The sequence below is a fragment of the Mastigocoleus sp. MO_188.B34 genome (assembly GCF_030065675.1).
GTDB lineage: Bacteria > Cyanobacteriota > Cyanobacteriia > Cyanobacteriales > Nostocaceae > Mastigocoleus.
Window position 1 is genome coordinate 1 of the sequence record NZ_JASJDK010000046.1, and the last position, 57,671, is coordinate 57,671.

A 57,671-nucleotide genomic window follows, 5' to 3' on the forward strand; every position below is an offset into this window, starting at 1 on the left:
GTGCGTCCCTACAAGTATTCTTTTATTCCTTACAAAAACCCATGCAAACCGCGAATGTAACGTTTGCACTGTATCAAACGAAACCTTAGCTAGCCAGTAAAGTCTTTTCTAAAGGCTGGCAACGGAAACAACGATCGCCACCTCTTTCCACCACAACTTTTACCCGTGGTTCAATTTTAGGTAAATTTGTCAGGTATTCGATTTCTTGATTATCAAGAACAAATCCTTCAATAATCCACAAAACTAACCCCTTAGACTTAGGTGGTAAGTTTTCTAAGTGATAGTTAACAAGTGGGGGTAGATAGTAGCGTTCGCCAACAGCAGCGCCACCACCAGTGCTCTTTTTACCCAAATGAGGCGGTCTAACACCATGAATACCAGTCAAGTAAGCAGCAACGTCACCCAAACCTCTAGCGGTAAGATTCAGAGTGGTGTAGCCAGCAGCCCTTAATCTGCGGCGGTAGCGACCTTCAAATCCTCCTTCGAGAGGAGCATAAACTCCCGCAGCGCCATGTTTTTGCAAACAGCGAATCAATCCTCTACCGGTGGTTAGTAGTGCCATAAATTAGTTTCTTGTCCTATACCACTCAAACATATCTATTATTTAACTTTAATTTCTACATAAAGCTATATGTTTTGAGAAATGAAGAGAATAGGAAACGGCGAACAGTCGGACAACTCCGTGCTAATTCATCAGTGCGATCAAGCACATCCACTCTGCAGAATGAAAAACAGTCGCAAGACACGAAAAAGTAAACAGGAAAAAATGAGACAGAGATCGGTTATAGGAATCATTATGGTGCGTTGCCACCCCACAGCCATTACTTTCTTACTTCTTACTCTTTACTTTTTACTTCTTACTTCTCCCCCAATCCCTCGACAAAAGTAAACAAATGTTTTATAGTCTGAGGTTGTGACCACAAAAAAATTGGTTCGCATTCATATAGCTATACAACGTGACTTCAAACATCACGGTGCTCTGGCAAAAATGATAAAAGATAAAATAATTTCGCTCGATTTTAAGAAGAGCTGATATAATTAGGAGTCCTTGGGCTTCGACGAGTAGATTTGGCTCAAATACAAAACTCAGGGCGACCCAAGAGATGAATAACCAAACTGTGCCGTATACTCTTAAAACCTGAATTTACCTCTCAATTATATATATTTTATGTGTGATTTGAGGTTCTTCGGTAAAGTAGAGACTGCTAAGTAGAGTCACCGTGTAGCATTGAATTAGTCTCTGCGAACGGATACTGAGCGGAAATAACTGCTTAAGTCCCAATTGACTTATGAGTGCCATAGTAATATCTTGATTTCTGACCTTTAAAGGTTTAAAGCTAAAAGTTCAAAGATTAAGAGTTACTGCACGAAAAGCCAAAAGGTAATTCCTTACACCGATTGATTAAATCATCCCTCCAGGGAACAGGATTTAAACTCCTCTGGTGCAGGATTTAGGTGTAAATTGCGGATTAACGTTCATACGTTACGAATACTCGATAGTCATCGCGTCTAGCTAGTTGCAAAACCGCTTTGATATAATACGCGCCAGTTTATTTGAAGATCGAAGTCGGTCAGTCAAAAAAGTAGAAAGGAGAGCCAGTTACTGTGTCTGTAGGCATTCTCGGCACCAAACTGGGCATGACCCAAATTTTTGATGAGGCGGGAACAGCTATCCCTGTTACCGTTATTCAGGCGGGACCATGTACAGTTACACAGATAAAAACTAAAGATACTGATGGTTATTCAGCCATTCAGGTCGGCTATGACGAAGTAAAGGAAAAAGCATTAAATAAACCCTTACTTGGTCATTTAGCAAAATCATCAGCATCCCCATTACGTCATCTCAATGAATATCGTCACGAAGGTGTCAGTGATTATTCATTAGGACAACAGATTAGTGCTGATATTTTTAGTGCAGGTCAATTAGTAGACGTAAGCGGCAAAAGTATCGGTCGCGGTTTTGCTGGTAACCAAAAACGGCATAACTTTGGTCGAGGACCAATGTCCCACGGTTCTAAAAACCACAGAGCGCCAGGTTCGATTGGTGCAGGTACTACTCCCGGTCGTGTATATCCCGGTAAAAAGATGGCAGGACGCTTGGGAGGCAAGCGTGTTACTATTCGCAAACTTACTGTGGTGCGGGTAGATACAGAACGTAACCTGCTATTAATCAAAGGAGCTGTTCCTGGTAAAGCTGGTTCCTTGCTAGATATTACGCCTGCTAAGTGGGTTAAGTCATAGGACAGATACAAGGGACAAAGGACAAGGGACAAAAACATGTTTGAGTGTGAAGTAAAAAATTGGCAAGGAGAACAGGTCGGACAAAAAAGTTTTGACCTACGTGTTGCCAAAGAAGAATCGGCGGCTCACGTCGTGCACCGCGCCTTAGTCAGACAAATGAACAACGCCCGTCAGGGTAATGCTCATACAAAAACCCGCTCAGAAGTGAGAGGTGGTGGTCGCAAACCGTGGAGACAAAAGGGTACAGGTCGCGCCCGTGCGGGTTCTACTCGTTCGCCCCTATTGCGTGGTGGTGGTGTTATCTTCGGACCCAGAAACGCCAGAGTTTTTAACTTGAAAATGAACCGCAAAGAACGTCGTTTGGCATTGCGAACAGCTTTTGCCTCTCGAATTGACGATCTAATTGTGGTAGAAGAATTTGCGTCTCAGTTATCGCGTCCAAAAACTAAAGAGTTAATGGGCGCGATGTCACGTTGGGGTGCAACAGCAGAAGAGAAAGTTTTATTAATTTTGTCTGAGCCCAGCGAAAACGTATATTTGTCGGCTCGTAATGTTGAAAAGTTGAAATTAATTGCAGCTAATCAACTAAACGTTTACGACTTGTTGCACGCCGACAAAATAGTTGTAAGTGCCCCAGCATTAGAAAAGATTCAGGAGGTCTACAATGGTTAGAACTCAGACTCGTGACCTTCCAGATCTGGTGCGTCGCCCACTCATTACCGAAAAGGCGACCATGTTGATGGAACAAAATAAATACACATTTGAAGTAACTCCCAAAGCAACCAAGCCGGAAATTAAGGCAGCAATTGAGAGTTTATTTGATGTGAAAATTGTCAAAATCAACACCCATAAGCCAGCACGCAAGAAAAAGCGGGTGGGTAGATTTATTGGTTACAAACCCCAGTATAAAAAAGCCATTGTTACATTGGCTCCAGGGGATGAGGAAAAGATTAGACAAGTTCTCTTCCCAGATGTGTAATTAGTTGCGGGTTTTGAATGACGTTAGGGTAATTCATCGCCCAAAACTTAAAACTCATTCGTGGCGCAGCCGCGCGTCTTCCAAACTCAAAACTCAAAAACTAAAATTCCAACTTAGCAAATTATGGGTACTCGTTCTTATCGTCCTTATACCCCCAGTACTCGTCAGGTGACAGTTTCCGACTTTTCGGAAATTACCAAAACAGAACCAGAAAAGTCTCTGACGACCTATGTTCATCGCCGTAAAGGTCGGAATAATCGCGGTGTAATTACCAGCCGTCGTCGGGGTGGCGGTCACAAGCGTTTATATCGAATCATTGACTTTAAGCGGGATAAAAGGAATATTCCTGCTACCGTCATTGCTATTGAATACGATCCCAACCGTAATGCCAGACTTGCATTATTAGAATATCAAGATGGCGAAAAGCGTTATATTCTTCAACCCAGTGGGATGAAAGTTGGAACAACCGTAATGGCTGGTCCTGATTCACCAATTGAAGATGGAAATGCTTTACCTCTATATAAAATTCCTTTGGGTACCAGCATTCACAACGTTGAATTGATTGCCGGTAAAGGCGGACAAATCGTACGTGCAGCCGGTGCTAACGCCCAATTGATGGCAAAAGAGGGTAATTACGTCAGTATCAAGTTACCTTCCGGGGAAGTCCGCATGATTCGGCGCGAATGCTACGCCACCATCGGACAGGTAGGTAATTCAGAATTTAGAAACCTCAGTGCGGGTAAAGCTGGACGGAACCGTTGGAAAGGTCGTCGTCCTAAGGTCAGAGGTAGCGTAATGAACCCAGTCGATCACCCACATGGTGGTGGTGAAGGTCGCGCACCTGTTGGTAGATCAGGTCCAATGACACCTTGGGGTAAACCAGCTTTAGGTAAGAAGACCCGGAAGCCCAAGAAAGCTAGCAGCAAATTAATTGTTCGTCGCCGTCGTAGGTCTTCCAAGCGCGGTCGTGGCGGTCGTGATTCTTAAGTAAGAAGTAATGAGTAAGAAGTAATGAGTAAAAAGTTATTTATCATAAGAACTTTACTCAAAATCTAATACTCAATACTTACCCGCAACTGACAAATTAAAAATTCCTATCTATTTAAATTATGGGTCGTTCTCTAAAAAAAGGTCCGTTTGTCGCCGACCACTTACTAAAAAAAATTGAAAAGCTCAACGACAATAACGAAAAACAGGTAATTAAAACCTGGTCTAGAGCTTCAACAATATTGCCGGACATGGTGGGACATACTATCGCTGTTCACAACGGACGCCAGCATGTACCAATTTTTATCAGCGACCAAATGGTCGGACATAAATTGGGTGAATTTGCTCCTACCCGTACCTTTAGAGGTCATACCAAAGATAGAAGATCGGGCAGATAGTTAATGAGTGTATAACTGTCCTTTGTGATTTGTACGTAGCAAATGACGAATGACAGCAAAGGAGAAAATCATGGCAGTTGATACTCAAGAAATCAAAGCAAAAGCGCGATTTATCAGAATGTCCCCTTTGAAAGTACGTCGCGTACTAGATCAAATCAGAGGACGTTCCTATCGTGAAGCGCTAATTATTTTAGAATTTATGCCCTATCGCGCTTGCGAACCGATCTTAAAGGTCCTTAGAAGTGCAGCAGCAAATGCCGAGCATAATGCTGGCTTAGATAGAGCAAAATTAATAATTACTCAAGCTTTCGCCGATCAAGGTCCTGTGCTCAAGCGCTTTCAGCCACGCGCACAAGGTCGGGCTTATCAAATTCGTAAGCCTACATGCCATATCACAATAGCAGTGGCTGCAGACGAAAGCATCGAATAGTACCCCAATCAGGAATGTTTTAGAGGAAGATTTTGTGGGACATAAAATTCATCCAGTAGGATTTCGCTTGGGAGTAACCCAAGAACACCAATCTAGATGGTTTGCTGAACCGGAGCGTTATCCAGAGCTTTTACAAGAAGACCACAAACTCCGTCAGTACATTGACAGCAAACTCGGCAGATACACTCAAAATAATGCCGGAATTTCGGAAGTCAAGATTGAGCGTAAAGCAGATCAAATCGATCTGGAAATACGTACTGCTCGTCCTGGGGTAGTTGTCGGTCGTGGCGGACAAGGTATTGATGCCTTGCGTAATGGACTACGAGAATTGTTGGGGGGAGCTCGACAAATTCGCATCAACGTTGTTGAAGTTCAGCGAGTGGATGCTGAGGCTTCATTAATTGGCGAATATATTGCCCAACAGTTAGAGCGACGGGTATCTTTCCGTAGAGTAGTACGCCAAGCAATCCAGAGAGCTCAAAGAGCTGGGGTTCAGGGTATCAAAATCCAGGTTAGCGGTCGTTTGAACGGTGCAGAAATTGCCCGAACAGAATGGACTCGTGAAGGTAGAGTACCTTTACATACTTTAAGGGCTAACATTGATTACTCTTACTGTACAGCTAAAACCATCTACGGAATTTTGGGTATTAAAGTTTGGATCTTCAAAGGAGAAGTAATTCCCGGACAAGAAGAAGCTCCATCCTCACAACCCACTCGCGATCGGGAACCCGGTCGTCGTCGCGGACAACGTCGCCGCCAACAGTTTGAAGACCGCTCTAATGAAGAATAATCGTTAGTTATTGGTCATTCGTTATTGGTCATTGATCACCTCTCCTTGGTTTTAAGTCACAGGTTATTGAAGAAAACGTAAGACTAAAACAAATGAGATAAAAGTCCAAAAATCAGGACAAAAAATAAGTGACAAAAGACAAATAACAAAACAAAAGTGACAGAAGACAAATTATGCTAAGTCCAAGAAGAACTAAATTCCGCAAACAACATCGCGGACGTATGAAGGGTTTGGCGAAAGGTGGGACCACAATTAACTTTGGTGATTTTGCCCTTCAAGCTCAAGAACCATCCTGGATTACTTCTCGTCAAATCGAAGCTTCCCGACGTGCAATGACCCGTTATGTTCGCCGGGGTGGGAAAATCTGGATTAGAGTATTCCCCGACAAGCCAGTTACTATGCGTCCAGCAGAAACTCGTATGGGTTCCGGTAAAGGTTCTCCAGAATTTTGGGTTGCTGTAGTAAAGCCAGGACGAATTTTATTTGAAATTGCTGGGGTACCAGAAGATACTGCTCGCGAAGCAATGCGTCTGGCATCTCACAAATTACCCATTAAAACTAAGTTTATTACTCGTCCTCAAGAAACTTAAGGAGTAGCTTGATATGCCCCTACCAAAAATCTCCGAAGCAAGGGAACTGAGCGACGAACAACTGAACTCGGAAATTAGTGCGGTTAAAAGGCAGCTTTTCCAATTACGCTTGCAAAAAAGTACCCGCCAGTTAGAAAAACCTCACGAATTCAGACACGCCCGCCATCGCCTTGCTCAGTTACTCACAGTAGAGTCAGAGCGCAAACGTGCAGCCGAGCAAAATACTAGCGAATCAGAGTAAGTACGAACATGGCAGTAAAAGAAAGAGTAGGCATGGTGGTCAGCGATAAGATGCAAAAAACGGTAGTTGTTGCCGTTGAAAACCGCGCTCCCCACCCTAAATACGGAAAAATCGTTGTTCAAACCCGACGCTACAAAGCTCACGATGAGGACAACCAATGTAAAGTCGGCGATCGCGTCCGAATTCAAGAAACCAGACCTTTGAGTAAAACCAAGCGCTGGCAAGTCAAAGAAGTTTTGAGCAAATAGTAAACCAAGGCTAATAAATAAAATTTTTTATATAAATTTTTTTGTTAGTACTTGTTGTTGTTAGTTCTTGATTTTTGTTCGCAACCTAACAACATTTTTAGGGAGAAGAAATTGTGATTCAAGCCCAATCTTACCTTAATGTCGCAGATAACAGCGGTGCCCGTAAACTAATGTGTATTCGGGTTTTGGGAGCTGGTAATAGTCGTTATGGTTTCATCGGCGACCGAATTATCGCCGTTGTTAAAGATGCTCAACCCAACATGGCAATTAAAAAATCAGATGTGGTTGAAGCAGTAATTGTCCGCACCCGTCACAACATTCGTCGCGACAGCGGTATGAGCATCCGTTTTGACGATAATGCGGCAGTAATTATCAATAAAGAAGGAAACCCCAGAGGAACCCGCGTATTTGGTCCTGTAGCACGGGAATTACGCGAAAAAAACTTTACTAAAATCGTTTCTCTGGCTCCGGAGGTACTCTAATGTCAGTAAAGAAACAAAAGCCCAAGTTTTACAAAATGCATGTTAAGACTGGGGATACCGTACAAGTAATTTCCGGTAAGGATAAAGGTAAAGTAGGGGAAGTAACACAAGCATTTCCCAAGGATAGCAAAATCATTGTTCAAGGGGTAAATATTAAAACTAAACATATTAAACCCCAACAAGAAGGTGAATCAGGAAGCATTGCGACCCAAGAGTATCCGATTCACAGTTCCAACGTTATGCTTTATTCCACCAAGCAAAACGTTACTTCTCGCGTTTGCTATACCTTTACACCGGAAGGTAAAAAAGTCAGAATGCTTAAAAAGACTGGTGAAATTATCGATAAATAAATAGTGGATAGTGGGTAGTCAATTATGAATCCAATTACTAAATATTAAATTCATAATTTAAATTCATAATTCATTGTTTAGCTGTGTTAAGTCCAGTTTAAGTAATCTAAAACTTCTCTGACCAAGCCCAGGGATAAGATAAAGAACAGTTATGCCAATAGCACTCAAGAAAAAGTACGAAGAAAACATAGTCCCCAAACTGATTAAGCAGTTCGAATACACGAACATTCATCAGGCACCGAAAGTAATTAAAGTTACTGTCAACCGGGGTTTAGGAGAAGCTTCTCAAAACGCCAAAGCGTTAGAGGCATCCTTAAGTGAAATTGCAGTTATTACCGGTCAAAAACCCGTAGTTACCAGAGCGAAAAAAGCGATCGCGGGTTTTAAAATTCGTGAAGGAATGCCTGTTGGTGTAATGGTTACCCTTCGAGGTGACCGAATGTACTCTTTTTTGGAGCGTTTAATAAACTTAGCTCTGCCCAGAATCCGTGACTTTCGGGGTATTAGTCCCAAAAGCTTTGATGGTCGTGGAAACTACACCCTTGGTGTAAGGGAACAGCTAATTTTTCCAGAAGTAGAGTACGACAGTATCGACCAAATCCGTGGGATGGATATTTCTATCATTACCACAGCTAAAAATGACGAAGAAGGTCGTGCCTTACTAAAAGAAATGGGAATGCCCTTTAGGGATAATTAAGTTCACAAGAAAGAGGAAACGATGGCGGCAAACGATACAATCGCAGATATGCTTACGCGCATCCGCAACGCCAATTTGGCTCGGCATCAGACTACAAATGTGCCTGCCACAAAAATGACTCGTAGCATCGCTCACGTGTTGCAACAAGAGGGTTATATTGGCGAATTTGAGGAAGCGGGAGAAGGTGTAAAGCGCAACTTAGTGATTTCTCTTAAATATAAGGGTAAAAATCGTCAGCCTATAATTACAACCTTAAAGCGAGTTAGCAAACCAGGTTTGCGAGTTTACTCCAATAAAAAAGATTTACCAAGGGTACTTGGTGGTATTGGCATAGCCATTATTTCAACATCTTCCGGCATTATGACTGACCGAGAAGCGAGACGTCAAAATGTTGGTGGTGAAGTACTTTGCTACGTTTGGTAATCACTGGTAATTTGTCATTAGCCATTGTTCATTAGTCATACATTTGTGTCTTTTCTCATAACTAATTGAGAAACTTCATGAGCAACATAGACAAAATGCGAAAGGCGACAGACAAAAGACAGTCATACAAAGAACAAAGGACAAAATAATATGTCTCGAATTGGTAAACAACCAATTACCGTTCCTGCCAAAGTTCAGATAACTCTCGACGGTACAAAAATTGCCGTTAAAGGACCAAAAGGGGAATTGTCCCGCGAACTTTCCAGCAACGTAAGTGTAGAGCAAGATGGCGATACACTATGGGTGAAACGTCAAGATGACTCCCGTTTATCTCGCCAAATGCATGGTTTAAGTAGAACCTTAGTTGCCAACATGGTTCAGGGAGTATCTAAAGGTTTTGAGCGACGCTTAGAAATCCAAGGGGTTGGTTACCGGGCACAGGTACAGGGACGTAATTTAGTTTTGAACATCGGTTACTCTCACCAAGTCCAAATAGAGCCCCCCCAAGGCATTCAATTTGCTGTTGAAGCAAACACAAAAGTAGTCGTTAGTGGTTACGACAAAGAAATTGTAGGTAATACAGCTGCGAAAATTCGTGCAGTTCGCCCTCCTGAACCTTACAAAGGAAAAGGAATTCGCTACGCGAATGAAGTAGTCAGACGTAAAGCTGGTAAAGCCGGTAAAGGTGGTAAGAAGTAAACTATGAAACTTACTCGTCAAGAATCAAAACAACGTCGTCACAGACGTATCCGGGGCAAAGTCAATGGTTCTCCAGAGCGCCCTCGTTTAGCAGTCTTTCGCTCCAATCAGCATATATACGCTCAAGTGATTGATGATACTAAACAACACACACTGGCCGCAGCCTCTACTGTAGAAGCAGAAGTCAAGTCAAAATCATCCTCTGGAGACACCTGTGCGGCTTCCTCCGAAGTAGGTAAATTAGTTGCTAAGCGCGCTCAGGAGCAAGGCATTAGTAAAGTGGTTTTTGACCGTGGTGGTAATATTTATCACGGTAGAATTAAAGCACTTGCGGATGCTGCAAGAGAAGCAGGTTTAGATTTTTAGGTTTAGATTTTCAATCAAGTTTGTTATTGGTCGTTAGTCACTATTAATTTCTCGTGTAGTGGTTGTAGATTTTATCTTTGCCAACGAGAGCTTGATAGTAACACACCCTAAATAAAACTAAATATTAAGAGTCAACCTTAGTCATAAACTGTAGCCCATAAGGGCGTGGCGTCAGTCATAAACTGTTAGTGTAGCGTGCGCGTAAGCGCATTAACTGATAACCAAAAACACAATACTTATATGGCAAATAATCGTCGTAAAACAAGTCGCGCCAAAAAAGAAGAAACTAATTGGCAAGAGCGTGTCATTCAAATCCGACGTGTTAGCAAGGTAGTAAAAGGCGGTAAAAAACTCAGCTTCCGTGCCATTGTTGTCGTTGGTAACGAACGCGGTCAAGTTGGAGTTGGAGTTGGTAAAGCCGCAGACGTAATTGGCGCGGTGAAAAAGGGTGTAGCTGACGGTAAAAAGCATTTAGTTGATATACCCCTAACTAAGTCTAACTCGATTCCCCATCCGACCAATGGTGTTGGTGGTGGAGCAAAGGTCATCATGCGTCCCGCAGCACCTGGTACAGGTGTAATCGCCGGGGGAGCAGTTCGTACTGTTCTGGAACTAGCTGGAGTTAAAAATATCCTAGCTAAACAATTGGGTTCAAATAATCCTTTAAATAATGCCAGAGCTGCAGTAAACGCTCTTTCTGGTCTACGTACATTTATGGAAGTAGCAGAAGATCGCGGTGTCCCAATCGAGAATCTCTACGCGCAGTAATAATACTGATAAAAGTAATATTATCTGTATTTAAGCCGACACAAAAATATCATAGAAAATTATGAGACTAAACGATGCCAGACCCCAAAAAGGGTCCAAAAAACGCCCCCGTCGTCTTGGTCGTGGCATAGCTGCTGGTCAAGGTGCCAGTTGTGGTTTGGGAATGCGGGGTCAAAATGCCCGTTCTGGTAGTGGAACTAGACCTGGATTTGAAGGTGGACAACAGCCCCTGTACCGCCGAATACCAAAATTAAAGGGTTTTCCCTTAGTGAATCGCAAAATTTACACTACGATTAATGTAGAGAAGCTAAGTTCCCTTCCTGCTAATACAGAGGTATCTCTTGCTTCTTTGCAAGAAGCAGGAATCGTTACTGCTGTTAAAGGACCCCTGAAAATTCTGGGGAATGGGGAATTAAGTACTCCGCTCAATGTTAAGGCGGTGGCTTTTACTACAAGCGCTCGTAACAAAATTGAGGCTGCAGGTGGGAGTTGCGAAGTCATAGACGCAAAGAAAAACCAGGCAAACTAGTCTTCGTTTACTCTCACCAGCGCCTGGTTCACACTTCAAGGTAGCCATTTATGATCGGTCGAGATAAAGCCCCAACGGCTCAAGAAACCTTTATGCAGATGGCACAAGCAGCTGGGCTTAGAGGTCGGCTGCTTGTCACTCTTGGTATTTTAATGTTGATTCGTTTGGGTATTTATTTACCCATTCCAGGCATTGACCGAGGTGCCATTGCTGCTGCTGTATCTAGCGGTAATAATCAAATATTCGGCTTGCTAGATATCTTTACCGGTGGTGGACTTTCCGCTGTGGGAGTCTTCTCCTTAGGTATTTTGCCTTATATCAATGCCTCAATTATCATTCAATTACTAACAGCTGCAATCCCTGCTTTAGAAAATTTACAAAAAAATGAAGGCGAAGCTGGACGGCGAAAAATTTCCCAAATTACCCGCTACGTGGCTTTGGGTGGAGCAATTTTTCAAAGTACCAGTATTTCCGCATTTTTCCTGAGTAGGTTTGCTTTAACTCCAGAACAAGGCGGACATGGGGCGGGAATATTCTTTATTGCTCAAACCGCACTAGCACTAACAGCAGGTTCGATGTTTGTAATGTGGGCTTCGGAACTCATTACAGAAAGGGGAATTGGTAATGGTGCTTCCTTATTGATTTTCACCAACATTGTTGCCTCGCTGCCAAGATCCTTAGGGGATACAATTGATTTCGTGCAGAACAGTAACCGAGAAACGGTGGGTCGCGTGATCGTACTGTTGCTTCTGTTTTTGTTCACCACCGTTGGAATTGTATTTGTCCAAGAGGGAATGCGTCGGATTCCAATTATTTCTGCTCGTCGTCAAGTCGGTAGACGTGTGTTCGCTGAGCAACGAAGCTTTCTTCCCTTGAGACTGAACCAAGGTGGCGTAATGCCAATTATTTTTGCTACTGCTATTTTGAGTTTACCCATAGTAGTAGGACAATTCATTAGAAATGCAGATTATTCTCGAATTGTCAATACTTACTTAAACCCTTCAGGTAGTGGTTCTTGGGTCTACGCGCTAGTTTATTTTGTTTCCATTGTTTTCTTTAGTTACTTCTATTCTTCGTTGATTGTCAACCCAGTAGATGTGGCTCAAAACTTGAAAAAAATGGGTTCTAGTATTCCTGGCATTCGCCCTGGTAAAGCAACTAGTGAATATATTGAGCGTGTTTTAAATAGACTAACTCTTTTAGGTGCTGTTTTCTTAGGATTTATTGCAATTATTCCTACAGCAGTAGAAAGGGCTCTCAATGTACCTACCTTTAGAGGTTTAGGTGCAACTTCTTTACTGATATTAGTTGGCGTAGCTATCGATACATCTAAGCAAATTCAGACTTATGTTATATCCCAGCGCTACGAAGGAATGGTGAAACAATAGTGACGAGAATAATCTTCTTGGGACCACCTGGGGCTGGAAAAGGTACGCAAGCTAAGGCACTAGCAAAACATTGGAGTATTCCTCATATCTCTACAGGTGACATTCTGCGTCAGGCATTAAGCGAACAAACTCCTTTGGGTATTGAAGCTCAAACCTACATGGATAAAGGAGAATTGGTTCCAGATCGCCTAGTAGAAGCAATGGTAGAAGAGCGGCTAAACCAAAGTGACACCAAGTCTGGCTGGATACTTGACGGCTTTCCGCGTACCGTTGTGCAAGCAGCTTTTTTAGAAAAATTACTGCAAAACCTCAGTCAGGGGGGAGAGAGAGTAGTCAATTTGGACGTACCTGATGAAGTTGTTATCGAACGCTTACTTCAAAGAGGACGTAAAGATGACACAGAAGATGTGATCCGTCGTCGCCTGCAAATTTATCGTTCGGAAACTTCACCGTTGATTGACTATTATTGCACTAGAAACCAGCTTGTGGTGGTAAATGGTAACCAGTCTCTTGAAGATGTCACAACTGAACTGGAAGAAGCGATAGCTTCTGCTGACTAATAGTTTGGGAGGCTGGGGTAGTTTCAGTGTCTTTAACCTACACCGACACCTTCTACTCTTAACCTCCATTTTTTCTGGGGTGCATTTAACTTTTGAATAAGATATATTAATAAACTGTTGATATATTATCCAAAATATGTTTAGCTGCCGCTGGTAGCTGTAGTCGAAAAATCTAAATATAAATCTCTTTCACTGAGTTGAGGAATAAGTAAGTTGTCCAAACAAGACTTAATTGAAATGGAAGGCACAGTAACCGAATCGCTACCCAATGCCATGTTTCGTGTGGATTTGGATAACGGATTTAATGTGCTAGCCCACATTTCCGGAAAAATTCGCCGGAACTATATCAAAATCTTACCTGGCGATCGCGTCAAAGTAGAGTTAACGCCCTATGACTTAAGCAAAGGTAGAATCACTTACCGCTTGCGCAAAAAGTAGCTTAATGTTCTATATTTTACCATAAAGCCATTTTTTAGTGGTAATGTTCAGAAAATTAACTGAATAAAATTTCAATAAATGTTATAATTTAATATTTGGATTTGGAGTCTAAAAAATCGGCAAATGAAAGTAAGAGCCTCAGTTAAGAAGATCTGTGAAAAGTGCACAGTAATTCGTCGTCGCGGTCGAGTCATGGTAATTTGTCCCAACCCCAAACACAAACAACGTCAGGGATAAAAGTTTGGAGGTAAGTGGGAATAAGTTATTTATTTCCCCTGAAAATACTGACCAGCACAATACAAAAATCACCCAAGTTACATACACACTAACTGTCTTTAAGGAAAACTATTAGGGAGACTGCCCAATGGCACGTATTGCCGGAGTAGACCTACCACGCGACAAGCGTATAGAAATTGGTCTGACTTATATTTTTGGAATCGGTTTACAAAGCTCGAAGAAAATTTTAGCAGCTACAGGGGTAAATCCAGATACCCGTGTTAAAGAGTTAAACGATCGCGATGTTGCAGCCTTGCGCGCCGAAGTGGAAAGCAACTATCAAGTTGAAGGTGACCTAAGGCGTTGGGAAGCGATGAATATCAAACGCTTAGCCGATATTGGAACCTACAGAGGACGTCGCCACAGAATGGGTTTACCAGTAAGGGGACAAAGGACTCGTACTAATGCCAGAACCCGTCGCGGTCGGAGACAAACAGTAGCAGGCAAGAAAAAAGCACCAGGTAAATAAAAATTACCAAAACTTGTCTACCTGGCAAGTTACTTTACCTTTATTCATATAAACTGATATGGCTAAACCAACACACAAAAAAGGCGGCAGTAAAAAGCAAAAGCGCAACGTACCAAATGGGATGGCCTACATCCAGTCTACTTTCAACAATAGCATTGTCACCATTACCGATCAAAACGGAGATGTGATTTCTTGGGCTAGTGCAGGTTCAAGTGGGTTTAAAGGAGCGAAAAAAGGTACTCCTTTTGCCGCTCAAACTGCAGCAGAAAGTGCAGCGCGTCGTGCTATGGACCAAGGGATGCGTCAAATCGAAGTAATGGTTAGCGGTCCAGGAGCAGGTAGAGAAACTGCAATCCGAGCTCTACAAGGTGCAGGATTAGAAATTACGTTGATCAGAGATATTACACCTATCCCTCATAATGGTTGCCGTCCACCGAAGCGTCGTCGAGTTTAGATATTGTGTATGGGGTGAATTATGGGAGTTTAATTTTGAATCAAATTATTTGAATCAGATTATTTGAATCAAATCCAATCTAATCCAAAATTAATTTCATCCAAGATTAAATTTATCTAATATTAGATTCTGTAAAGAATTTATCGCGCTCAATGTGCAGCATCAAGTGTGGGAGTAAGGACGAAGCGAACCTCCCTAGGAAAAAGAATATTATTTATTTCTCTTTGTCATAGTGGGGTTTTTATCCTAAATAAAGTTTGGTATTGCCATATATCTGTATGTTGCAGGTATTTGAACGATTTACCAACAAATAAACTATCCGGCTATTGTCAAGCAATGTCGGCGACAAAGCTTTAGAAAGTGGAATATTTGCCGTTTGCATTTGCCTTTTCGGTTCTCCTCACTCACATCATGACTGTTCATGTAACTTTGACGTAACAGTCATAAAAGTAGTTTAGCGAAGCTTCATAACTTCTCATAGATTAAGCTTAAAAGCTTTTTGCCAAGAAGTTTTCTGTCTTCAAAGAACGAAAAATGAATTAAGTGCCTGCTATTTGTATACGAGCATCTTAACTTACTCAATCTCAAAACGATCACAGTAAGTTGAATCAACGATAAACAAGTAGAGTGCAAACATTTGACAGCAGGTATTTAAAACCCTGCTAGCAGAACCTTTAAACGAGGGAGGCTACTCCGTGGCGCAGTTTCAAATTGAATGTGTAGAATCTATTTCTGAAGAAATTCGGAATAATTATAGTAAATTTGTCTTAGAACCTCTGGAGCGAGGTCAGGGAATAACTGTTGGTAATGCTCTCAGACGAGTTTTACTTTCTAACCTTGAAGGAACAGCTGTTACAGCAGTCCGTATTGCAGGCGTAACCCACGAATTTGCCACCGTACCTGGAGTCAGGGAAGATGTGCTCGAAATCCTCATGAATATGAAGGAAATAATTCTCAAGAGCTACTCTCCCCAACCTCAGATTGGTAGATTAGTTGTCAATGGTCCGACAACAGTTACATCAGCACACTTCGATCTCCCTGGTGAAGTAGATACAATCGACCCCACCCAATATGTTGCAACCTTAGCAGAGGGAGCAAAATTGGAGATGGAATTTAGGATTGAAAATGGTAAAGGTTATCGCAGTGTAGAACGGGGTCGAGAAGAAGCGACATCTCTAGACTTCATGCAAATTGATTCGGTATTTATGCCGGTCAAAAAAGTTAACTATAGTGTGGAAGAAGCCCGTGGAGAAAGCGGGATACCAAAAGACAGATTACTGTTAGAAATCTGGACAAATGGTAGTTTGACTCCCCAAGAAGCACTATCCTCCGCCGCCGGTCTACTGGTAGATTTGTTCAATCCATTGAAAGATATTTCCTTGGAACCAACGGACACTACCTCCGATATTCCAGACGATCCTACCGCTCAAATTCCAATCGAAGAATTGCAGCTTTCTGTTAGGGCTTATAACTGTCTGAAGCGGGCACAGGTTAACTCAGTAGCAGACTTGCTTGATTATACTCAAGAAGACCTATTGGAAATTAAGAACTTTGGTCAGAAGTCAGCTGAGGAAGTTGTGGAAGCCCTGCAAAGACGTTTGGGAATTACTCTACCTCCAGAAAGAAGTTCTAAGCATACCTGAAATTGGCTTGTAGCTAATTGCGAGTAGATAACGAAAAATATTAACTATTGGCAATTAGCATCGAGCAAGTCAAATATTCATTTTTATTCCATATCACAATCCATCAGTTTATTGTTATGCGTCACCGTTGTCGGGTTAAAAAACTCAGCAAACCAGCTGACCAGCGTCGCGCCCTATTGCGAGCCCTTGCGACACAAGTAATTCGTCATGGACGGATTACTACTACCTTACCCCGAGCCAAGGTAGTTAGATCGGAAGTAGATAAAATGATCACCTTAGCAAAAGATGGTTCTCTTGCAGCACGTCGTAAAGCTTTAGGTTATTTGTACGATAAAGAATTAGTTCAAGCACTGTTTGAACAAGCTCCCGACCGATATTCAGGACGTAATGGTGGTTACACTCGTATCTTGCATACCATACCCCGTCGTGGAGATAATGCCGAAATGGCAATTCTTGAGCTAGTTTAAGTTGCTGCATTGGACGTTGTTGAAGTCAGGAGTCGCAGATGTAGAATGTTACGTCTGTACGGGAGTCATAATTGTATAGATGTAGCACGCTAGGTCTGTACCGGAGTAAAGGGTCGGAATTCAGGATATGAAAATAAAAAAGATCCTTGAATCGTAAACTATGACTCGCAATCAATAACAAACGACGTAATGACTGAGAAAAATATACGGTTTATTAGATGTCAGAATGCCGAAACTCACAACTGAGTCAAAGAGTTGCCTTGGTAATTCAATACCTGGGCACTCATTTTCACGGTTGGCAAAGGCAGCCTCATCACATCAGCGTCCAGGAAGAAATAGAAAAAGCCATATCAACAATTGTTGGGGAAGCCGTTACCCTTCATGGTGCGGGTAGAACTGACTCTGGGGTACATGCAGCAGCAATGGTGGCTCATTTTAACGTTAACAGTAGAATACCCGGTCACCGATGGGCAAACGTTCTAAATAGTTATTTACCTCAAGATATATTAGTTCGAGCCTCAGCGAATGTAGACCAAGAATGGCATGCTCGCTTTAGCGCAACCTACAGGAGATATCGTTATACTCTGTATACCCAAGCTCGCCCAAACTTATTTGCACGACCCTTGAGTTGGCACTATTATCACTATCCCCTTGATGAGAATTTAATCCAAGCAGCTTTAGATACTTTGGTGGGATATCACGACTTGGGTGCTTTCCAAAGAGCTGGTTCGAAAAGAGCTCACTCTTGGGTTAATGTTCAAGACGTACAATGTTATCGAAATGATCCATTCGTTCATATAGAGATCCAAGCCAATGGGTTTTTATATGGTATGGTGCGACTATTGGTCGGTATGCTTGTAGAGGTAGGTTCTGGTGAAAGAAGCCTAGCTAGTTTCACTGATATATGGAAAAATCAGCGTCGTCAAGAAGTTAGGTACGCAGCTCCAGCCCAAGGTTTATGTTTGCTTAGAGTAGGCTACGAAAATTTTCCCTTTCCTCCAGAAATTTGGTTTGATACCCAACCTAAATTTCTTTTACCAACTTATATATCTGAAGAAATAACTGTTTAGTAGAAGTATTCTTGATTGAAGAAGCTGAAATTTTCGATCTTCTTAAATCTGTCTTCTTAAATTTTGGATCATCCTAAAAGTTTCACAGCTTAGTAAAGTTTAGATTTATAAGTAATTCAAGCAATAAGTAAAGTTTCCCAAGAAATCCTTGGATATAAAATTCAAATTATTAAATTGTAGGCCTAATGGTCATAATGTTATTCATGAACTATTAAAGTTCGAGTAGTAACTATCAACCGCAAAACAGCAAAATCCATGACTCAGACTAAAACATATCTTCCTCCTCAAGACACAGAACGTGAATGGTACGTAATAGATGCTGCAGAGCAACGCTTAGGTCGGCTAGCAACTGAAATTGCGACAATCCTTCGGGGTAAAAACAAACCTCAGTTTACTCCACACATGGATACTGGGGATTTTGTGATCGTAATCAATGCCGAAAAAGTTTTAGTTACCGGTAAAAAGCCAGCTCAAAAGCTGTATCGTCGTCACTCCGGTCGTCCTGGTGGGATGAAAACTGAAACTTTTGCTCACCTCCAAGGGCGTTTACCTGAGAGAATTATCGAGCGCGCGGTAAAAGGAATGTTACCTAAAAACAAAATGGGACGGCATTTATTTACCAAACTCAATGTTTATGCTGGACCTACTCACCCCCATGCAGCGCAAAAACCAAAAGAGTTAAAAATTAATACTATTCCAGGAGCAAATAAATAATGCAAGCAGTAGATAAAAAAGATGATGGTCGTGCTGTTTACTGGGGAACAGGGCGTCGTAAATCCGCAGTAGCTAGAGTACGTCTAGTTCCCGGAGAAGGAAAATTAATTGTTAATGGTAAGCCTGGAGACTTATATTTCCAATTTAATGCTAGTTATTTGGGAATCATTAAAGCTCCCCTAGAAACTCTTGGTCTAGAAAACGAGTATGACATTTTAGTCAAAGCTGAAGGCGGTGGTTTAACCGGACAGTCTGATGCAGTACGCTTAGGAGTTGCACGGGCTTTATGTCAGTTAGACCCAGAAAATCGTTCACCTTTAAAAACAGAAGGTTATCTTACCCGCGATCCACGTTCTAAAGAGCGGAAAAAGTACGGTTTGCACAAAGCACGGAAAGCTCCTCAGTACTCCAAACGTTAATATGGATGGATTTTTGGATTTTGGGTTTTTGATTTTGGACGCTTGTTTCGCGAACAATAAACCGAAATCGTAAAATCTTAAATCTAAAATTTACATCACTAAAAAGTCTGAAAGTTATAATTTATATAGATTAATTGCAAGCAGAGCAATGGCAAGACCTGATATTCATCCCGAGTGGTACCCCGAAGCCAAAGTATATTGTAACGGCGAAGTTGTAATGACTGTTGGTTCCACTAAGCCAGAATTACATGTAGATGTTTGGTCTGGAAACCACCCTTTCTACACCGGAACACAAAAGATTATCGATACTGAAGGTCGAGTAGAACGCTTCCGTCGTAAGTACGGTATGTTACAAGGAAGACGCTCCGGCAAAAAAGAACAAGAACAAAAATAGCTGGTTGGCACAAATAAGCTTTCTGGACGGCTCAGTCTTCTGAGTCCGTTTTATAGTATTTTGCCAACTTGTTATTTTTTAGGAGCGAAAGTACTCGTCATGGCTGAAAAATATTTACTGGAGAAACTGAAATCAGTAGAAGAAACGTTTAATGAATTAACTCGTCGCCTTGCAGATCCGGATACTGCAAGGAATCCCGATGAATTTCAAAAAGTAGCAAAATCTCGTTCTGGGTTAGAAGAAGTCGTTAACACCTACGAAATCTGGAAAAATTCCCAAGAAGAGTTGATAGGTGCTCGAGAGGTTTTAAAAGAGACCCAAGGGGATCTAGAAATGCAAGAGATGGCGGCTCTAGAAGTAAAAGAACTCGAACAAAAACTAGAAGAATTAGAAGAGCGTCTGAAAATATTGCTACTTCCCCGAGATCCCAACGATGATAAAAATATCATGTTGGAAATTCGTGCCGGAACTGGTGGTGAAGAAGCTAGCATCTGGGCAGCCGATTTAGTACGGATGTACGAACGTTATTCTGGCAGCCAAGGTTGGAAAGTAAAATTAGTTAGTGAATCTGTCGCTGAAATGGGCGGTTTTAAAGAAGCTGTTCTGGAGATTCAAGGCGATAGCGTTTACAGCAAATTAAAATTTGAAGCGGGAGTACATCGAGTACAACGGGTACCAGTTACTGAAGCTGGCGGAAGGGTTCATACTTCCACTGCAACAGTCGCAGTAATGCCAGAAGTTGACGATGTAGAAATTCATATCGATCCCAAAGATTATGAAATGTCTACGGCTCGTTCTGGTGGTGCTGGCGGACAAAACGTTAACAAGGTGGAAACGGCGGTTGACTTATTCCACAAACCAACTGGTATTCGAATTTTTTGTACGGAAGAACGTAGCCAATTACAAAACAAAGAAAGAGCGCTACAAATCCTTCGTGCAAAATTATATGAGATGAAATTAAGGGAACAACAAGAAGCGGTTACTTCTATGCGTCGTTCTCAGGTTGGTACCGGTTCTCGTTCGGAAAAAATTCGCACTTATAACTATAAAGATAATCGTGTTACTGACCACCGTTTAAGTCAAAATTATTCCTTAAATTCAGCCTTAGAAGGTGATTTAGAACCTGTTATTCAAGATTGTATATCCCAAGATCAACAAGAACGTTTAGCAGAATTAGCTGCTTCCACAGCTGCAGGAAATTAACTTTAAATTGGGGATAGGGAGCGGTTAGGACAAATTTATAGTAAATAATTTGTAATTTCCTATTGATATCCCCCTTTTAATTAAATATTTTCTTTCATAACCTAAAATTTTATTTAGAGGTAATTGGTAATTGGCAATTGGTAATTGGTAATTGTTAGTTATTTATTAACCTCTATTTAATTTCAAAATATACCCCTTCCTGCTAGTTTCTCATTTGTTCAAACATAAAGTCTTAAAAAGTACAATCACTCTAAAAAAATAGTTGTATTTTTTGGCTTGTATTTTAATTTGAAAAATTTTTGAGTACTTCAAGGAATTTTTTGTAGGGAAAAGGTAGTTAAATTTTGTTAAGATTGGACACGATAAACCATCTTTTCACCTTTGTAACCATCCCTTACCTTGGAGATACTTAATGCTGAGACTAGAACATATCAGTAAAATTTATCCAACTGGCGAAGTTCTCAAGGATGTTAATTGGGAAGTTAAAGTTGGCAATCGCATTGGTTTGGTTGGCGTAAATGGTGCGGGTAAATCAACACAGTTAAAGATTATTACTGGAGAGATTGAACCCACCCAGGGAGAAATAATTCGTCCTTCCAGCTTACATATTGCTTATCTCAATCAAGAATTTGAGGTCGATCCCAGTCGTACAGTCAAAGAAGAATTATGGCGGGCTTTTGGTGAAGCGAACACAGTTAATGAATCTTTGGCGACTGTACACCGAGATATGGAAACAGCAGATCCTTCTGAACTGGATAAACTACTCAAGCAGATGGATCGCTTGCAAAGACAGTTTGAAGCACTGGACGGCTATGCTCTAGAAGCGCGTATAGATAAGATACTACCAGAAATTGGCTTTGAAAGTGGAGATGGTGAGCGTCTCGTAAGTGCATTTAGTGGCGGTTGGCAGATGCGCATGAGTTTGGGCAAAATTATGTTGCAAAAGCCAGATGTATTACTATTAGACGAACCGACAAACCATTTAGACTTAGAAACTATTGAGTGGTTAGAAAACTATCTCAAAGGTTTAAATACGCCAATGGTGATAGTATCCCACGACCGGGAATTTTTGGATCGCCTTTGCACTCAAATTGTGGAAACAGAACGAGGTATATCCACCACATATTTGGGTAATTACTCCCGTTACCTAGAACAAAAATTTGAAAATCAAGCAGCACAACAAAATGCGTTTGAACGTCAACAGAAAGAATTAGAGAAGCAACAGGCTTTTGTGGAAAAATTTCGGGCTAGTGCGACCCGCAGTACCCAAGCAAAAAGCCGAGAAAAACAACTAGATAAAATTGAACGTATCGAAGCCCCAACAAGTAATCTCAAAACTCTCCAATTTCGTTTTCCCGATGCTCCCCGTAGTGGCAGGGAAGTAATTAAAATTACTGAGCTTACCCATGAATATGATGATAAGATTTTATTTTTGGGAGGCAACTTACTGATAGAAAGGGGCGATCACATTGCAATTTTAGGTCCCAATGGTGCCGGTAAATCAACCCTTCTACGGATGATAGCAGGCGTAGAAAAACCCACAGATGGTTCTGTCAAATTGGGGGAGCATAACGTGATCCCCGGTTACTTCGAACAGAACCAAGCAGAGGCTTTAGATTTAAACAGAACTGTCATGGAAACCATCCATGATGAAGTTCCTGATTGGAAAAATGAAGAAGTCCGGACTCTTTTGGGAAGATTTTTGTTTACTGGCGATACAGTTTTTAAAGCAGTTTCAGCCCTCAGTGGAGGTGAAAAAGCCCGTTTAGCACTAGCAAAAATGCTTTTGTGCCCAGTAAACTTATTGATGCTTGATGAGCCGACTAACCACCTAGATATTCCCGCCAAAGAAATGCTGGAATCAGCCATCCAAAATTATGATGGCACAGTAATTGTTGTTTCCCACGACCGTTATTTTATATCCCAAGTCGCTAATAAAATTGTGGAAATTCGTGACGGGGAATTCCGTGTTTACTTGGGAGATTATAACTATTACTTGGAGAAAATTGCCGAAGAAAAAGAGCAAGCAAGATTAGCAGCAATAGCAGCCCAAAAAGCAGCTAAAAAAGCAGCTAAAGCAGCTAAAGCAGCGGCGAAAAAGAAATGAACTACTTTGTTGTCAAATAGCAAAATGTATCAAGATGGCCATTGTTTTATACGAAATAAAGATTGATAATGGAGGCTAAGTAAAATTACTAAAATTTAAGAAGTGTCTAAAAAAACAGCATTTTGTAAGCAAAAAAGGTAATAGGCAGAAATTCACTTGCAGTTGCTAACAGCAGTGGTATCATTCGGGTATTACAAAAAGTAAAGGGCGATATATTATGACCAAGGCACCTGTTGCTCCCGTGGTGCTAGTCATTTTAGACGGATGGGGCTACTGCGAGGAGACAGAAGGAAACGCTATTGCTAAAGCTCAAACGCCGATAATTGAAAGTTTGTGGACTACTTATCCTCATACCCTGATCCGTACATCAGGAAAAGCTGTAGGATTACCGGAAGGTCAAATGGGTAACTCAGAAGTTGGTCATTTGAATATCGGTGCGGGAAGAGTAGTTCCACAAGAGTTAGTACGCATTTCTGATGCGGTGGAAGATGGTTCCATTAACAAAAACCCGGCGCTGGAGAAAATTTGCCAAGAAGTGCGTAGTCGCAATGGTAAATTACACTTAATTGGGCTTTGCTCCGAAGGTGGCGTCCACTCGCATTTAAGCCATTTATTCGGACTGCTTGATCTAGCAAAAATTCAAGGAATTTCAGAAGTTTGCATCCATGCAATTACAGATGGTCGTGATACTAAACCTACAGAAGGTTTAAATTCCATCGGTTTAATCCAAAATTACACAGATCGTATTGGTGTTGGGCGTATTGTGACCATCAGTGGTCGCTATTATGCCATGGACAGAGACAAACGTTGGGATCGGGTTCAAAAAGCTTACGAAGTAATGACAGTTGATGGTCCAGGAAATGGTATGTCGGCTGTAGAAGCTTTAAAAGCATCTTACGAAGAAGATGTAACCGATGAATTTGTTATTCCAACCAGAATTGCACCGGGTGGGATTGAGGCAGGAGATGGGATAATCTTTTTTAATTTCCGTCCCGATCGCGCCAGACAAATAACCCACGCGTTTGTCAACGAAAAATTTGACGGTTTTCCTAGAGAGCAAATTAAACCATTATCTTTTGTCAGTTTTACCCAGTACGATCCGGAGTTATCAGTTGGAGTCGCTTTTGAACCCCAAAATCTGACCAATATCCTAGGAGAAGTACTTGCAAACAATAATCTCAAGCAGTTTCGCACGGCAGAAACAGAGAAATATGCCCATGTGACCTACTTTTTCAATGGTGGTCTAGAAGAACCATTTGCAGGTGAAGAGCGAGAATTGATCGAAAGCCCAATGGTTGCAACCTATGATTCTGCACCAACAATGTCAGCACAAGCAGTTACTGATGTACTAATTTCAGCAATTGAAAAATGTGTTTACTCGTTGGTAGTTGTTAATTATGCAAATCCAGATATGGTAGGGCATACTGGTCAAATCCCAGCAACAATCACAGCAATAGAAGAAGTAGACAGTTGCTTGGGAAGATTATTAGAAAGCGTCAGTAAAGTTGGTGGGACAACGATAATTACCGCTGACCATGGAAATGCAGAGCGTATGCTGGATAATGAAGGAAATCCTTGGACAGCCCACACAACGAATCCAGTTCCTTTTATTTTGATAGAAGGAGAAAAGGTAAGAATCCCCGGACATGGTACAAATGTGATTTTGCGAAATGATGGCAAATTAGCAGATATTGCGCCAACTATTTTGGAAATCTTACAACTACAGCAACCACCTGAAATGACAGGGACTTCTCTGTTGAGAACAGCTGAGTACGAAGTACAAATGTCTCGTGCTCCTTTGCAAGTCGGGTTGTAAAATATATATCAGTTAAAAGTTAAGAGTTAAGAGTTAAGGGTTAAATAACTTCCTACTCCTAACTTTTCTGGCTAAAAATTTATTATTAATGAGACTGATATCATGACAGTTACTACTATCCTGCAAGGTATTTGGGCATTTTCCGCTGTGGCTTTAATTGTTTTGGTTTTGTTACACAGCCCCAAGGGAGACGGTATTGGAGCAATCGGTGGACAAGCTCAATTGTTCAGCAGCACCAAAAGTGCAGAAAACACATTAAATCGAGTTACTTGGGCGTTAGTAGTAATTTTTCTCGGTTTAACTGTAGTTTTGAGTGCAGGGTGGTTGAACTAACAACAGCAGGGGAAATAGGAGATTGGCTAATGGGAAAATTCACCAGGTACCTTCCACCTAGAACCCCTCGGATAAAAGCTTCTCGAAGTAAAACCTCTAGAAATAAAAATACTCTGAAAACATCAAGGTGCAATTTATTTTCAAGTTTATTTCTAAAGAGTTTATTTCTAAAAAGTTTGTTTCTAAAAAGTTTATTTTTTAAAAGATTATTTTTTAAAAGTTTATTTCTAGTTTTAAATCTACTTCTTATAGCTGGCTTATTTGCTCTAATGAATTTGCGATCGCCAGCATTAAGTGAAACTAATTTAGATATAGAAATTCAAAATTCCTCGAGTTTTTTCCCAGAAGCTAGCAAAGATGTAGTTAGCAAACAATTAATAGATAAGAAACTGGATTGCCAATGTAGCGGTTTTTATTTGAATAAAATACACTTTACATTTCCATACCGTAGAGACGTACCATGGTACGTCTCTACAAAATGTAATAAACTCAACCGGAAACCTCTGTATATAACTCGAAAACAATCTTTACCCGCTTTAAAAGCTCATCCTTTGGCTTCTACTTTAAGAAAATGGCAAGATGTTAGTAACAGTGGGGATTATTTTTCTGAAATTAATCCAACTCCCGTTGGTTATTTAGTTTGGTCCCAATTTCCGGTTAAAATCTACATTACTACATTAAATAAACTGCCACAAAAACAAGCACAAACTTGGGTTGAAACTGTTTCCCAAGTTGTTAGTGAGTGGCAAAACTATTTACCTTTAGAAATAGTAGATCAAGCAGATAGTGCCGATATTACTATCGAACGTAAAGCACCACCACTTCAGTTTGATCGCAATCGTAAATTATCCCGGGCGCGATCGGCACAAGCCACTTACAAGCTTTATACAAAAAATAATACTTTATATCATCGCTTTACTATTTTATTGAGTCCCAGTCAAACCGGAAAGTACTTACTTGCAGCAACCCGTCACGAACTCGGTCACGCATTAGGAATTTGGGGTCACAGTTCAATGGAAAGTGATGCTCTTTATTTTTCCCAAGTTCGCAATCCACCGCCTATTTCCCCTAGGGATATTAATACTTTGAAGAGTGTTTATGAGCAACCTACAAGTTTAGGATGGTCTTTACCGTAACTGGAGAATTTGTTTGCAGAGTAAATTTATGACTTGTATTGTCGCAAACCGACGACAGATTATGGCAAATACTGTTTATTTTTATTTGCCTTCCTCCCTTTGGGGAGACTAGGAGGGGATTTAATCCCAAATCCGATTTTTAAAACCCAACCCCTTTATATTTTTTGGGATTTCCCCCCACCTCCCACACTTCCCTCTCTCACTTTAAAAAGGGGTAATTAACCCGGATTTAGTATAATCCCACACTTTCCTTACGACTAAGATGTGGGGCTTACGTCGTTTCAGCTAAGCAGTGCGGAAGCGTGCAAGTTCTTCACCAGTTTTGGAATCATGGGCATGAACAGTACAAACTAAACAGGAGTCAAAAGAACGGGCAACATGACCAACCTCAACAGGATCGGTAACGTCATGAACCGGTGTACCAATTAAAGCTTCTTCAATAGGACCAAGTCTTTCTTGAGAATCACGGGGTCCTACATTCCAAGTCGTAGGGGCAATAACTTGATAATTCTTTATTTTGCCTGCCTCAATTTCTACCCAATGGCAAAGGGAACCACGAGCTGCTGCTGTTGCACCCCAACCCCTACCATCTTTCTCTTGAGGTTGAATATACCAAGGATCGTTAAGTTTAAATTCACGTAAACAACGTTCTGCTTGACGATACAATTTGACAATTTCATGAACCCGGGCTAACTGACGCAGGTGAGCACTAGCACCACCCATCTGTTTAAAAGCATCAAGTATAAAGCCATCATAGTGTTGCCAAGACTCGCCATGTGTACCACCTGCGACCAATTGACGAGCGAGTGGTCCTACTTCTAAACGCCCATAATTGATATGATGTACTGCTGTTGACCAAGAATAGGCATCATTGAAGTCTTTTGTATTATGATGGGTAGGTTTAGTGGTGCGATCAAAGGGATGCACATCTGCTGTACCTTCGTCATACCAAGAATGAGTTGTATTTTCTCGAGCAAAGGTATGATCCATCAAGGTGTGCATATCGCTGGAACTGTCATAGACTCCACTCTTCATAATTAAAGCTGCATTTCGCCCCTCAATAGTAGGATTTTGATATTTATCCTCATGAGGTAAATATCCCCAGGTCATATATTTACCAACACCAACACCATATTTATCTAGACCGATATCAAAACCCATCCGCCAGTAAAATCCTAAATCGGAATCCCGATGATTGGGACTTTCATCAAGCCAAGCCATAAAGTCATCATATGTTTTGATTTCTTCATAACGCTCCAAAGAACAACCTAACCATACCGGTTCCAACCAATTGGTACGAAAATATTCCAGAATTGACCAAGCCCGAGTGATATCTGTGAGAGTAAGGGCACACATTACCCCACCAGGGACCATGTAGCTAGAATGAGGCCATTGACCACCCATAAGGGCATAAATTTCTAGGGGTTTAGCAGAAATACTCACACCAACTTCATAATGCTTACCAGTAAAGGCAGTAAATCTACGTACAGCCTCTTCATAGAAAACACTGTTACTGTAATTCCGATGGGTTAGATCTACGGCAAATAGACCATAAAAGTAACGGGGTATACTTTGAATACTTTCAACCAGTTGACCAAGGTTTCTAGCTAAAATTGCATTACGAGGTACTTCGCTTTCCCAAGCTGTATCTAATGCCCAAGATCCGCAGGTGAGGTGAGAAGCTCCACAAATACCGCAAATCCGAGGCGTGGCAATTAAACCTGCTTTTGGGTCTTTTCCCCGCAATATAACTTCAAATCCCCGAAAAAGTTCCGCTTGAGTCCAAGCATTAACTACATAGCCATCTTCTACATCTACTCGAACATCTAAATCACCTTCGACTCTACCAACGGGCGAAATATTTAATGTTTTAATTCCCATCGCTCTTTCCTATTGTTTAGCTGTGTGCTGTTACCCTTGGAAAAAACTGCTCAAATCAGCAAGCACCTATCCCTTGCACCTTAGAAACACTGGTAGATACGAAGTAGCTTCTGTCAGTAGACCCAGAGTTTCTACTGAAAGATAAATTTACACATTACGTGATTGTTTATTTGTTTGTAGGAAAAACCCTTTGCACTCACTACAAACTAAACTGTGAAGAATTCTTCTTCTGTCCAGTCAGGAGCAATATTTTTTGCTACCAATGTCATTAAGGCATAGTCTTTCTTACTAACAATACCTGTAGGTAAATCTTTGGGAGCACCTAACACACTCTGGGTTGTAAAGACCGTTCCTGGTTGGAGGTCATAGAAAGGAAATTCCGGTTCAGTACAACCAAGACAAGGCATACCAGCACGAGTTTTGGAAGAAACGCGATTCCACAATACTCGATTACAAGAAGAATGGGTCATAGGTCCACGACAACCCAAATCATAGAAAAGACATCCTGTGCGATCGCCAAATTGCTGAGTAGATGCTCTGTAGGCAAAGTGATCGTTGCGAGTACAACCTGTTTGGGTAAAGGTGCTAAAGAAGGTTTTCGGACGATGTAACTCATCTAAAGTAACATCTCCAATGCGTCCGGTGGCGATCGCCACTAATATTTGGGCTATCCAGTCAGGATGAGCAGGACATCCGGGAATATTAATCACTGGTAATCCCCCTTGGGAAACAAAATCTTTCCCTAAAAAGCCTCCTTTTTTCCGCTTGAAAAATTGTAAGCCCTCAGATTCACTGGGGTTTGGTTCCACCGCTGGAATTCCTCCCCAAGAGGCACAATCACCCACCGCGACAATAAATTTAGCAACTTTGACCAGGTCTGTTAACCATTGTTTCATGGGGCGATTAGCAAACCGATTCCATTCTCCAGTGCCATCAGGAGCGTTAATAACTGTACCCTCAAATACTAGGATATCTACGGGAATTTTTCCTGAAATACAATCCCATAGAAGTCTTTGTAAGTTGTCCCCTAGTTCTAATCCTAAAGATGGATGCCAAAGAATATTGAAACCAAAGTCAGCAATCAAATCACAAGCAGTAGGTTCTTCGGCATTAAGAAATGACATGGTGTCCCCAGAACAGGCACCACCTTGTAACCATAATACGTTAGTCATCGGTAGTCTTTACGGTTGTTAATTACAATCTATTTCGGTGACTTACGTTGCAGAGCTTCATCTAATTTTAAATTTCGTTCTTTTATTTTATGTATTTTTTATCTTTTTTGTTAATAAATGAAATGAAATTAGATAAAACTTACAAACTATGATTTTTATAACTTTTAATGTTAGCTAAAAAGTAACTTAATAACATTAACAATTATCTCAATAGTTATTTGTAAATAATTGCATTTTGCTCTAGGATGTAATTAATGATTTCCTCTATATATAAATACAGACTGGATATCAAATGTTTAAATAAATCATTATTAATAATAGATAATTGATAACTAATAACTCATAGTTCACAACTTAAACATGGCAGATACACTAACAAATTTGCTCTTTGGTAACATTACTTTGATGACAGCAATCATATGGTTAGTAATTGCGACTATTATATCTATGATTGGTGGTGCAATTAGTGGCATGGTTATAGCCGGGAAAGATATAGGTTATCAGTTCTCTGCTATGCTAGGCAGTATGTTCGCTCCAGCTGGTGTAATTCCTGCACTCATACTAGGCCTATTTATTATCAACTTTATCAATCTTCATAGCTAGAAAATACAATACTTTTTATTTTTGATCATTGCGAGTACTTTAAGTATTAACTTGAGAGATTTTTTAACTGAATTATCTTCACCAAAATAACTCATTTTCGACTTTTAAATCTCGTGCAGTGGCACTAGGAAAAATTATGTTTGACCTTGGTTGGTTTTCTGCAAAATTATTTATGAAAGGTAAACTATTTCGCGACCCAGTCGATTTTGCCTTAAAGGTTATTATTGCTAATTGTACAGGTTTATTTTTACTAGTATCACTGGAATTACTTAAATTACCACTACTTATTCCGATTACTATCTCTAGCCTGGTAGCTGGCGCAACTATGCCATTTCTATTAAAAGACTTCAAGATAAAATAAATCGGTAGCCTTATGTTTCTGTATTTAAAGGCTTAATCCCAACTCACATTTATCGGAAGCTTGTATTATTGAGCAACAGTACAGAGAAGAAATATCTGACTTTAGATACCAACTTTGCTCACATCCTCCGTTTTTCCCGCCTGTAGAGAGAAAGATTCAAACTTCCCCGTAAAATTCTTTGCGTAAATTGAACATAAGCTCCCCTAAAAAAGGAGAGCTTCAGAAAATAACAAATCAAATCTTTAATAGAAAGTTTTAGGAAGATAAAGAATTTTGCAATCTTGATTATCTCGTTTAAATTACACCGCCCTAATTATTATTTATGGCATGTACGTAAATATCTCATCTCTAACTTTGTATCATTAATATTGAGTAATTTACCAAGCGATCGATACCAAGTTAAAACTGGAAAAATTTGTCACATAGATCGCCAACCATAAGTCTTACGACTCAACTGTACGTGTGTGTTTGACAAAACTTCTTCATACAGCTTCTCTAAGCAAGTGATATTATCATCTAAGGTATAACGTTCTAAAATTCGTTGTCGGGATTTTTGACCTAGTAAAGTTGTTATTTCTGGATGGTCTTGAAATAAAGGTAGAAGAGTGCGTAATTGTGCCCTTACCTGCTTAGGGTTAATAACAACACCTGCACCTTTCTCTAAAACTTCACCATCAGCACCAACATCTGTCGCTAAACAAGCTACCCCGCAAGACATTCCCTCCAATAAAGATAGAGAGAGACCTTCAACAAGAGAAGGCAAAATAAATACATCTGCCCCGCGTAAAATTTCGATTCGCCTAGTTTCTTCAGCAACAAACCCCAACCAAATAATGCCGTGTTCCTCATTGAAATACGACTCTAACGAAGGTTTTAGAGGTCCATTACCAACAATTAGTAACTTACTTTGTGGCCCCATATCTGCTTGTTTCCAAGCACGAAGTAAAGCTTCCACATTTTTTTCTGGTGAAATTCGCCCTTGATAAACAAATAAACGTTCTGCTCCAAATTCAGCTTTGACATTTGAAGGACCAGGAGAATATTTATTTGGATCGACTCCGTTGGGAATAACAGCTATTTTCTCCTGGGGAACACCCAAACGGACTAGCAAATCACGCTGTAACTGAGAAAAAATAATTACGCGATCGTAATTTCCTAAGAAAGGTGCATACACTTGGTATGCCAAAAGTTGTGTCCCGGAAACAATTTTTGCTCCCTTCGCTGCAAAAGCAGTATGAAAAGTCGAGACTAGGGGTAAATTTAATTCTTCACAAATTTCTGGGAGAACGAAGTCTAAAGGAGAAAGAGTCAAAGAAGCATGAACAATATCTGGCTTAATTTGCTGTAAAGATTGAGTCAGAACCTTTGTCGCTTTAAAACTAGGAATTGTGTAAACCTGAGACTTGTAAATACAAGGAAGAGGAACTTCTGGGCAATTAGGCCAATCATCCCGTTGCGCTTCTTCTTGGGCAAAGTGGAGGAAACTAACTTCGTATCCCCGATCTAGTAAGGAATTTGTTATTTCTCGACCGTAAGTGACATTACCGCAAAAGGGTGATTTTTTTCCAATCCAGGCTATACGCATTCTTTATTAGCTATCAGGAAAGTAGGTTTGATATGAGCTTTATTTTCGTAAAGTATTTTTTTCGCCTTAACTTACTTATGGCTCCTGGCTATCATACAATTTAGCCAATACCTGTATCAAACCCTATACAATACTTTAACAATAATTGAGTATTTATAATTTTATTAATAAATTTACTGCCTACATCTGAAACAGCAGTTAAATTCAGAACATCAATGATTAACTTTTATAATATTCTAGTTAGTTTATTGTCTTTATAAATTATTGAATTTATAAGCATTTATGATTATGACAATCCCGTATAAGTATTAAATATTCTATTTAAATGACAATCATCATAACCTAATTGATAAAATTCACTATTTATTCCCATTAACAAACGTTAACTAACATTTATTCATAGTAGCTATAACTGGATAGTAAACCACCCACAAAAACAATTGCACCTAGTCCTAAAAACACTGTGCGTAATCCGAAAAAAGTTTCTGCTACTCCCGCTAAAGCTAAAGGTAGAGAAAGAGCAATGTTAATTAAGTTATTTTGTAATCCAAAAACCTTTCCTCTCATTTCTGGTGGTGTTTCAGTTTGAATTGTAGTTTGCATGGGAATACCAACTAATGCTCCAAAAGCACCTAATAAAGTTACTAATAACAAAACTATCCACAACTGTCGGCTGAATAAAGATAAACCAGCCAAAGATCCAGCCATTCCCAAACAACCGTACAAACTTAAGCGAGCATAAGCAAAACGTTGCCCAAATTGACCTAATATTCCTGCACCAACTGCAACTCCTACCCCTCCAGATGCGAGAAGAAATCCAAACTGTTCTGCCTTTAGATTTGGGATTATTTCTGCCATTCTTACTGCAAGGACAGTCAATGCTGCTAATACAGAAAAAAGAATAATTAATCTCACTAAAGCATTACGCAAACGGTTATTTGCCTTAATATAAATAAAACCATCTTTTAAATCAGCAAAAATATGCGGCTTTTCGATTGTTTGATGGTATTTCTCATTAGTGATTAAAAGCAGTAAAATTAACCCGGCGACAGCATAACCTCCACCAACAACAATTTCTTGTCCTAGTCCAGCAATACCACCAAATTTTTGCCACAAATGCTCAACAGTGCCTAATAAAGGTTCTCCCACTGCAAAACCAACAATCACCGAAGCCATCATTGTTGTAGTGTAAAGTGAGTTGGCACTTAGCAAATCTTTTTCCTTAACAATTAAAGGAATTGCAGCTTGTTCTGCTGGAGCAAAAAATTGCGTAAGTGTAGATACTAAAAAAGTTATGCCAAGAATGATCGCAAAACTAAATGGAATTATTCCTTTAAATGATTGCCAATCATGGGTCAACCATAATAAAGGTGGTAGTACAAAAACTAAAGCTCCTCGTAGAATATTAGTAGCAACTAGTACCGTCTTTTTTGACCAACGATCTACAAACACACCAGCTAAAGAACCAAAAAAAATTGCAGGTAAGGTAAATGCCATCATTAGCGCTGATACCCACCCACTGATTGTCCCAGATCCTGACTGGAAATTAGCATTAATCAAGGCAATCATCAGTACCAAATAGACTTTGTCTGCTAATTGGGAGAAAACCTGACCTGACCAAAGTGCTAAAAAATTTCGGTTTTTGAATACAGCTAGAAAACCTTCTTGGTTGTCTTTTATCGGTATATCATTGATACCATTTGATGAGCCTGATGCTAGTTCTAAATTATTGTTAGATAAATTATTATTAGATAAATTATTATCAGATGTATTGTCTGACTTATTGTTAGATCGGTCGTCAGATTTGTGGTTATCATCGCGATTTATAATTTGCGAAGAAGTATGATTGTCGCGATCGCTGTTATTGTTTTCGATTACTTCTGACCTGGTTGATTCTGAATTATTGTTTTTTTGTTGGGAGCAATCTGGATTAATCCACTGATTTGGCTGTTCGGGGTCATCAGGAAAGCTGTAAATTTCTTCACTACTAGATTTCTCTTGGGAAGAAATTTTACTAGTTATGGTTTGAAAATTTGGTCCATAATAATTTAACGTAGAAGATGAATCATACAGATTATTTGTATCATCTGTTGGGTAACAAGTACTATTTTTTATTTTTTCATCAATTTCAAACGGTTGCATCATAATTAATTGCAAAATAAGAGTCAATCAAAGTAGCAGAACGAATAGATAAGCCTAAGTGGTATTGCGCGTACTGACGTAGAATTTTTTCGATTGATAACCAGATTGGATGTATAGTTAAATTTGTAGCTATTTCCGACCGTGATAGTTGTTGTAACATTTCTAGTTCTCTAGCGCTCAACCTGTGGGAAACTCTTGGGATTTCTTGAGTATGATTAATTGTTTTATAAATTTCGGAATTTTCTTCTGTAACCGATGAAGGGACTGGTGATGAAGAGATTCGCGATCGGTAAACTGAGTTGGACAGAACTACTTTCGGTACAGAACTTTGCACTGGTGTAGAATTCTGAACTGATACAGAATCCTGAATTCGTTTATTTTCAGTGGCTTTGCGTCGCTGGTGTAAGTTTTCCCAAGTTTTTAAACAAACTATTCCACCTCCATTAATACTAAATCCTACCTGTGGTTCGGGTTCATTAAAATTGGGAAGTAAAAAACTTTGGCTCAAACAACAAATATCAATTTGTGGCGTTACCCCTGCTAGAGCTAAAAGTTGAAAAAGCCCATGGGTTAAATGAGCCAAGATTTTATACTTATTTGAATCCAATTTACTTGACGTTCCACGACTACCAACAGTGCTGTCCGAACCGATCGCTTCTAAACGACCGATATGCTCGTTAAATAGGTGGAAAAGTTCTGTTTGAGGTTGCTCGCTGAGTGCTTGACATAATACAATTTCTGCTAAATATTGACTTGCTGCAAGTTTTCCCAAATCTTTTGCAAGCCCAGGATATGTTTTTACTGTTTGAGCCTGAGTGATTTTACCAAGACTTTTACCTTTCGCAATCAATAATTCATTAACCACAAACACTCCACTCCTACCACCCAAGCTGGATTTGTGTTTGCGAGCACCAGGAGCAATGACTCTGATTAAACCATGCTCTTGAGTCAAAATTGTAACTATCCGGTCGGACTCACCAAATACCTGGGTTTTGAGATTAATACCAGTGGCTTTAAAAGTTTTACTCATTAGTCAATAGTCGGTAGCTACATAGTAGCGAGCAAAGACATCATATACAAACTACTAGTAAACTACCGAGCCCTGTTGTTTATTTTCAGTACGTTCGCGAAGTAATTCTACACCCCGGGATGTACCTAACCTCGTCGCACCGGCTTGTATAAGTTGTAAAGCCTGTTGAACGGTACGAATACCTCCAGAAGCTTTTACCCCCACCCTTTCTCCAGCAATTTCTTTTAACAATCTCACATCTGCAACTGTAGCGCCACCATTCCAACCAGTACTGGTTTTAAGGAAAGCTGCTCCAGCATCCAAAATAATTTCTGCTGCCAGTCGTTTTTCAGGATCTGTAAGTAAATTTGTCTCCAGAATTACCTTAACAACCTGTCCTGTAGCTTCACAAATTTCCGCAATTTCTCGATGTACTTCATTAGTTTTGCCAGACTTTAACCAACCCAAATTCATCACTACGTCTAATTCGGTTGCTCCATTTTCAACTGCTTCTTGCGCTTCATAAAGCTTAACACTTGAAGTTGTAGCCCCCATGGGAAATCCAATCACCGTGCAAACCTTGGCTGTTTTACCATGGAGCAGTTCCGCTGCTTGTTTCACATGTACTGGATTGATGCAAACTGTGGCGAAATGAAATTTATCTACTTCTTCACACCATTGCTCAACCTGTTGCGGACTTGCTGTTGGTATCAATAAGGCATGTTCGATGTATGGCGCAATATCAATGTCTGAATAGTCTACTCCTGCTGCCATTGCTTCTGCTTTTTAGTTAACAATTATTAACATTTATGAAAATTTAAGACTATTCTTCTAGAATAGACTAGAAATAGAATAATTTTCGAGAAAATTTCCATTCCTCATTCATTGAAACCTCCAAACATAAATAATTATGAGGAAGTACTATAAAATATTTTACTTTGCTTTGGCTTTGCTTTTGTTTGTTAAATATTAAACAAATATAGGTTAAGCAAAGATAATATTAGCATCAATAAAGATTATAAGATTATCATTTTCTGTTCATCTCTATCGAACAAGTAATCCTCAATCCTCAATAAAAAAGATGGAGATACCAAAGATGACTCCATCTTTCTTAATTTTAATTAGAGTATGGAAAAGTTAGATTGCAGCTTTTTGATTTGTAATTAATTTATCTGTCTCAGTTCCCGGTAACAAACGTTTAATATCTTTTTGAACAAATCCTTGAAGGAATTTTGTTTGTTGGTTATTCTCAAAAACACTTTGTAGAGTTTGTTGTAATTTACCCAAATTTAAAGCACTACCGGAATTGATAACAATTTCTTGCTCTTGGAAGTATTCAACTAAAGCTAGACCAGCAATTCTTGTTAGATAGGCTGCACTAATTCCCTGAACAGCACCTCCAGCGACAAAAGTTACAGTATTACTTTTTAGGATAGTACTTACAGTTTTAGTCGAAAGTTCTACTAAGCCCAGTTTTAACATTAGGCTACCCATTGTACTGGCTACATTTTGTGCTTGTTCTAGGGAAAATTTTTGCTGATAAAGTTCACCTAACTCTACAATCATTTGGGCATTAATTGCCACTGTTGCAATAACATCTAAGGCTGGAACAGGATTTGCAAATGCTGCTGCTGCTGCGATCCACTGGTACTGCTCAATGCTTGGTTGGGCGCGATCGCGTCTGATTTCATTTAACAAATCTTTAGCTTGAGATTTTAATCCTAAGGCTTTACGCATTGTAGTAGCCCAGACTAAATTCTGTCGTTGATTTGCCAACATTTCACTTAGTTGAGTATTTAACTCTTCCAAGTTTGGCTTTACTTGTTCCATCCACTCTTGGAAAGAACCATCTTGATGATGTTTGCGCACTTTAATTGGTAAGGGGGATGCAGCTATTCCGACTACGGGGGAAGATATTTCTTGCTTTAAAGATTGCAAAATACTAGCCCGCTCATCTGCTAAATATCCATCTTGCTTGTTGAAAACTAAAATAACTTGTTGATTCCTGGCTTTAAGTTGTTCCAAAGCCTGAAATTCTGAGTCAGTTAGATCACTGTCGATCGCAAACAATACAAAATCATATTCGTCGCCACTTTGAAGGACTTTCTCATCATTATCTGCTTCACCTGCTTGCTCATCAACCTGCGAAAACAAAGGTGATGTTTCCTGAATATCAACAGTGAGTTGGGGAAAATTCTCGAAAACACTATTTAGTTCTTTGACTAAAGTTGTTTTCCCTACCGATTTACCACCCGTAACAAGTAACTTAATTTCTTGTCTGTCTAATTCGACTTGTAATTGAGCAAGTCGCTCCTGCAGATTATCTAATGCAAAGTGACTTTGCGATTCTTGAGCTAATCTTTCTATTACTATTTCTGAACTAGCGATCGCATCTACTGCTGTTTGTCGATCTACGGGTATGATACTTTGAGTTTGGGAGTTCTCCACAACATTATTTTGCCTGATTAGCCACAAACCACCACCAACTGCAGCTAAACTTAATAGGCTAAACTCTCCAATCTGTATTATGGAATCTTGCCAACTTTGTAAAACCCACAACCCAAATGAGATTCCCAATCCTCCAACTAAAATAGGTCGCTTTAATTTCACAACCATAAATCACCTTATTTTTTAGATGGTTTTTATACTGTTGCAATAATTGTAGGTGGAAAAAAGCACACAGAACAAAACTAAATGCTAACAGGAGTCAGAAGTCAGAACAGACCGCGTCTTGACAGACGAGCAGGAGTTAGAAGTCAGAAGTCAATTACTCTTCATAACCTCGATTTTATTTTTTTAGCTGTACCTGACTCACTTGCAATTCACTATTTTTTATAGTTGTGGCGCTAATTTTTGCTTAAGGAATGTGGATTAAATAAAATACAAAAGTAGGGTGCTGTTAGCATCGCGTAACGCACCATTCCAAATTTTAGAATTACAGGTTATTAAATTCTCATTCCTAAGATATTTTTCTATTCTCTGTTATCTATTAAGTATAAAAAATAAAGCCTTACACTCAAACTAGAATGTAAGACTTTATTTTCTGTATTTGGTAGCGGGAAGTGGATTTGAACCACTGACCTTCGGGTTATGAGCCCGACGAGCTACCAGGCTGCTCTATCCCGCGCCACTTTCCTAGCTTTCGCTATGAATTTATTTTACCTAGCTACAATCCAATATTTTTTAAAAATTATGGACTGAAACTTCCTAGTTGGGAGATTTTTTATTCCCTATCCCTTATAAAAAAGTAAAATCTTACACTTGTAGTAAAGCATAAGAGATTATTTTCTATGTTTGGTAGCGGGAAGTGGATTTGAACCACTGACCTTCGGGTTATGAGCCCGACGAGCTACCAGGCTGCTCTATCCCGCGCCGCTTTCTTAACTTTAATCATTAAAGCACACAGATAACGATTTGGCAACTACAAAATTGATAATTCTCCAATAACTTCTAAACGCTTGTATTTATCTAGGATTGTGAACTTTTCTGATAGGGCTTCCGCAACGCTCGGAGCGATCCAACCCATTTGTTGCAATAAATGAATGGCTACTGCATATTTTGCTCGTCTTGCTCCATCTATGACTTTTATTGCCATACCCATACCCTCACCAAGACGACCGATGCATTGTATGCCTTCTCCACCAGATTTACTGACCAATTCTCCCGGAGTTAAACGCATCAATTCTGTATCAAACTGCCCATCTCCTGCCACCATTGTTGGATGATGGGTCATTGCACGAACAATACGTTCCATATCTAAAGTACTTCGCGTTGCCAATTTCGCGTATAAAGTGGCAATTTGAGCAATTTGCATCAGATAGGTTGGCACACCACAATCATCATGGGCGCTAATGAATTCTTCTGCCGGCATTCGCAATAGTTCCGCAACTTTATTTAGAATTAGTTGCTGTACGGGGTGCTTGCGCTCAAAATAATTATTAAATAACCAATTATTTTGTTTGCATACGGCTAACATCCCAGCATGCTTTCCAGAACAATTATGTTCTAGACGACTACTTTTACCTTCTGGAAGAGGGCATTGTAACAATAATGGGTCGATATCAGAACGCCAAAGGATGTTAAATGCTTGTCTTACGTGCTCGATACTACCCTTGTGGGAAGCAGTAATAATTGCCAAATCGCGATCACTCAGGTTGTAACGCTCTAAAGTTCCCGTTGCAGTTACAGCTAGCGCCTGAAATGGTTTAAGCGCCGAACGCACAAAACTAGCAGTTTCTGCATTTCCGGCGACAGATAAAATTCTTCCACGTTCATCTGTGACAACAGCCTGAACTATGTGCCTTGATTCGATTATACCTTCCCGCAATAATCTTACTTCTAGCGGTACGGCTTGAGTTCTTTTTGCCATCGTCAATATTTAGCTGCGAACCCCAAAGTTACGAATTAGTTCTTCTTAACGCTGGAAATCCCAACTACTCATAGTAATTGCCAAACTATACTACCAGCAATGAATAATCCAACCAAGCCAACAAAGGTAAGCTTTATGCGCTGCAAAATTGGTCTGATTTCGTAACTGACAATTAAGCGATCGCGATCGAGTATATCTTGAGGTTTAGCCCAGTTATGTCCGTCATACCACCCTGATTCTTCATAAAATATTATCGGGCTATAAAGACGGGAGCGAATATAAGACCAACCCAGATATAACCTCGTTAGCAGGAATATAATCCCTACACTTCCACCAGCAGCACTGGATAAGAGAAAATGTGAGAGATCTTTGTGTAGAGGAAAGCTGGTAGCAGCAACAGGGGCAGCAAAAATCAAAGACAAACCCCAAGCCCAAACTATCTTGGTCAAATATTCTCGCCACGTTAAAGTGCAATCGCGAAATAACCAAGATGACTTTAATTCTTCATACTCATTAAGGGGCTGTTGCTCTGTTGGTACTGGACAGTTAGAAACTGAGGACCTAATCATGGCGACTTACCCCATCTCATCATCTGATAATTGCAACTCAATGCGTTCGGCGTGACCCCAGAACGCTTCTAAGTTATAAAATTCCCGTTCATATGGCATCATAACATGTACTATGACATCACCATAATCCTGCAATATCCAGTTGCCTTCAGTTTTTCCTTCTGTGCGTAAAGGAATTTTTTGCCATTCAGTTTTGAGAGTATGTTCTATGGCATCTGCAATTGCTCTCACTTGTACGTTGGAATAGCCCGTTGCGAGAATAAAATAATCTGCCAGATAAGAGACATCTGCGACTTTCAGTAACAAGATATCCCCTGCTTTTCGCTCGGAAGCAGCATTTGCAATACTTACAGCTATTTTTTCAATGTTTTCTCTGTCTTCAAGCTGCTGCCTCTCAACTTCACTCTTAGTAGTGGTGGTGGACTGTGATGGAAAATTTGCTTGGAAATAATCAGTCATTAAACCTCAACTTATTTTTTTGTTCGTCAAAAGTTTTCACGATTACTGACAAGCTTTCATGGAACTGCAACCTTTGCTGTTTGTTATCTTGAATACTAACAAAAAAAACAGGTTTTTATGCACAATGAATTAACAATTATTTGAGATTACTTTCACGAGGGCGAATAACAAATTACAATTTGTCGCAACTCGGATCCCAATTTAGTAAATTATTAAGGATAATCAAATCTTTAAGTGTATAACCATAATTCAATTAACAGTTCAACACATGTATATATGACTTAATATCCTTAAAGCTTGCAACAAGTGTGAAAATGTTTTTTTGATTTTAAATATCTGCCTTCATATACAATACAAGATGGTAAACTGATACTCGGTCTACCCAGAGTATGATTGGTAATTTCCTGTAATACTTCTTCACTTCGATTAGATGTAACAAGTATCACATTATTAATTGTTCGCTAAAATTAAAGGTAGATACTTTAAACTCTGTTTTTTCATGGGTTTCTAGCTTTAAAACAAAATATTTCATTACTTAAATTGTTGAATTATTGATTTATTTCCAGCTTATCTCAAAAAAAAACATTCCTGATGTTAATTAAAATTCTTTCATTAACATCAGGACTTTTGGCCGCTATTTATAGTGAATGTATCAGTTTATTACTTTAAAATTATCAAGCCATACTTGTCAGAAGAGTTAATTAAAATTATCAGACAAACATGGCAGCTGATACCCATGTTTAAATGCTAGCGTAATATTTAAAGATATCAAGCAATGAATTAAACTTCTTGTTTGGATGCAATTGCCGGATTGATTGTTTCTCTGTCTGCGGTTACAGAATAAAATAGTGATTCATAATTTTTCAACGCTTGTTCAAAACTGTATTGCTCTGTGGCAAATTTACGGCTGTTGTAGCCTAAAGTTTTGACTTTCTCCGGATGTTCGTATAAGTCTAACACAGCATTAGCTAGTTCCTGAGGATCTTCTGGTGGGGCTACAATTCCACCACCACTTTGTCTAATCGCCCTAGCTGCAGTTCCATTATCCGGAACAGAGGCTACAATTGCTCTTCCACTGGCCAATAAAACTTGGATTTTAGATGGCATATTAAAAGAGATCACATTTTTCTTTTGTACGACCAAACCCACATCTGCAGCAGCTAACATTTGGGGTAAATCTTTGCGGGGTTGAAATGGTAGTAGTAAAACATTATCTGCACCACAATTCGTACATTCTTGTCTTAACCGTTCTAAACCCGAAGCTTCTCCAACAATGACAAAGGCAATATCCTTAATTTCTTTTAATTTTGCCGCAGCTTTAATAACGGTTTCTAATCCTTGGGTCAGAGCAATATTTCCAGAATATAAGACAACAAATTTACCATTTAAATTATTTTTTTCGCGAAAATAATTACCTTCTTTTTTGAAAGGTCGAATAAAATTCACGTCAACCCAGTTGGGGATTTGTACCATTTTATTTGCTGGTACGTGCTTCTCTAACAGATTGTCCACAAAACCATCAGCAATAACACTTATTTTAGTTGCAGAACCGTAAGCAAATTTTTCTAATTTCGAAAATAAGCGAATCAAAAACTTGTTTTTTAGTAAGCCGACATGAACTGCAGCTTCTGGTAATATGTCTTGAAGATTTAGAACTACAGGGCAAGCATGTAACCATCCTAGTAATGTGCTAGGTATACAAGCAGGTAGTGATGGAGAAGTAGTTAAAATTACATCTGGACGCCAATCCATTAATGCAGGAAAGAAGCTATTAACAACAAAGCTGGCGTCTAACAAAACTCTATCTATTAGCTTGGGCTGGGGGCGAATCCAAACATAGCAACGTTGAATTTTTACCCCATTTTTGTATTCTGTTAAAAAGAATTTTCCTTTATAGTCTTCGTATATTTGACGTTCTGGATAATTAGGCATAGCTGTGACTACACGCACTTGATGTCCCCGTTTAACCAAACCTTCTGCTAATTCAGTCATCAAGGGTGCAATACCAATTGGCTCTGGATGATAGTTATAAGAGTAAATTAAAATTCGCATAATAAATAATTCAAAAGAATCTGACTCTTCTTAAACCGCGTATTTTTGATTCGTGTTTTATTTCAGTTAGAGGTTTTACTTCATACCTCTATTTGAATTTTCACTTCAGAAACACTTAATGTCAGTTCTTATTCATTGAATATTGAGTAAAATTTCACTTGAATACCTCAAGTAGGTAATGCAATATTTTTGGCTTGTTTTGTGGAGCTTAAACTTGATGATTTAGAAGGTTGTTAATCTTAAATTGTGTTTTTTACGGACACCAAATGATTTTGGTAGTAAAAACAAATTTTTATTTGCAAAAATTAAGTATAAATATCAGTATCAAAGATAAAAATAATTTTTATTTATACTATGTATACATTAAAAATAGATACATTAGATATTTCAAACAACAGCAATACTACTTGGTTTATTGATAAGTTCAGAAAAATCTGAAGTCAAAATGCATTCAAAGATTTTTATCTAAAATGAAGTACATAACAAAACAATCGTTCGCCTATTACCTTGCCAATAGTTTGACTTGATTGACAAAGTAAGATGACGAACGATTTGTTTACTTTAAGATTTACAGTACGAACTAAATAATTGAACTATTTTTGACTGTTTGGCGTTACATACGCCATGGATACTACGATCGCGAAACAGCTTTATAGTGTCTCATAACTACATATAGTTGGTTCTAGGAAAATAAAAAAATATTAAACAGCACCACTATTTTTATCAAATAAAATTGTTACTGTTTTGACAATGAGCTTTAGATCGTAGAATAAATTCCAATTTTTCTGATATTGCAAATCAAGGCGGATAACATCTTCAAATTTTCGAACGCTAGATCTCCCATTAACTTGCCATTCTCCAGTCATACCAGGTTTAACGTCTAAACGTTGCCATTCTGGGACTTCATAGCTTTCTACTTCATTGGGTGTGGGCGGTCTTGTACCCACCAAACTCATTTCCCCTTTTAAAACATTCCAAAATTGTGGTAATTCGTCAAGGCTAGTTTTTCTCAAAAACCTTCCAACTTTAGTAATTCTGGGATCGTTATCAATTTTGAAAAAAGCACCTTCGACTTGATTGTGCTTTTGCAACTCAGCTTTTTTTGCTTCTGCATCCACACACATCGAACGAAATTTCCAAATTTTAAAATGCTTGCCCATCCAACCACAACGAATCTGACCGAAGAAAATTGGACCAGGATCGTCAACTTGAATTGCGATCGCGATCGGAAGAAATAAAATAGCTGTAATTAATAGACCAACTAACGCACCAAGAATATCTATGGAGCGCTTCATCCAAGATCGTATTGAAGGGTGAGTGGTAGGTAACTGTTCTTCTAAAACAGCATTATTAACTGGGCTAGTTTCTGTTGCCACCTCAATTGGAAAGACTACATCTAATCCAGTAAGATTTAACACAGCCATTACCTGGGGGGTAACATTTTTGAGTTTAAAATCAATCCCCTTCTCTTGTGTAGTTTTTAAGTTACTGACCAAAGCACCCAAGCCACTACTATCAATAAAAGTTGTTTGGTGAAAATCAACTGTAATTTGTGTGACGGGTGTATTACTTTGCTGAGTCAAATTTTCACAAGTTTGCTTGAAGTTGATAGCCTCAAGTACGCTCAGGCGAGATGGTACTTCTACCATCGCCTCATCTTTGGATAACGTTACAGGAAAGTTTACCTCTGTGGGTTGTCTGCTCATGAAACCCTGCTCTTTTTTACTATAGAAATAAATTCAATAAAGTTAAACATTTTTATGTTTTAAGTTATTTCTGACCTGTGAACGGCACTGAATAAATATTAATCTCTCTAATTTGAGAATGAATTTAAGACCGAAGACGACCTTTCTCGATTCACAATAGAATAAGAAGTCAAAAATTTCTCTACCTTTATATTGACTTCACGCATACTTTACTTCCCAATTATCCAATGAATATTGAAACAACTAAGTCAAACGCACGCCTGATTGAGGTTTTTTCTGCAATTCAAGGAGAAGGATTAAATGTCGGGACGCGCCAGATTTTCATTCGTTTTGCCTTTTGTGACTTACGCTGTCACTATTGTGATAGCGCTCACACTTGGAATGCACCCAATACTTGTCGTATTGAGAAAGCTCCAGGCTCCCGTGAATTTGAAATACATCCTAATCCAGTTTCATTACCTACATTAATTGAATGGGTAAAGCGGCAAAATATACATCGTTTACACGATAGCATTAGCTTAACTGGTGGTGAACCACTTCTTCACTCTAATTTTTTAATAGATTTTTTACCTAAAGTCCGCTCTGTGACTAGTCTACCAATATACTTAGAAACTGGAGGACATCGTCCAGAACAATTAACCAAAATTTTGCCATATCTTGATTCTGTGGGAATGGATTTGAAATTACCCAGCACCAGCGGTGAATCTCATTGGCAAGCGCACAAACAGTTTCTTAAAATTTGTAACCGCGCTCAACTAGAAGTTTTTGTGAAGATAGTTATTTCGCAACAAACCAGTTGGTCTGACTTAGAACAAGCTGCTTTATTGATTAAAGATATCAATCCGAAAATTCTAGTATTTTTACAGCCTGTAACGCCTTTGGAGCCGGATAAAGTATTTGCAGATGAAAAAGTATTTGCTCCTTTTCCTGAACAAGTTTTAAATTGGCAAGCCTCATTAAAGCTGTTCCTCGATAGAGTGCGGGTCGTACCACAAACTCATAAATTTATGGATCAACTGTGATTGAGTAATCAGCAATTGGCGAGCAAAAATACATGAGTTATAATTATTACTCTACAACACCAAAAATAGTTAAGCTGATTATTTAATTTCTATTCAACTAATATACTTAACTAGCCCAACAGAGAGCAAGTAGCAAAAAGCACTAAATCATCTACTGTGAAGAAATAAAGAACAAAAATATTATGATGCTTGCAATTTATGAGGTATGACTGTAGTGCTCGCTAGTAATATTGGTTAATTTAATTAATTCCATAATCTTTTCAAACTGAAAATTATGATTCAGATCGATTAAAAATTCTGCTAATAAAGCTTTAGTCTGAGGAATTTGTTTTAGTAGACTGGAAATGGTGCGATCGCTTCCTTGAGCAGCAGCATAATTCAGTTTCTGTAACCACTCTTGGGGCATTTGAGCAAGTAGGTTTGATACTTCTTCTGGAGTTGTTTGATTCTCTGCTGATTTTTGATGACTATTTTCTTGATAAACATATTCCAAACCCAGATGGTATCTGAGTTTTTCGAGTAATACTTCTTCTCGAAAAGGTTTATTAACAAAATCATCGCAACCAGCCTCGATCATTGCTTTTCTGTCTTCTTCAAAAACGTTTGCGCTCAGAGCAATAATAAAGGTTTGCAAGTTGGATGCTGAATTGTTTGTATCACCCACTTTAACTTGACTTTGTTTATTTTTGATGATTCTGGTAGCTTCATAACCATCAAGTACGGGCATCCTTATATCCATAAGAATTAAGTGTGGCTTCCATGATTCCCAACTAGCTATTGCTTCTTCTCCATTTACTGCTTCCTTAACACTAAATCCTAAAGATGAAAGTGACTTTACGAGTAAAAGGCGACTTTCTGTAGCATCATCTACCACTAAGATCCGATACTGGGGTTGGCCTGTTACTAAACCAATAACTTGACAATAATTTGTGCTAGGAATAATTTCTTGAGAGCAGGATAATTCTACAGGGATATAGAAAGAAAAAGTACTTCCCATACCAATAATACTAGTGACACTGATATCACCGCCCATTAGTTTAATGTACTTGCGACTAATTGCTAAACCTAATCCCGTTCCTTGTTGGGATTTTCTTCCTGTTTCAGTTTGTCCAAAGGCTTCAAATAACAAGTCCATTTCTTCTGGAGATATACCCGCTCCAGTATCTATGACATCAAATATCAAAAATTGTGAAGGAATATCGGATTGATTATTAATTGATTGGGATGGATCCCCTACTGTATTCTCTGCTCGATCCATTCGTCGTTCTGATCGCTTTCGAGTGGGTGTATTGTTTTCTAATTCCTTCGGAAGTTCGGGCTCATCAGTATTTAATTTAACTTTGAGGGTTACACTACCTGTTTTGGTAAATTTAATTGCATTCCCCAATAAGTTCAATAGCACCTGACGTAATTTACTCGAATCGGTTTGAATGTGGCGGATGGGTTGGCGATCGTCGTATTCAAATACTAATTGTAGCTTTTTAGAAGTGGCACGAACCTGCAACATATCTTGCAAACTCTCTAAAAGAGCAATTAGATCGAAACTAGTAACATTAAGTGTTGTCCTTCCTGCTTCAATTTTTGACATTTCTAAAATATCATTAATTAAATTGAGCAAATGTTCCCCAGCACGATTAATAATTTCTACATTTTGTTGATGCTCGTTAAGGATGGAGCGATCACGACTCATAATTTGCGTAAAGCCCAAAATTGCATTGAGTGGCGTTCTCAGTTCGTGGCTCATATTAGCCAAAAATTCACTTTTTGCTCTATTTGCTGCATCAGCAGCAATCACAGCTTGTTGTAGTGCTTCTGATTGTTTCTGGGTCTGGGCGAGTAATTGTCCTTGTTGGAGTGCGACCCCTAAATGGTTACCAATTTGAACGACAATGTTGATTTCTCCTTTTTTCCAATGGCGAGGTCCGGAGTTTTGATAACTTGCAAGTAGACCCCATATTTGGCTCCCACAAAAAATCGGTACCGTAATATATGCCCGAGCTTGAAACCGCTCCAAGAAATTTACATAACAGCTTTCAAAACCTGCGTTATAAATATCTGAAACAGAAAGGGAACTAACTCCGCGACTGTAAGCGCCACCTTGGGTCTCTTGTAAGTAAGTATCTACTAACTGCTCGTCATTACCATCGAGCATTTGTACCACACAACCTTCACTGTCTAGGGTATCACCCACAAACCCAGAACTATTTTTACCTTTATTTTTCATCATAGCCCTGACCCAAGGAGAACCCACAGACTCAGCGACAAATTCGCCACTCCAGTCGGGGTTAAAGCGATAAACTACTACGCGATCACAGTTAAGAACTTGACGTAATTCTTGGGTCGTAGTGGTAAATATGCTTTCCAAATCTAGTGTTTGACGCATATTTTGAATCACTTGGGAAATTGCTTTTTCTCTTTCAGCACTTTCTTTTAGAGCAACTTCTGCTTCTTTGCGTTCGGTAATGTCAGTAATTGTGCCAATATAGCTATTTACTTCCCCATTTTCGTTATATTCGGCTAGGGCTTGATAAATCACCCAAATAACTTTGCCATTTGCACCTAAAACTCTATGTTCGCAATGGTATTTTGTTTTATGATCAACGGCTTCTTGCCAAGTTGCAAAAACGCGCTCGCGATCGTCTGGATGAATCACCTCTAACCAACCTTTACCCAAGGCTGCTGATTGTGGTAGCCCAGTAATTTCTGTCCAACGTTGATTGATATAAAAACAATTACCATCGGCATCATCGTGGAAGATGCATGCGGGTGAAGCTTCAGCCAAGGTTTGATAGCGTCGCTGACTGGCTTGCAAATTTAGCTCTGCTTGCTTGCGTTCGCTGATATCTACCCAATATCCCACACATTCAATGGGGTTTCCTGCATCATCATGAATTAATCTTACCTGTTCGTAGAACCAATGATAAATTCCATTTTTGTGTAGAAAACGATATTCGAAAGAACTATATTTTTGCTGAGATAGTTTTGATAATTCCCAATGGACGCGTTCGATATCATCGGGATGAATGTGAGAGAACCAAAAGTTAGAATATTCGAGAAATTCTCGCGCTTCGTAGCCCACCATCGCTTTAACATTTTCGCTAATAAAGGTATTAGCAAAGTCTTCTGATGGTTTCTTACTAAAAATGACTGCAGGACTAGAAGTGAGCAAATATTGCAGTCTTTCTGAAGCTAAACGTAATTCTTGTTCGACCCGTTTGCGTTCCCGCAGCACAGCTTTACGTTCGCTGATATCTTCGACAACACCAATACAATATTTGAGTTTTCCTGATGCTTCTCGAACAACAGAAGCTGTTAGATTTGTCCAAATTGGTTCCCCATTTTTACGGATAAAGCACTTTTCCATGGAGAACACATCGATATCACCTTTTCCAGCTAAGCAAGCGTAATCTAAGTATTTTTCCAAGGAAATGGGGTGAGTAATCTCCTGACATGTCCTTTGTAATAGTTCGGCTTTGGAGTAACCAACTATTTGACAGAATTGTTGATTAACTTTAATAAAAAATCCATCAGGTGCAACTTGAGCAATCCCAACTGCTGCATTTTCAAATATCGCCCGAAATTCTTCTTCTCGCTCTTGTAAGGCGGCTTCTGCACGTTTGCGATCGGTAATTTCAAATAAAACTGTACCAACATCAACACAGCGTTCATTTTCTGAAGGGATCGGAAAATAAGAAACTAAAAAGTGACGTAGAGTATTTGGTTCTTCAAGTGAAGTACCACTCAATTCTAAATTTAAAACTGGTTGACCGTCGATCATTACTTGTTTGTATACCGGTGCGATCGCAGGTGCAATCTGAGGTAATACTTCATGAATAGTTCTACCTAAATGTTCCTCTACTGACACACCGTTAATTTCAGCAAGTAATTCATTAATTTGCAAAAACCGCAGTTCTTTATCTAGGATTGTTAATCCTACAGGAGCACAACTAAAGAAAGCATTGAGACGAGCTTCTCTCAAAGCGATTTCTCTTTCTAGAGTTTTTCTTTCTGTAATATCTTTGTGGGTTCCCGTCATCCGCAACGGTTCGCCCCAGTGGTTGCGTTCGACAACTTTACCTTGAGATTGAATCCATTTCCATTCATTAAAACGAGAACGCATCCGAAACTCAACTTCATAAACAGGACTATTCCCATCTAAATAAGCTTTTAGGGCTTGTTTAATTTTTGGTATATCCCCTGGATACATCAACTCTTCAGATGATGGATTATTGTTGTCGGTTATCGTTTCTTTGTCGTACCCCAACATTTTCCACCACCGCCAGTCACGATAAATTTTATCGTTGACTAAATTCCAGTCCCATAGTCCCAAGTCACTGGCTTCTAATGCTAGTTGTAAGCGTTCTTCACTTTCCCTATGAGCAGCTTCTGCTTGTTTGCGTTGGATTAATGTTCCCAATTGAGCCGCAACCGCACTCACAAGTTCTAACAATCTTATATCTACAGGAGCGCGATCATTTTTGAAAAATACCAGAACTGCTAATACTTGTTCGTTTGCTAAAATTGGCACCCCAAACCCAGCTTTTAATCCAACTTTATCGGCGATGGTGGCGCGAACAAAATGGGGAGGAAAAGTTTGAGACACATCTTCTAACCATTGTGGTTGTTTTGATTGCCAAACTTTCCCGGCTACTCCAATACCGGATGTCAAAGTGATACTTTCACTATAAAGACAAAATTCTTCTAAATCATTTTGATACCCGTACCACCCCAAACTATATTCTAAAAATGCTCCATCATTGTTTGGATTCCAAGCTTCTGCAAAATCCCAACCAATGTTGTTACAAATTAAACGTAGGATTTGCGCCAAAGCATGATCGACATCAGCAGCTCGACTAATTGCTTGAGTTGTTAATAATAACAAACGGTTTTCATTTTCTGCCTGTTTGCGTTCTGTAATATCTCGAACAGTAGCTAAAACATGCTGTTGCTCACCAATTTCAATGGAGTCAGCACTTAACAAAGCCGTACAAATTTCCCCATTTTTTTTCCGAACCTCAACTTCGTGGTTGCGGATAGTTTCAATCTGTCCTAGGAGTTGGGAAATCTGATGATATTCTTTCAAATTCACCCAAATATTTACTTCTTCTGGGATTTTATCTATGACTTCTTGACGAGTGTAGCCAAAAAAGTTACAGAAACTGTCATTAACCTCGATATAACTGTTTTGGGGTAATGCGCTGAGGAAAATTGGATCGGGAGAAGCGCGAAATGCTGAAGCTAGCATTACCTCTGATGCTCTGCGTGCAGCTTCAGCATTTTGACGCGATCTTGCTTCCAATGCCAAATAAACCAAGTTCCCTAAGGAACGAGCAAAGTTTTCATCTTCTTGCGTCCAATGGTGTTCTTTACCTACTTGCTCTAAGGATAAAATTCCTGTGGTTATTCCTCCCAATCTTAAGGGAATACTCAACGTCGCAGTAATATTTAAAGGAGTTAAATATGATTCAGTCAGTTGTTGAGTTCTATGATCGAGAATTGGCTGACTGGTAACTATTGGTTGATCGGCTTCTAAAGCTTGAAAATAATTGGGATAATCTGCTACAACTAACTCACATCCTTCACTGTGTCGTCTAAAACTTAACTCAAATAAATCTAGACACCTAACAACGGAACAAGAGTTGTTATAAAGCCAAATGCTAGCACGTTCCACGTTAACGTTTCTAGCTGCAGCTTCTGTTATTTCCCGTAAAGCTAATTTTAAGTCTCCCTGGTAGATAACTTGATTTTTTGCAAGTTGGGTTAAAACAATATTATGATTGCGAAGCTTAATAGCTGTAGATTTAATAGCTTCATTGGCATGTTTGCGTTCTGTAATATCTCTATCTACACCCCGATAACCGCTAAATTTACCCCAAGCATCAAATACTGGAACACTGTTAGTTTCCAAAATCACTTGATGTCCGTTTTTATGAAGGTTAGTTTTTTCCAAACCCTGAAACGGATGTCTGGCAGTTATTTTAGAGTTAAAAACTCCCTTTAGCCTATTAGCTTCTTCGGGAGACATCAGGTCAAAAGGAGTTTTACCTAGTACTTCATGGGGATAATAACCCAATAGGTCAAATATTCTCGGGCTAGCATATGTATAAATAAAATCTTTATCTACTTCCCATACCCAACCACTACTAGTTTCGACCAAACTGCGGAAACGTTCTTCACTTTCAAGGCGTTCGCGAATTTCTTCTTGGAGTTGTAAATTCTGCCGATCCAGTTCGCTCCGAGCGATTTGCTCTTGTTCGAGAATTTGGGCTTGGGCTAAAGCTATTCCTAATTGGGAAGCGATCGACTCCAACAATTCTATTTCTTCAGTTTTCCATTCCCGATAGCGCTCGCACTGATGTAAACCAATTATACCGTTGGGTTTTCCTTTATAGGAAGTACGAACAGCCAACATGGATTTCATTTCCAATGTCCGACAAATATCCCTAACATTTTCTAGTAAGGGTTCTTTATAAACATTTTGCGAAGAAATAGCCTTATCTTGGGATAAGACCTTATGAATATGGTAATTGTCTGGAGTTAAAATTTGAACTGTTTGTAGCGAACTGTAACCAGGTGCAATAAACTCCCCTAAGGTCGTAAGCTGAGGTTGGGGAGTATCGGTATAGGTATGAATTAACGCCCGAGAAACATTTAAAGCTTGACCAATTTCTTTCGTAGATATCTCTACAATTGTTTTAGAATCTATATTTGAGCGAATTTTGTCAGTAATATTTCTGATGAATAAACTACTTTCTAACTGTTGCTGCAATTTTTCTTCTGCCTGTTGGCGTTGACGTGCTAGAGAAATTGCTGTAGCTGCTGCTTGTAAAAAGGAAATTTCGTAATTATCCCATACTTTTGCTTCTTGACAATTATCAAAGCCAATAAAACCAAATAATTCTCCTTTAATAATCATTGGCAAAACTAGGATTGATAAAACAGAATTCCCTCCTAATATTTCCTGCGCCAACTTACTTAAATCTGACACTTTACCACGTATAATTTCACCCCGAGCAAGTAATTTTATCCAACTCGTAAATAATTTTTCTCTAAGTCTACTTTGGACTAATAAATTATGATTATTTGACTTAAATTCATCCTTACTCCATTCAGCTTTTTCACATACAGACTTTATGCCATTATCCTGATATTGAATTTCAAATATATAGGCGCGGCTAGCATTCGCTACATTACCTAAAATCTGGATAATTTGAGCCTCTAATTCACGACTTCCATCAAAACTCAATAAAGCACGCTGTACATCTACTAAACCTGCTAAGTAAGCTTCTCGTGACACCCTTGCTGCTTCTGCTAATTTCTTTTCAGTAACATCTACTAAAGTTGTCACAGCAAATGATTTTCCATCATAGGAATCAAAATTTCCCCGTGCCATTTCCACGGTTAATTGATTTCCATTTTTATGTTTTATTGTATACTCATTTTTTAGTTTACCCCTACCATAGTTATTATTCCCTAATTCGTGGCGGTAAGGTATTTTTTCTATGATTTGGAGTGGGTCAGATTCAAGATAATTTAATTTAAATTTATTTCCAATTAATTCTTTCTTCTTAAAACCATACAAGTGGCAATACGTTGGATTTACATCTACTAAATACCCTGATTCATCAGTCAGACAAATTCCAACTTGAGCATGATTCAAAATTGATTCTATTTGTTGGTTGCGGTGATCTAACTGCAATGTAACTTTTCTTCTTTCTCTTATTTCTGTTTGCAGTTGAAAATTTTGAGCTTTAATTTGCTTTTGTAATTTTTGGATGGTGAGTTGATTTTCAACTCTAACTAAAATTTCTTCTGCTTGTAATGGTTTTGTTAAATAATCAGCAGCACCTAATCTAAGGGCTTTGACTTTGTCGAAAACTTCATTTTTAACGCTGGTAAAGATAATGGGAATATCACGGGTTTTTTCGTAAGACTTCAAATACTTACATACCTGATACCCATCTAATCCTGGCATAATAATATCCAGCAATATTAAGTTAGGTGGGGATGTAAAGGCTGCATTAAGAGCTAACTTACCCGATATAGCTCGTACCAGACTGTAACCTTTACCAGCAAAAACTTCAGACAAGAAGTGTAAATTTTCCGCTCTGTCGTCAACTAATAAAATTTTGATATTTTCTTCATCCATATTGATTGAAAATGTCAGATTGTTTTAGTTGATTTTTTCATTTCCCAAGGCTTTCTTAGTAAATTCAATTATTCGGTCCAATTGGAAATTTTTCATCAAATAGTTTAAGGTAGATTTCAAATGATTTTTGTCATTGGAAATTTCTGCTATTAAAGAATTAACTAAATCTTCATCAACTACACTTGAAGCATAATATAAATTTTTCAGCCAACCTTGGGGCATCATGGCTAACTCCTCTAAAGCCTCTATATTAAATCTGGCTTTGGACAAATATTTGTTATCAATTAAATCTTTATTAGAAATAATAGGTATTTTCTTATAAATATAGCTTACATCTAAAAATTTAGCTATCCGGTCGAATACTTGAACTTCTGTAAGTGGTTTGGGAACAAAATCGTCATAACCAGCAGCTAAAATTTCTTGTTTATTATTTAAATTAATACTATTTATAAGGGCAATAATAATAGTCTTTTGAGTGACTATTTTCATGTCTGTTTGTCGTTCGACTTCCTTAAACCTAATTTGTTGGGTTGCTTCGTAGCCATTAATTACTGGCATTCTTGTATCCATCCATATAAGATGAGGATGCCAATTTTCCCAGGTTGTTATTGCATCCTTACCATTCTCTGCTGATCTAACTTCAAAACCAACAGATTCTAACAGTTTTAATAACCATAGACGAGATTCTTTTGTATCGTCTACAACTAAAATTTTATATACTTGTTTGCCTGGTTTTAAGGCAATGACTTGGGGTATTTCTAATGTATCTACTTGGGAGCGTTCTGAAGCAGTAAATTTAACATTAAACTTAAACAATGAGCCCTTGCCTAAAATACTTGCTACTTGTATTTTTCCACCAAGCATTTCAACAAATTTACGAGTTATATTTAACCCTAAACCAGTTCCTTGAGTTGATTTTTTGCCGGATTCAGTTTGAACAAAGGCATCAAATAGTTTAATGATTTCCTCTTCCGCAATTCCGTATCCAGAATCTTCTACTTCAAAGTATAAATATTGGGCATCATCTTTTTTTAAACTGCGATTTTCTTGCCAAACTCTCAAATTCACGCTTCCATTTTTAGTAAATTTCAATGCATTATCTATCAAATTTAGCAAGCAAATACGTAATTTTTTATCGTCAGTTTTAATATATTGTGGTACATCTGCAGCCACTATAAAAGATAACTTATTTTTATTTTTAACAGCCTTAATCTTAAATATTTCTTCTAAACTATCCAGTAGATAGTAAAAGTCAAATTCTTTTTCTTCTATTGTATTTATGCCTGCTTCTGCTTTAGAGATTTCTAATACTTCGTTGATTAGTTGTAATAAATACTCACCACTATTATTAATTATCTTTAAATATTCTTGATGCTCTAACTTCAAATCTGTGTCGCGACTCATAATTTGTGTAAACCCAAGGATTGAGTTTAAAGGTGTCTGTAATTCGTGACTCATTCGAGCTAGAAACTCATTTTTTGTTTGGTAGGCGCGAAATGCTATATTTTCTGCTTTTCGTCTTTCTTCAATTTCTATCTTCAGTTTATGATTTTGTTCTTTTAGTTGTTGAGAAAGTCGACGAATTATAAGCTGATTTTCTATTCTTGCTAAAACTTCTTCAACCTGAAAGGGTTTGGTAATATAATCAGCACCTCCCAATTTAAAGGCTTTTATTTTATCGTCAACATTTTGGATCGCACTGAGAAAAATTATTGGGATATCGCAGGTGACTCGATCGCTCTTTAATTTTTGACAAACTTCATAACCATCCAAGTCCGGCATCCTGATGTCAAGCAGGATTAAATCAGGTGGCAATGCATGTGCTGCTTTTAATGCCATTGAACCTGCGCTTGCACCCCTAACTGTATATCCATACTGGGATAAAGTTGCTGACAACATTTGCATTTCTTCTATGCTGTCATCAACTATTAAAATTTTACTGTGATGTAATTGCTGCAATTTACCATTCATTCATCTTCATCTAAATTTTACACTTTTTGATTAAACTTAATCATTCTGTATAAAACCGCAAATTTTAACTGTGATAATATCCTTATTTAAAAATTAGATATATGATATTTATTAAAGAAAAGGTAATAAATTTGCGAACAAATATAATGGAGGAATAAATTGATAGAATACAATTGATTAAAGCAGAATTTCTTTATGAATTATTATGAGATTCAGCTATGATCTAAGCTAATTGAAAGTGTGATGTGAATTTAGTAAGTAAATATTATTACATTGACAATTCATGGGAATATGATAGAAAATATTTGCGATTTTATTTTGCTATTTTAGAATTTGTATTTTTTGTATCAGTTAAATTAAATGAATATCAAATTCTAAATTATTTTCTGAAAATTACGATGATATTATCAAATAACTATAGGTTAATATGCCGATTCGCACGTGATTTCAAATAGTATTTTTCATCGTCTCATATAAGTGTTAGAAACGCCACCAAGTTTTTTGGACGTAACTCAGAATTACCATAACGATCGCAGTTAATAAAAACAGCATAATAATCCCTCCAGGGAGAAATGTTAGGATTCCAAATCCCCTTAAAACCCAGATAGCGATCCCAATTCCGAGAAATATACCGAATCCCTGAACTAGTAGGCGATTTAATTTGGAAGATTGACTCATAATAATTTCCTCTCAATCACACAAATATATATTTTTGTATCTAGTTTTACTTGTTGCCCGAAAATTACAACTAACCAATATGAATTAATAGTAAGCTGCCTGTGTCATTTTAACTGAACCTAGGATAATTTTTGAATACGATTTTAGATAATTATCATAACTAGACAATTAATATTTTCCATATTTTTAGCATTTACGGATATTTACAAATTTTGGGAATAATATCTTTTGAAAGATTGTTTCCGGAACAATTATCTTTTGAATTGCAAGTAGAATCAATTGTTTGATTTCCAATGCAAATTCTTTTCAAAATCAAAATAATGAGGCTTTAGAGCAAAGATTATGACTAAGTTTTGGAGTTCAAATTCAGCTTCTACAGGTATGGATATAGCTTGGGACGATAACAAACATCGACTGCTGATGGAAGGTGAAATTTTAGTGGAAACCCAAGGACATACAAGAAATGGTGGTGCAGTACAGGCCTCAATGTACGTACCACTAATGCGTTCCAATGTTTGGCAACAATTAACTGATTATCCGCGTTGGGTTCACTATTTCCCCGACGTAACTAAGAGCGTAGTTCTTCATCGAGGTGAAGTTAAACGCTTGTATCAAGCAGCACAAAAAGCTTTTTTGTTTTTTACTGCTAAGGTCGAAATTTACCTTGATGTGGTGGAAGAATTAGGTCAAAGAATTCATTTTAGATTGGAGAAGGGCTCATTTGAAGATTTCAGTGCTGACATAAATTTGCAGGACTGTGGAGACGGAACTTTACTAACCTATGCAGTAAAAGCAACACCAGATATTCCCATACCTTCATTAATCATTCAACAAGCAATGAATTTTGAGTTACCTGCAAATATGCGTAAAATGCGACAGGTGCTTTGTAAGGGTCAACTAAAATAATGTCGCGTGCAGAAAAAATATTATCTTTTTGGTTTGGTGAACCAGGTACAGTAGAATATGGTAAACCTCGTCAAATTTGGTTTCAAAAAAAACCTGAATTTGATGACACATTAAGGTGCGAGTTTCTATCAGATTACGAACAAGCTATTAACGGTGATTTAAATCATTGGTTAAATTTACCTGAAAGTTGTCTGGCTCTAATTTTGTTGTTCGATCAATTCCCACGTAATATGTTTCGTGGAGAACCCCAAGCCTTTGCAACTGACTGGGAAGCACTTTGTGCTGCACAACACGCGATCGCCCAAGAGTATGATCGAACAATGCTACCCGTACAGCGTTGGTTTATCTATATTCCATTCGAACACAGTGAAAACTTAGAGCATCAAAAGCAAGCAGTAAAGTTATTTAAAGAAATTAGTGATGATCCAGAGAGTGCAAGTGTTATTAATTATGCAATTCGTCACTTAGAGGTCATTGAACGTTTTGGGCGATTTCCCCACCGTAATGCAATATTGGGACGCGCTTCTACACCAGAGGAAAAATTATTTTTAAAGGAACCTGGATCTTCTTTTTAGAAATAAGATTTAGTCAATATTAATTCATTGATACCAAAAGGCTTCCTATGTTGCCTAGGAAGTCCTTATGATTCCAATTTAATTTTCTAATTTTTTAGTGAAAATAGCACTATTTTTCTGGATTAGGAAATTTTTCTTATCCCCTTTCCAGAAAATGAGTTAGTTTCCAACAGCATGCCATAATCCCAATAGTTAATTAATTCTCAATGGGATGAATCTTACAAAAATTTGTCCTGAGTTTTTGTATATCAAAAATTAAGTTATTAAGCAGCAAAAATGTTATCCCAAGCAAAAGTATTTACTTTGAACGCTAAAAACTACTATAAGTTGGCGATCTCATAGAATTTGGGGAGCTAT

57 protein-coding genes and 2 tRNA genes (1 of these 59 running past the window's edge) are annotated in these 57,671 nt (G+C 38.8%); 40 read left to right on the forward strand and 19 right to left on the reverse strand.

Annotation, left to right across the window (positions count from 1 at the left end; translation table 11 throughout):
* Positions 1 to 85: 85 nt before the first annotated feature.
* Positions 86 to 562, reverse strand: coding sequence for an NAD(P)H-quinone oxidoreductase subunit N (locus QNJ50_RS13160; protein WP_300635895.1), 477 nt, complete (start codon positions 560 to 562; stop codon positions 86 to 88).
* 1,043 nt (positions 563 to 1,605) lie between these two features.
* On the opposite strand from QNJ50_RS13160, the gene rplC reads away from it, so the two are divergent.
* From rplC to QNJ50_RS13335, 35 genes are all read left to right on the forward strand, one after another.
* Entirely contained in the window at positions 1,606 to 2,241 is a 636-nt protein-coding gene (gene rplC, locus QNJ50_RS13165) for a 50S ribosomal protein L3 (RefSeq protein WP_300635896.1), read from the forward strand.
* 36 nt (positions 2,242 to 2,277) lie between these two features.
* Complete coding sequence (gene rplD, locus QNJ50_RS13170; RefSeq protein ID WP_027844120.1) at positions 2,278 to 2,913, forward strand: 50S ribosomal protein L4; 636 nt, start codon at positions 2,278 to 2,280, stop codon at positions 2,911 to 2,913.
* Positions 2,906 to 3,220 carry a 50S ribosomal protein L23 gene (locus QNJ50_RS13175; RefSeq protein ID WP_027844119.1) on the forward strand — a complete coding sequence of 105 codons (315 nt, stop codon included), beginning with the start codon at positions 2,906 to 2,908 and terminating at the stop codon, positions 3,218 to 3,220. The genes rplD and QNJ50_RS13175 overlap by 8 nt, the downstream gene beginning before the upstream one ends.
* A 123-nt stretch (positions 3,221 to 3,343) precedes the next feature.
* Positions 3,344 to 4,207: a 50S ribosomal protein L2 gene (rplB, locus tag QNJ50_RS13180; protein WP_300635897.1), complete on the forward strand. Its 864-nt coding sequence runs from the start codon at positions 3,344 to 3,346 to the stop codon at positions 4,205 to 4,207.
* Between the two features lie 122 nt (positions 4,208 to 4,329).
* Complete coding sequence (gene rpsS / locus QNJ50_RS13185) at positions 4,330 to 4,605, forward strand: 30S ribosomal protein S19 (RefSeq protein WP_300635898.1); 276 nt, start codon at positions 4,330 to 4,332, stop codon at positions 4,603 to 4,605.
* Positions 4,606 to 4,675: 70 nt separating this feature from the next.
* Positions 4,676 to 5,035, forward strand: a complete 360-nt coding sequence (gene rplV / locus QNJ50_RS13190) for a 50S ribosomal protein L22 (RefSeq protein WP_027844116.1) — start codon at positions 4,676 to 4,678, stop codon at positions 5,033 to 5,035.
* 34 nt (positions 5,036 to 5,069) lie between these two features.
* Complete coding sequence (gene rpsC, locus QNJ50_RS13195) at positions 5,070 to 5,825, forward strand: 30S ribosomal protein S3 (protein ID WP_300635899.1); 756 nt, start codon at positions 5,070 to 5,072, stop codon at positions 5,823 to 5,825.
* 173 nt (positions 5,826 to 5,998) lie between these two features.
* Complete coding sequence (rplP, locus tag QNJ50_RS13200; protein ID WP_027844114.1) at positions 5,999 to 6,415, forward strand: 50S ribosomal protein L16; 417 nt, start codon at positions 5,999 to 6,001, stop codon at positions 6,413 to 6,415.
* Between the two features lie 13 nt (positions 6,416 to 6,428).
* A complete protein-coding gene (gene rpmC, locus QNJ50_RS13205; RefSeq protein ID WP_027844113.1) occupies positions 6,429 to 6,656 on the forward strand; it encodes a 50S ribosomal protein L29 in 228 nt (75 codons plus the stop codon).
* Between the two features lie 8 nt (positions 6,657 to 6,664).
* On the forward strand, positions 6,665 to 6,904 hold the full coding sequence (rpsQ, locus tag QNJ50_RS13210; protein ID WP_027844112.1) for a 30S ribosomal protein S17: 240 nt from the start codon (positions 6,665 to 6,667) through the stop codon (positions 6,902 to 6,904).
* 113 nt (positions 6,905 to 7,017) lie between these two features.
* The gene (gene rplN, locus QNJ50_RS13215) at positions 7,018 to 7,386 is read left to right on the forward strand and encodes a 50S ribosomal protein L14 (protein WP_027844111.1); all 369 of its coding nucleotides are present in this window, start codon (positions 7,018 to 7,020) and stop codon (positions 7,384 to 7,386) included.
* Positions 7,386 to 7,736 carry a 50S ribosomal protein L24 gene (gene rplX, locus QNJ50_RS13220; protein ID WP_027844110.1) on the forward strand — a complete coding sequence of 117 codons (351 nt, stop codon included), beginning with the start codon at positions 7,386 to 7,388 and terminating at the stop codon, positions 7,734 to 7,736. Before rplN ends, rplX begins: the two co-directional genes overlap by 1 nt.
* Before the next feature lie 151 nt (positions 7,737 to 7,887).
* A complete protein-coding gene (gene rplE, locus QNJ50_RS13225; protein ID WP_300635900.1) occupies positions 7,888 to 8,433 on the forward strand; it encodes a 50S ribosomal protein L5 in 546 nt (181 codons plus the stop codon).
* 21 nt (positions 8,434 to 8,454) lie between these two features.
* Positions 8,455 to 8,856, forward strand: coding sequence for a 30S ribosomal protein S8 (rpsH, locus tag QNJ50_RS13230; protein WP_300635901.1), 402 nt, complete (start codon positions 8,455 to 8,457; stop codon positions 8,854 to 8,856).
* 150 nt (positions 8,857 to 9,006) lie between these two features.
* Positions 9,007 to 9,555, forward strand: a complete 549-nt coding sequence (gene rplF / locus QNJ50_RS13235) for a 50S ribosomal protein L6 (protein WP_300635902.1) — start codon at positions 9,007 to 9,009, stop codon at positions 9,553 to 9,555.
* 3 nt (positions 9,556 to 9,558) lie between these two features.
* On the forward strand, positions 9,559 to 9,921 hold the full coding sequence (gene rplR, locus QNJ50_RS13240; RefSeq protein ID WP_300635903.1) for a 50S ribosomal protein L18: 363 nt from the start codon (positions 9,559 to 9,561) through the stop codon (positions 9,919 to 9,921).
* A 240-nt stretch (positions 9,922 to 10,161) separates the two neighbouring features.
* Positions 10,162 to 10,689: a 30S ribosomal protein S5 gene (gene rpsE, locus QNJ50_RS13245; RefSeq protein ID WP_300635904.1), complete on the forward strand. Its 528-nt coding sequence runs from the start codon at positions 10,162 to 10,164 to the stop codon at positions 10,687 to 10,689.
* 61 nt (positions 10,690 to 10,750) lie between these two features.
* Entirely contained in the window at positions 10,751 to 11,218 is a 468-nt protein-coding gene (gene rplO, locus QNJ50_RS13250; RefSeq protein WP_027843048.1) for a 50S ribosomal protein L15, read from the forward strand.
* Positions 11,219 to 11,268: 50 nt separating this feature from the next.
* Positions 11,269 to 12,606, forward strand: a complete 1,338-nt coding sequence (gene secY, locus QNJ50_RS13255) for a preprotein translocase subunit SecY (RefSeq protein WP_300635905.1) — start codon at positions 11,269 to 11,271, stop codon at positions 12,604 to 12,606.
* Positions 12,606 to 13,166, forward strand: a complete 561-nt coding sequence (locus QNJ50_RS13260) for an adenylate kinase (RefSeq protein ID WP_300635906.1) — start codon at positions 12,606 to 12,608, stop codon at positions 13,164 to 13,166. Before secY ends, QNJ50_RS13260 begins: the two co-directional genes overlap by 1 nt.
* Before the next feature lie 213 nt (positions 13,167 to 13,379).
* Entirely contained in the window at positions 13,380 to 13,604 is a 225-nt protein-coding gene (gene infA / locus QNJ50_RS13265; RefSeq protein WP_006196724.1) for a translation initiation factor IF-1, read from the forward strand.
* Between the two features lie 123 nt (positions 13,605 to 13,727).
* Positions 13,728 to 13,841, forward strand: coding sequence for a 50S ribosomal protein L36 (gene rpmJ, locus QNJ50_RS13270; protein WP_072207745.1), 114 nt, complete (start codon positions 13,728 to 13,730; stop codon positions 13,839 to 13,841).
* Between the two features lie 127 nt (positions 13,842 to 13,968).
* Positions 13,969 to 14,349, forward strand: coding sequence for a 30S ribosomal protein S13 (gene rpsM, locus QNJ50_RS13275; protein ID WP_027843045.1), 381 nt, complete (start codon positions 13,969 to 13,971; stop codon positions 14,347 to 14,349).
* A gap of 58 nt (positions 14,350 to 14,407) precedes the next feature.
* Complete coding sequence (gene rpsK / locus QNJ50_RS13280; RefSeq protein WP_027843044.1) at positions 14,408 to 14,803, forward strand: 30S ribosomal protein S11; 396 nt, start codon at positions 14,408 to 14,410, stop codon at positions 14,801 to 14,803.
* 695 nt (positions 14,804 to 15,498) lie between these two features.
* The gene (locus QNJ50_RS13285) at positions 15,499 to 16,446 is read left to right on the forward strand and encodes a DNA-directed RNA polymerase subunit alpha (protein WP_300635907.1); all 948 of its coding nucleotides are present in this window, start codon (positions 15,499 to 15,501) and stop codon (positions 16,444 to 16,446) included.
* A 116-nt stretch (positions 16,447 to 16,562) separates the two neighbouring features.
* A complete protein-coding gene (gene rplQ / locus QNJ50_RS13290; protein ID WP_300635908.1) occupies positions 16,563 to 16,913 on the forward strand; it encodes a 50S ribosomal protein L17 in 351 nt (116 codons plus the stop codon).
* 218 nt (positions 16,914 to 17,131) lie between these two features.
* Positions 17,132 to 17,983 (forward strand): tRNA pseudouridine(38-40) synthase TruA, encoded by an 852-nt coding sequence (gene truA, locus QNJ50_RS13295; RefSeq protein ID WP_300635909.1) that lies wholly within the window; start codon positions 17,132 to 17,134, stop codon positions 17,981 to 17,983.
* Between the two features lie 255 nt (positions 17,984 to 18,238).
* Positions 18,239 to 18,697, forward strand: a complete 459-nt coding sequence (gene rplM / locus QNJ50_RS13300) for a 50S ribosomal protein L13 (RefSeq protein ID WP_300635910.1) — start codon at positions 18,239 to 18,241, stop codon at positions 18,695 to 18,697.
* Positions 18,697 to 19,116, forward strand: coding sequence for a 30S ribosomal protein S9 (rpsI, locus tag QNJ50_RS13305; protein ID WP_027843039.1), 420 nt, complete (start codon positions 18,697 to 18,699; stop codon positions 19,114 to 19,116). The genes rplM and rpsI overlap by 1 nt, the downstream gene beginning before the upstream one ends.
* Positions 19,117 to 19,264: 148 nt before the next feature.
* Positions 19,265 to 19,510: a 50S ribosomal protein L31 gene (gene rpmE, locus QNJ50_RS13310; RefSeq protein ID WP_300635911.1), complete on the forward strand. Its 246-nt coding sequence runs from the start codon at positions 19,265 to 19,267 to the stop codon at positions 19,508 to 19,510.
* Positions 19,511 to 19,609: 99 nt separating this feature from the next.
* Positions 19,610 to 20,713 (forward strand): peptide chain release factor 1, encoded by a 1,104-nt coding sequence (gene prfA / locus QNJ50_RS13315; RefSeq protein WP_300635912.1) that lies wholly within the window; start codon positions 19,610 to 19,612, stop codon positions 20,711 to 20,713.
* A gap of 412 nt (positions 20,714 to 21,125) precedes the next feature.
* Entirely contained in the window at positions 21,126 to 22,820 is a 1,695-nt protein-coding gene (abc-f, locus tag QNJ50_RS13320; protein WP_300635913.1) for a ribosomal protection-like ABC-F family protein, read from the forward strand.
* A gap of 217 nt (positions 22,821 to 23,037) precedes the next feature.
* Positions 23,038 to 24,636 (forward strand): 2,3-bisphosphoglycerate-independent phosphoglycerate mutase, encoded by a 1,599-nt coding sequence (gpmI, locus tag QNJ50_RS13325; RefSeq protein WP_300635914.1) that lies wholly within the window; start codon positions 23,038 to 23,040, stop codon positions 24,634 to 24,636.
* Positions 24,637 to 24,738: 102 nt separating this feature from the next.
* Positions 24,739 to 24,969: a preprotein translocase subunit SecG gene (gene secG / locus QNJ50_RS13330; RefSeq protein ID WP_027843034.1), complete on the forward strand. Its 231-nt coding sequence runs from the start codon at positions 24,739 to 24,741 to the stop codon at positions 24,967 to 24,969.
* Between the two features lie 269 nt (positions 24,970 to 25,238).
* Positions 25,239 to 26,105: a peptidase gene (locus tag QNJ50_RS13335; protein ID WP_300635915.1), complete on the forward strand. Its 867-nt coding sequence runs from the start codon at positions 25,239 to 25,241 to the stop codon at positions 26,103 to 26,105.
* A 285-nt stretch (positions 26,106 to 26,390) separates the two neighbouring features.
* On the opposite strand, the gene QNJ50_RS13340 is transcribed toward QNJ50_RS13335, so the two are convergent.
* Together QNJ50_RS13340 and QNJ50_RS13345 are read right to left on the reverse strand one after the other, a co-directional pair.
* On the reverse strand, positions 26,391 to 27,986 hold the full coding sequence (locus tag QNJ50_RS13340; RefSeq protein WP_300635916.1) for a nickel-dependent hydrogenase large subunit: 1,596 nt from the start codon (positions 27,984 to 27,986) through the stop codon (positions 26,391 to 26,393).
* A gap of 206 nt (positions 27,987 to 28,192) precedes the next feature.
* On the reverse strand, positions 28,193 to 29,158 hold the full coding sequence (locus QNJ50_RS13345; RefSeq protein WP_300635917.1) for a hydrogenase small subunit: 966 nt from the start codon (positions 29,156 to 29,158) through the stop codon (positions 28,193 to 28,195).
* 360 nt (positions 29,159 to 29,518) lie between these two features.
* Between QNJ50_RS13345 and QNJ50_RS13350 the strand changes: the two genes are divergently transcribed.
* Positions 29,519 to 29,761, forward strand: a complete 243-nt coding sequence (locus QNJ50_RS13350) for a hypothetical protein (protein WP_300635918.1) — start codon at positions 29,519 to 29,521, stop codon at positions 29,759 to 29,761.
* Positions 29,762 to 29,897: 136 nt separating this feature from the next.
* Positions 29,898 to 30,122: a hypothetical protein gene (locus QNJ50_RS13355; RefSeq protein ID WP_300635950.1), complete on the forward strand. Its 225-nt coding sequence runs from the start codon at positions 29,898 to 29,900 to the stop codon at positions 30,120 to 30,122.
* A 418-nt stretch (positions 30,123 to 30,540) separates the two neighbouring features.
* On the opposite strand, the gene QNJ50_RS13360 is transcribed toward QNJ50_RS13355, so the two are convergent.
* The 12 genes from QNJ50_RS13360 to QNJ50_RS13415 form a co-directional block, all read right to left on the reverse strand.
* Positions 30,541 to 31,707 carry a glycosyltransferase family 4 protein gene (locus QNJ50_RS13360; protein WP_300635919.1) on the reverse strand — a complete coding sequence of 389 codons (1,167 nt, stop codon included), beginning with the start codon at positions 31,705 to 31,707 and terminating at the stop codon, positions 30,541 to 30,543.
* A 393-nt stretch (positions 31,708 to 32,100) separates the two neighbouring features.
* A complete protein-coding gene (locus QNJ50_RS13365; RefSeq protein WP_300635920.1) occupies positions 32,101 to 33,852 on the reverse strand; it encodes an MFS transporter in 1,752 nt (583 codons plus the stop codon).
* A complete protein-coding gene (recO, locus tag QNJ50_RS13370; RefSeq protein ID WP_300635921.1) occupies positions 33,836 to 34,879 on the reverse strand; it encodes a DNA repair protein RecO in 1,044 nt (347 codons plus the stop codon). Before recO ends, QNJ50_RS13365 begins: the two co-directional genes overlap by 17 nt.
* Positions 34,880 to 34,933: 54 nt before the next feature.
* Positions 34,934 to 35,632 carry a deoxyribose-phosphate aldolase gene (gene deoC / locus QNJ50_RS13375; RefSeq protein ID WP_300635922.1) on the reverse strand — a complete coding sequence of 233 codons (699 nt, stop codon included), beginning with the start codon at positions 35,630 to 35,632 and terminating at the stop codon, positions 34,934 to 34,936.
* 363 nt (positions 35,633 to 35,995) lie between these two features.
* Complete coding sequence (locus QNJ50_RS13380; RefSeq protein WP_300635923.1) at positions 35,996 to 37,474, reverse strand: DUF697 domain-containing protein; 1,479 nt, start codon at positions 37,472 to 37,474, stop codon at positions 35,996 to 35,998.
* A gap of 434 nt (positions 37,475 to 37,908) precedes the next feature.
* A tRNA-Met gene (locus QNJ50_RS13385) sits at positions 37,909 to 37,985 on the reverse strand.
* A gap of 168 nt (positions 37,986 to 38,153) precedes the next feature.
* A tRNA-Met gene (locus tag QNJ50_RS13390) sits at positions 38,154 to 38,230 on the reverse strand.
* Positions 38,231 to 38,279: 49 nt separating this feature from the next.
* Positions 38,280 to 39,233: an asparaginase gene (locus QNJ50_RS13395; protein ID WP_300635924.1), complete on the reverse strand. Its 954-nt coding sequence runs from the start codon at positions 39,231 to 39,233 to the stop codon at positions 38,280 to 38,282.
* Between the two features lie 62 nt (positions 39,234 to 39,295).
* On the reverse strand, positions 39,296 to 39,796 hold the full coding sequence (locus tag QNJ50_RS13400) for a CGLD27 family protein (RefSeq protein WP_300635926.1): 501 nt from the start codon (positions 39,794 to 39,796) through the stop codon (positions 39,296 to 39,298).
* Positions 39,797 to 39,802: 6 nt separating this feature from the next.
* A complete protein-coding gene (gene rsfS / locus QNJ50_RS13405) occupies positions 39,803 to 40,255 on the reverse strand; it encodes a ribosome silencing factor (protein ID WP_300635928.1) in 453 nt (150 codons plus the stop codon).
* Positions 40,256 to 41,035: 780 nt separating this feature from the next.
* A complete protein-coding gene (locus QNJ50_RS13410; RefSeq protein WP_300635930.1) occupies positions 41,036 to 42,307 on the reverse strand; it encodes a glycosyltransferase family 4 protein in 1,272 nt (423 codons plus the stop codon).
* 701 nt (positions 42,308 to 43,008) lie between these two features.
* The gene (locus tag QNJ50_RS13415; protein WP_300635932.1) at positions 43,009 to 44,013 is read right to left on the reverse strand and encodes a sugar transferase; all 1,005 of its coding nucleotides are present in this window, start codon (positions 44,011 to 44,013) and stop codon (positions 43,009 to 43,011) included.
* A gap of 227 nt (positions 44,014 to 44,240) precedes the next feature.
* Between QNJ50_RS13415 and QNJ50_RS13420 the strand changes: the two genes are divergently transcribed.
* Positions 44,241 to 45,035 (forward strand): 7-carboxy-7-deazaguanine synthase QueE, encoded by a 795-nt coding sequence (locus tag QNJ50_RS13420; protein ID WP_300635934.1) that lies wholly within the window; start codon positions 44,241 to 44,243, stop codon positions 45,033 to 45,035.
* 196 nt (positions 45,036 to 45,231) lie between these two features.
* On the opposite strand, the gene QNJ50_RS13425 is transcribed toward QNJ50_RS13420, so the two are convergent.
* From QNJ50_RS13425 to QNJ50_RS13435, 3 genes are all read right to left on the reverse strand, one after another.
* Positions 45,232 to 53,184, reverse strand: a complete 7,953-nt coding sequence (locus tag QNJ50_RS13425; RefSeq protein WP_300635936.1) for a PAS domain S-box protein — start codon at positions 53,182 to 53,184, stop codon at positions 45,232 to 45,234.
* Positions 53,185 to 53,208: 24 nt separating this feature from the next.
* Positions 53,209 to 55,155, reverse strand: coding sequence for a response regulator (locus QNJ50_RS13430; RefSeq protein ID WP_300635938.1), 1,947 nt, complete (start codon positions 55,153 to 55,155; stop codon positions 53,209 to 53,211).
* A 480-nt stretch (positions 55,156 to 55,635) separates the two neighbouring features.
* Complete coding sequence (locus QNJ50_RS13435) at positions 55,636 to 55,833, reverse strand: hypothetical protein (protein ID WP_300635940.1); 198 nt, start codon at positions 55,831 to 55,833, stop codon at positions 55,636 to 55,638.
* A 342-nt stretch (positions 55,834 to 56,175) separates the two neighbouring features.
* Here QNJ50_RS13435 and QNJ50_RS13440 point away from each other — a divergent pair, with 342 nt between their 5' ends.
* Entirely contained in the window at positions 56,176 to 56,739 is a 564-nt protein-coding gene (locus QNJ50_RS13440; RefSeq protein ID WP_300635942.1) for an SRPBCC family protein, read from the forward strand.
* Positions 56,739 to 57,314 carry a DUF924 family protein gene (locus QNJ50_RS13445; RefSeq protein WP_300635944.1) on the forward strand — a complete coding sequence of 192 codons (576 nt, stop codon included), beginning with the start codon at positions 56,739 to 56,741 and terminating at the stop codon, positions 57,312 to 57,314. The genes QNJ50_RS13440 and QNJ50_RS13445 overlap by 1 nt, the downstream gene beginning before the upstream one ends.
* Positions 57,315 to 57,624: 310 nt before the next feature.
* On the opposite strand, the gene QNJ50_RS13450 is transcribed toward QNJ50_RS13445, so the two are convergent.
* Positions 57,625 to 57,671, reverse strand: partial view of a Nif11-like leader peptide family natural product precursor gene (locus tag QNJ50_RS13450; protein WP_300635946.1) — the 3' portion only. The gene runs 205 nt beyond the window's last position; only the last 47 of its 252 coding nucleotides appear in the window; its start codon lies beyond the right edge, outside the window; its stop codon occupies positions 57,625 to 57,627.

Excerpts from the sequence above, each read along its gene's own strand:
- QNJ50_RS13160 (WP_300635895.1), bottom strand. The coding sequence starts at position 562 with ATGGCACTACTAACCACCGGTAGAGGATTGATTCGCTGTTTGCAAAAA.
- rplD (WP_027844120.1), top strand. The coding sequence starts at position 2,278 with ATGTTTGAGTGTGAAGTAAAAAATTGGCAAGGAGAACAGGTCGGACAA.
- QNJ50_RS13175 (WP_027844119.1), top strand. The coding sequence starts at position 2,906 with ATGGTTAGAACTCAGACTCGTGACCTTCCAGATCTGGTGCGTCGCCCA.
- rplB (WP_300635897.1), top strand. The coding sequence starts at position 3,344 with ATGGGTACTCGTTCTTATCGTCCTTATACCCCCAGTACTCGTCAGGTG.
- rpsS (WP_300635898.1), top strand. The coding sequence starts at position 4,330 with ATGGGTCGTTCTCTAAAAAAAGGTCCGTTTGTCGCCGACCACTTACTA.
- rplV (WP_027844116.1), top strand. The coding sequence starts at position 4,676 with ATGGCAGTTGATACTCAAGAAATCAAAGCAAAAGCGCGATTTATCAGA.
- rplP (WP_027844114.1), top strand. The coding sequence starts at position 5,999 with ATGCTAAGTCCAAGAAGAACTAAATTCCGCAAACAACATCGCGGACGT.
- rpmC (WP_027844113.1), top strand. The coding sequence starts at position 6,429 with ATGCCCCTACCAAAAATCTCCGAAGCAAGGGAACTGAGCGACGAACAA.
- rpsQ (WP_027844112.1), top strand. The coding sequence starts at position 6,665 with ATGGCAGTAAAAGAAAGAGTAGGCATGGTGGTCAGCGATAAGATGCAA.
- rplX (WP_027844110.1), top strand. The coding sequence starts at position 7,386 with ATGTCAGTAAAGAAACAAAAGCCCAAGTTTTACAAAATGCATGTTAAG.
- rplE (WP_300635900.1), top strand. The coding sequence starts at position 7,888 with ATGCCAATAGCACTCAAGAAAAAGTACGAAGAAAACATAGTCCCCAAA.
- rpsH (WP_300635901.1), top strand. The coding sequence starts at position 8,455 with ATGGCGGCAAACGATACAATCGCAGATATGCTTACGCGCATCCGCAAC.
- rplF (WP_300635902.1), top strand. The coding sequence starts at position 9,007 with ATGTCTCGAATTGGTAAACAACCAATTACCGTTCCTGCCAAAGTTCAG.
- rplR (WP_300635903.1), top strand. The coding sequence starts at position 9,559 with ATGAAACTTACTCGTCAAGAATCAAAACAACGTCGTCACAGACGTATC.
- rpsE (WP_300635904.1), top strand. The coding sequence starts at position 10,162 with ATGGCAAATAATCGTCGTAAAACAAGTCGCGCCAAAAAAGAAGAAACT.
- rplO (WP_027843048.1), top strand. The coding sequence starts at position 10,751 with ATGAGACTAAACGATGCCAGACCCCAAAAAGGGTCCAAAAAACGCCCC.
- secY (WP_300635905.1), top strand. The coding sequence starts at position 11,269 with ATGATCGGTCGAGATAAAGCCCCAACGGCTCAAGAAACCTTTATGCAG.
- rpmJ (WP_072207745.1), top strand. The coding sequence starts at position 13,728 with ATGAAAGTAAGAGCCTCAGTTAAGAAGATCTGTGAAAAGTGCACAGTA.
- rpsM (WP_027843045.1), top strand. The coding sequence starts at position 13,969 with ATGGCACGTATTGCCGGAGTAGACCTACCACGCGACAAGCGTATAGAA.
- rpsK (WP_027843044.1), top strand. The coding sequence starts at position 14,408 with ATGGCTAAACCAACACACAAAAAAGGCGGCAGTAAAAAGCAAAAGCGC.
- rplQ (WP_300635908.1), top strand. The coding sequence starts at position 16,563 with ATGCGTCACCGTTGTCGGGTTAAAAAACTCAGCAAACCAGCTGACCAG.
- truA (WP_300635909.1), top strand. The coding sequence starts at position 17,132 with ATGTCAGAATGCCGAAACTCACAACTGAGTCAAAGAGTTGCCTTGGTA.
- rplM (WP_300635910.1), top strand. The coding sequence starts at position 18,239 with ATGACTCAGACTAAAACATATCTTCCTCCTCAAGACACAGAACGTGAA.
- rpsI (WP_027843039.1), top strand. The coding sequence starts at position 18,697 with ATGCAAGCAGTAGATAAAAAAGATGATGGTCGTGCTGTTTACTGGGGA.
- rpmE (WP_300635911.1), top strand. The coding sequence starts at position 19,265 with ATGGCAAGACCTGATATTCATCCCGAGTGGTACCCCGAAGCCAAAGTA.
- prfA (WP_300635912.1), top strand. The coding sequence starts at position 19,610 with ATGGCTGAAAAATATTTACTGGAGAAACTGAAATCAGTAGAAGAAACG.
- abc-f (WP_300635913.1), top strand. The coding sequence starts at position 21,126 with ATGCTGAGACTAGAACATATCAGTAAAATTTATCCAACTGGCGAAGTT.
- gpmI (WP_300635914.1), top strand. The coding sequence starts at position 23,038 with ATGACCAAGGCACCTGTTGCTCCCGTGGTGCTAGTCATTTTAGACGGA.
- secG (WP_027843034.1), top strand. The coding sequence starts at position 24,739 with ATGACAGTTACTACTATCCTGCAAGGTATTTGGGCATTTTCCGCTGTG.
- QNJ50_RS13335 (WP_300635915.1), top strand. The coding sequence starts at position 25,239 with ATGAATTTGCGATCGCCAGCATTAAGTGAAACTAATTTAGATATAGAA.
- QNJ50_RS13340 (WP_300635916.1), bottom strand. The coding sequence starts at position 27,986 with ATGGGAATTAAAACATTAAATATTTCGCCCGTTGGTAGAGTCGAAGGT.
- QNJ50_RS13345 (WP_300635917.1), bottom strand. The coding sequence starts at position 29,158 with ATGACTAACGTATTATGGTTACAAGGTGGTGCCTGTTCTGGGGACACC.
- QNJ50_RS13350 (WP_300635918.1), top strand. The coding sequence starts at position 29,519 with ATGGCAGATACACTAACAAATTTGCTCTTTGGTAACATTACTTTGATG.
- QNJ50_RS13355 (WP_300635950.1), top strand. The coding sequence starts at position 29,898 with ATGTTTGACCTTGGTTGGTTTTCTGCAAAATTATTTATGAAAGGTAAA.
- QNJ50_RS13360 (WP_300635919.1), bottom strand. The coding sequence starts at position 31,707 with ATGCGTATAGCCTGGATTGGAAAAAAATCACCCTTTTGCGGTAATGTC.
- QNJ50_RS13365 (WP_300635920.1), bottom strand. The coding sequence starts at position 33,852 with ATGATGCAACCGTTTGAAATTGATGAAAAAATAAAAAATAGTACTTGT.
- recO (WP_300635921.1), bottom strand. The coding sequence starts at position 34,879 with ATGAGTAAAACTTTTAAAGCCACTGGTATTAATCTCAAAACCCAGGTA.
- deoC (WP_300635922.1), bottom strand. The coding sequence starts at position 35,632 with ATGGCAGCAGGAGTAGACTATTCAGACATTGATATTGCGCCATACATC.
- QNJ50_RS13380 (WP_300635923.1), bottom strand. The coding sequence starts at position 37,474 with ATGGTTGTGAAATTAAAGCGACCTATTTTAGTTGGAGGATTGGGAATC.
- QNJ50_RS13400 (WP_300635926.1), bottom strand. The coding sequence starts at position 39,796 with ATGATTAGGTCCTCAGTTTCTAACTGTCCAGTACCAACAGAGCAACAG.
- rsfS (WP_300635928.1), bottom strand. The coding sequence starts at position 40,255 with ATGACTGATTATTTCCAAGCAAATTTTCCATCACAGTCCACCACCACT.
- QNJ50_RS13410 (WP_300635930.1), bottom strand. The coding sequence starts at position 42,307 with ATGCGAATTTTAATTTACTCTTATAACTATCATCCAGAGCCAATTGGT.
- QNJ50_RS13415 (WP_300635932.1), bottom strand. The coding sequence starts at position 44,013 with ATGAGCAGACAACCCACAGAGGTAAACTTTCCTGTAACGTTATCCAAA.
- QNJ50_RS13420 (WP_300635934.1), top strand. The coding sequence starts at position 44,241 with ATGAATATTGAAACAACTAAGTCAAACGCACGCCTGATTGAGGTTTTT.
- QNJ50_RS13425 (WP_300635936.1), bottom strand. The coding sequence starts at position 53,184 with ATGGATGAAGAAAATATCAAAATTTTATTAGTTGACGACAGAGCGGAA.
- QNJ50_RS13430 (WP_300635938.1), bottom strand. The coding sequence starts at position 55,155 with ATGAATGGTAAATTGCAGCAATTACATCACAGTAAAATTTTAATAGTT.
- QNJ50_RS13435 (WP_300635940.1), bottom strand. The coding sequence starts at position 55,833 with ATGAGTCAATCTTCCAAATTAAATCGCCTACTAGTTCAGGGATTCGGT.
- QNJ50_RS13440 (WP_300635942.1), top strand. The coding sequence starts at position 56,176 with ATGACTAAGTTTTGGAGTTCAAATTCAGCTTCTACAGGTATGGATATA.
- QNJ50_RS13445 (WP_300635944.1), top strand. The coding sequence starts at position 56,739 with ATGTCGCGTGCAGAAAAAATATTATCTTTTTGGTTTGGTGAACCAGGT.